57 protein-coding genes and 1 pseudogene (1 of these 58 cut by a window edge) are annotated in these 55,714 nt (G+C 70.7%); 31 read left to right on the top strand and 27 right to left on the bottom strand.

What is annotated here, in order from left to right:
• Positions 1-9: 9 nt before the first annotated feature.
• The 5 genes from QF027_RS11680 to amaP are packed head-to-tail and all read left to right on the top strand — an operon-like array spanning position 10 to position 2,361.
• On the top strand, positions 10-474 hold the full coding sequence (locus tag QF027_RS11680) for an Asp23/Gls24 family envelope stress response protein (protein WP_306983425.1): 465 nt from the start codon (positions 10-12) through the stop codon (positions 472-474).
• Between the two features lie 36 nt (positions 475-510).
• Entirely contained in the window at positions 511-705 is a 195-nt protein-coding gene (locus tag QF027_RS11675; RefSeq protein ID WP_306983427.1) for a hypothetical protein, read from the top strand.
• Positions 702-1,100 (top strand): Asp23/Gls24 family envelope stress response protein, encoded by a 399-nt coding sequence (locus QF027_RS11670; RefSeq protein WP_307074332.1) that lies wholly within the window; start codon positions 702-704, stop codon positions 1,098-1,100. Before QF027_RS11675 ends, QF027_RS11670 begins: the two co-directional genes overlap by 4 nt.
• Entirely contained in the window at positions 1,097-1,777 is a 681-nt protein-coding gene (locus tag QF027_RS11665; RefSeq protein WP_307074330.1) for a DUF6286 domain-containing protein, read from the top strand. The genes QF027_RS11670 and QF027_RS11665 overlap by 4 nt, the downstream gene beginning before the upstream one ends.
• A 5-nt stretch (positions 1,778-1,782) precedes the next feature.
• Positions 1,783-2,361: an alkaline shock response membrane anchor protein AmaP gene (amaP, locus tag QF027_RS11660; protein ID WP_306983433.1), complete on the top strand. Its 579-nt coding sequence runs from the start codon at positions 1,783-1,785 to the stop codon at positions 2,359-2,361.
• Positions 2,362-2,367: 6 nt separating this feature from the next.
• Here the strand turns inward: amaP and QF027_RS11655 are convergent, their stop codons facing one another.
• The 5 genes from QF027_RS11655 to QF027_RS11635 are packed head-to-tail and all read right to left on the bottom strand — an operon-like array spanning position 2,368 to position 7,362.
• Positions 2,368-3,123, bottom strand: a complete 756-nt coding sequence (locus QF027_RS11655; RefSeq protein WP_306983435.1) for an SDR family oxidoreductase — start codon at positions 3,121-3,123, stop codon at positions 2,368-2,370.
• A gap of 5 nt (positions 3,124-3,128) precedes the next feature.
• Positions 3,129-4,940, bottom strand: a complete 1,812-nt coding sequence (locus QF027_RS11650; RefSeq protein ID WP_307074328.1) for a glycoside hydrolase family 15 protein — start codon at positions 4,938-4,940, stop codon at positions 3,129-3,131.
• 33 nt (positions 4,941-4,973) lie between these two features.
• Positions 4,974-5,276 (bottom strand): hypothetical protein, encoded by a 303-nt coding sequence (locus QF027_RS11645; protein ID WP_306983439.1) that lies wholly within the window; start codon positions 5,274-5,276, stop codon positions 4,974-4,976.
• Positions 5,273-5,833: a sigma-70 family RNA polymerase sigma factor gene (locus QF027_RS11640; RefSeq protein WP_306983441.1), complete on the bottom strand. Its 561-nt coding sequence runs from the start codon at positions 5,831-5,833 to the stop codon at positions 5,273-5,275. Before QF027_RS11640 ends, QF027_RS11645 begins: the two co-directional genes overlap by 4 nt.
• The gene (locus QF027_RS11635; protein WP_307074327.1) at positions 5,830-7,362 is read right to left on the bottom strand and encodes a sodium:solute symporter family protein; all 1,533 of its coding nucleotides are present in this window, start codon (positions 7,360-7,362) and stop codon (positions 5,830-5,832) included. Before QF027_RS11635 ends, QF027_RS11640 begins: the two co-directional genes overlap by 4 nt.
• A 179-nt stretch (positions 7,363-7,541) precedes the next feature.
• Here QF027_RS11635 and QF027_RS11630 point away from each other — a divergent pair, with 179 nt between their 5' ends.
• From QF027_RS11630 to QF027_RS11615, 4 genes are all read left to right on the top strand, one after another.
• Positions 7,542-7,757, top strand: a complete 216-nt coding sequence (locus tag QF027_RS11630) for a DUF3311 domain-containing protein (protein ID WP_266524998.1) — start codon at positions 7,542-7,544, stop codon at positions 7,755-7,757.
• A gap of 96 nt (positions 7,758-7,853) precedes the next feature.
• Positions 7,854-9,953, top strand: coding sequence for a carbon starvation CstA family protein (locus tag QF027_RS11625; protein ID WP_307074325.1), 2,100 nt, complete (start codon positions 7,854-7,856; stop codon positions 9,951-9,953).
• On the top strand, positions 9,950-10,150 hold the full coding sequence (locus tag QF027_RS11620) for a YbdD/YjiX family protein (RefSeq protein ID WP_306983448.1): 201 nt from the start codon (positions 9,950-9,952) through the stop codon (positions 10,148-10,150). Before QF027_RS11625 ends, QF027_RS11620 begins: the two co-directional genes overlap by 4 nt.
• A 71-nt stretch (positions 10,151-10,221) precedes the next feature.
• Positions 10,222-11,175: a hypothetical protein gene (locus tag QF027_RS11615; protein WP_307074323.1), complete on the top strand. Its 954-nt coding sequence runs from the start codon at positions 10,222-10,224 to the stop codon at positions 11,173-11,175.
• Between the two features lie 259 nt (positions 11,176-11,434).
• Here QF027_RS11615 and QF027_RS11610 read toward each other — a convergent pair whose 3' ends face one another.
• The 3 genes from QF027_RS11610 to QF027_RS11600 all read right to left on the bottom strand — a co-directional run bounded on the left by QF027_RS11610 (position 11,435) and on the right by QF027_RS11600 (position 13,595).
• Positions 11,435-12,232, bottom strand: coding sequence for an SURF1 family cytochrome oxidase biogenesis protein (locus QF027_RS11610; RefSeq protein WP_307074321.1), 798 nt, complete (start codon positions 12,230-12,232; stop codon positions 11,435-11,437).
• Positions 12,233-12,280: 48 nt separating this feature from the next.
• Positions 12,281-12,514 (bottom strand): hypothetical protein, encoded by a 234-nt coding sequence (locus QF027_RS11605; protein ID WP_266524968.1) that lies wholly within the window; start codon positions 12,512-12,514, stop codon positions 12,281-12,283.
• A gap of 97 nt (positions 12,515-12,611) precedes the next feature.
• On the bottom strand, positions 12,612-13,595 hold the full coding sequence (locus QF027_RS11600; RefSeq protein ID WP_307074319.1) for a DEDDh family exonuclease: 984 nt from the start codon (positions 13,593-13,595) through the stop codon (positions 12,612-12,614).
• Positions 13,596-13,683: 88 nt separating this feature from the next.
• Between QF027_RS11600 and QF027_RS11595 the strand changes: the two genes are divergently transcribed.
• From QF027_RS11595 to QF027_RS11580, 4 genes are all read left to right on the top strand, one after another.
• Positions 13,684-14,397, top strand: coding sequence for a VIT1/CCC1 transporter family protein (locus QF027_RS11595; protein WP_307074317.1), 714 nt, complete (start codon positions 13,684-13,686; stop codon positions 14,395-14,397).
• A gap of 512 nt (positions 14,398-14,909) precedes the next feature.
• A complete protein-coding gene (locus tag QF027_RS11590) occupies positions 14,910-15,776 on the top strand; it encodes a sterol desaturase family protein (protein WP_307074315.1) in 867 nt (288 codons plus the stop codon).
• Positions 15,773-16,474: a lysoplasmalogenase gene (locus QF027_RS11585; RefSeq protein ID WP_373432069.1), complete on the top strand. Its 702-nt coding sequence runs from the start codon at positions 15,773-15,775 to the stop codon at positions 16,472-16,474. The genes QF027_RS11590 and QF027_RS11585 overlap by 4 nt, the downstream gene beginning before the upstream one ends.
• A 36-nt stretch (positions 16,475-16,510) precedes the next feature.
• Complete coding sequence (locus QF027_RS11580) at positions 16,511-17,554, top strand: zinc-dependent alcohol dehydrogenase family protein (protein WP_306983462.1); 1,044 nt, start codon at positions 16,511-16,513, stop codon at positions 17,552-17,554.
• 17 nt (positions 17,555-17,571) lie between these two features.
• On the opposite strand, the gene QF027_RS11575 is transcribed toward QF027_RS11580, so the two are convergent.
• The 4 genes from QF027_RS11575 to QF027_RS11560 all read right to left on the bottom strand — a co-directional run bounded on the left by QF027_RS11575 (position 17,572) and on the right by QF027_RS11560 (position 23,229).
• A complete protein-coding gene (locus QF027_RS11575; RefSeq protein ID WP_307074313.1) occupies positions 17,572-18,579 on the bottom strand; it encodes a CopD family protein in 1,008 nt (335 codons plus the stop codon).
• A 111-nt stretch (positions 18,580-18,690) separates the two neighbouring features.
• Entirely contained in the window at positions 18,691-20,016 is a 1,326-nt protein-coding gene (locus QF027_RS11570; RefSeq protein WP_307074311.1) for a CoA transferase, read from the bottom strand.
• Positions 20,017-20,059: 43 nt separating this feature from the next.
• Positions 20,060-21,625, bottom strand: coding sequence for a S8 family peptidase (locus QF027_RS11565; RefSeq protein WP_307074309.1), 1,566 nt, complete (start codon positions 21,623-21,625; stop codon positions 20,060-20,062).
• A 47-nt stretch (positions 21,626-21,672) separates the two neighbouring features.
• Entirely contained in the window at positions 21,673-23,229 is a 1,557-nt protein-coding gene (locus QF027_RS11560; protein ID WP_306983470.1) for a S8 family serine peptidase, read from the bottom strand.
• Positions 23,230-23,482: 253 nt separating this feature from the next.
• On the opposite strand from QF027_RS11560, the gene QF027_RS11555 reads away from it, so the two are divergent.
• The 3 genes from QF027_RS11555 to moaA all read left to right on the top strand — a co-directional run bounded on the left by QF027_RS11555 (position 23,483) and on the right by moaA (position 26,602).
• A complete protein-coding gene (locus QF027_RS11555) occupies positions 23,483-23,839 on the top strand; it encodes a DUF485 domain-containing protein (protein WP_057618197.1) in 357 nt (118 codons plus the stop codon).
• Positions 23,836-25,455, top strand: coding sequence for a solute symporter family protein (locus QF027_RS11550; RefSeq protein WP_306983473.1), 1,620 nt, complete (start codon positions 23,836-23,838; stop codon positions 25,453-25,455). The genes QF027_RS11555 and QF027_RS11550 overlap by 4 nt, the downstream gene beginning before the upstream one ends.
• 157 nt (positions 25,456-25,612) lie before the next feature.
• Entirely contained in the window at positions 25,613-26,602 is a 990-nt protein-coding gene (gene moaA, locus QF027_RS11545) for a GTP 3',8-cyclase MoaA (RefSeq protein ID WP_307074306.1), read from the top strand.
• Here moaA and QF027_RS11540 read toward each other — a convergent pair.
• Positions 26,599-26,817 carry a hypothetical protein gene (locus QF027_RS11540; RefSeq protein WP_307074304.1) on the bottom strand — a complete coding sequence of 73 codons (219 nt, stop codon included), beginning with the start codon at positions 26,815-26,817 and terminating at the stop codon, positions 26,599-26,601. The two genes, moaA and QF027_RS11540, sit on opposite strands and share 4 nt — an antisense overlap.
• Before the next feature lie 203 nt (positions 26,818-27,020).
• Positions 27,021-27,419, bottom strand: coding sequence for a DUF3099 domain-containing protein (locus QF027_RS11535; RefSeq protein ID WP_266379801.1), 399 nt, complete (start codon positions 27,417-27,419; stop codon positions 27,021-27,023).
• 247 nt (positions 27,420-27,666) lie between these two features.
• Between QF027_RS11535 and QF027_RS11530 the strand changes: the two genes are divergently transcribed.
• Entirely contained in the window at positions 27,667-27,945 is a 279-nt protein-coding gene (locus QF027_RS11530; RefSeq protein ID WP_306983479.1) for a GlsB/YeaQ/YmgE family stress response membrane protein, read from the top strand.
• A gap of 65 nt (positions 27,946-28,010) precedes the next feature.
• Here QF027_RS11530 and tyrS read toward each other — a convergent pair whose 3' ends face one another.
• The 3 genes from tyrS to QF027_RS11515 are packed head-to-tail and all read right to left on the bottom strand — an operon-like array spanning position 28,011 to position 32,251.
• Positions 28,011-29,279 carry a tyrosine--tRNA ligase gene (gene tyrS / locus QF027_RS11525; protein ID WP_306983481.1) on the bottom strand — a complete coding sequence of 423 codons (1,269 nt, stop codon included), beginning with the start codon at positions 29,277-29,279 and terminating at the stop codon, positions 28,011-28,013.
• Between the two features lie 57 nt (positions 29,280-29,336).
• Positions 29,337-30,731: a metallopeptidase TldD-related protein gene (locus QF027_RS11520; RefSeq protein WP_307074302.1), complete on the bottom strand. Its 1,395-nt coding sequence runs from the start codon at positions 30,729-30,731 to the stop codon at positions 29,337-29,339.
• Positions 30,728-32,251 carry a TldD/PmbA family protein gene (locus tag QF027_RS11515; protein ID WP_307074300.1) on the bottom strand — a complete coding sequence of 508 codons (1,524 nt, stop codon included), beginning with the start codon at positions 32,249-32,251 and terminating at the stop codon, positions 30,728-30,730. Before QF027_RS11515 ends, QF027_RS11520 begins: the two co-directional genes overlap by 4 nt.
• A 250-nt stretch (positions 32,252-32,501) precedes the next feature.
• Between QF027_RS11515 and fabG the strand changes: the two genes are divergently transcribed.
• The 3 genes from fabG (at position 32,502) to QF027_RS11500 (ending at position 34,486) form a co-directional block, all read left to right on the top strand.
• Positions 32,502-33,206, top strand: a complete 705-nt coding sequence (gene fabG, locus QF027_RS11510) for a 3-oxoacyl-[acyl-carrier-protein] reductase (RefSeq protein WP_306983485.1) — start codon at positions 32,502-32,504, stop codon at positions 33,204-33,206.
• Between the two features lie 5 nt (positions 33,207-33,211).
• Positions 33,212-33,979, top strand: coding sequence for an enoyl-ACP reductase FabI (gene fabI / locus QF027_RS11505; protein WP_059206314.1), 768 nt, complete (start codon positions 33,212-33,214; stop codon positions 33,977-33,979).
• Between the two features lie 153 nt (positions 33,980-34,132).
• Positions 34,133-34,486 carry a hypothetical protein gene (locus QF027_RS11500; RefSeq protein WP_307074297.1) on the top strand — a complete coding sequence of 118 codons (354 nt, stop codon included), beginning with the start codon at positions 34,133-34,135 and terminating at the stop codon, positions 34,484-34,486.
• Here QF027_RS11500 and QF027_RS11495 read toward each other — a convergent pair.
• On the bottom strand, positions 34,461-35,156 hold the full coding sequence (locus QF027_RS11495; protein WP_307074295.1) for a FadR/GntR family transcriptional regulator: 696 nt from the start codon (positions 35,154-35,156) through the stop codon (positions 34,461-34,463). The two genes, QF027_RS11500 and QF027_RS11495, sit on opposite strands and share 26 nt — an antisense overlap.
• A gap of 70 nt (positions 35,157-35,226) precedes the next feature.
• Here QF027_RS11495 and QF027_RS11490 point away from each other — a divergent pair, with 70 nt between their 5' ends.
• The 4 genes from QF027_RS11490 (at position 35,227) to QF027_RS11475 (ending at position 37,789) form a co-directional block, all read left to right on the top strand.
• Positions 35,227-36,651: a CynX/NimT family MFS transporter gene (locus QF027_RS11490; protein WP_307074293.1), complete on the top strand. Its 1,425-nt coding sequence runs from the start codon at positions 35,227-35,229 to the stop codon at positions 36,649-36,651.
• 48 nt (positions 36,652-36,699) lie between these two features.
• Positions 36,700-36,816, top strand: a complete 117-nt coding sequence (locus QF027_RS11485; RefSeq protein ID WP_086724758.1) for an SGM_5486 family transporter-associated protein — start codon at positions 36,700-36,702, stop codon at positions 36,814-36,816.
• Between the two features lie 182 nt (positions 36,817-36,998).
• Positions 36,999-37,205 carry a hypothetical protein gene (locus QF027_RS11480; protein ID WP_306983496.1) on the top strand — a complete coding sequence of 69 codons (207 nt, stop codon included), beginning with the start codon at positions 36,999-37,001 and terminating at the stop codon, positions 37,203-37,205.
• A 65-nt stretch (positions 37,206-37,270) separates the two neighbouring features.
• Positions 37,271-37,789, top strand: a complete 519-nt coding sequence (locus tag QF027_RS11475; protein WP_307074291.1) for a SixA phosphatase family protein — start codon at positions 37,271-37,273, stop codon at positions 37,787-37,789.
• Positions 37,790-37,866: 77 nt separating this feature from the next.
• Here QF027_RS11475 and serB read toward each other — a convergent pair whose 3' ends face one another.
• A complete protein-coding gene (gene serB, locus QF027_RS11470) occupies positions 37,867-39,081 on the bottom strand; it encodes a phosphoserine phosphatase SerB (protein WP_307074288.1) in 1,215 nt (404 codons plus the stop codon).
• 1,836 nt (positions 39,082-40,917) lie between these two features.
• Positions 40,918-42,391, bottom strand: a pseudogene (locus QF027_RS49585) (streptophobe family protein); the annotation flags it as partial.
• Between the two features lie 239 nt (positions 42,392-42,630).
• On the opposite strand from QF027_RS49585, the gene QF027_RS11460 reads away from it, so the two are divergent.
• Entirely contained in the window at positions 42,631-45,189 is a 2,559-nt protein-coding gene (locus tag QF027_RS11460) for an ABC transporter ATP-binding protein/permease (protein WP_307074284.1), read from the top strand.
• 76 nt (positions 45,190-45,265) lie between these two features.
• On the opposite strand, the gene QF027_RS11455 is transcribed toward QF027_RS11460, so the two are convergent.
• The 3 genes from QF027_RS11455 to QF027_RS11445 form a co-directional block, all read right to left on the bottom strand.
• Positions 45,266-46,045 (bottom strand): transglycosylase SLT domain-containing protein, encoded by a 780-nt coding sequence (locus tag QF027_RS11455; protein WP_307074282.1) that lies wholly within the window; start codon positions 46,043-46,045, stop codon positions 45,266-45,268.
• Between the two features lie 296 nt (positions 46,046-46,341).
• Positions 46,342-47,418 (bottom strand): S-adenosylmethionine:tRNA ribosyltransferase-isomerase, encoded by a 1,077-nt coding sequence (locus QF027_RS11450; protein WP_306983506.1) that lies wholly within the window; start codon positions 47,416-47,418, stop codon positions 46,342-46,344.
• Positions 47,415-48,110, bottom strand: coding sequence for an SDR family NAD(P)-dependent oxidoreductase (locus tag QF027_RS11445; RefSeq protein WP_306983508.1), 696 nt, complete (start codon positions 48,108-48,110; stop codon positions 47,415-47,417). Before QF027_RS11445 ends, QF027_RS11450 begins: the two co-directional genes overlap by 4 nt.
• A gap of 186 nt (positions 48,111-48,296) precedes the next feature.
• Here QF027_RS11445 and QF027_RS11440 point away from each other — a divergent pair, with 186 nt between their 5' ends.
• The 3 genes from QF027_RS11440 to chpE all read left to right on the top strand — a co-directional run bounded on the left by QF027_RS11440 (position 48,297) and on the right by chpE (position 50,512).
• A complete protein-coding gene (locus QF027_RS11440; protein ID WP_306983510.1) occupies positions 48,297-49,475 on the top strand; it encodes a GAF domain-containing sensor histidine kinase in 1,179 nt (392 codons plus the stop codon).
• A complete protein-coding gene (locus tag QF027_RS11435; protein WP_306983511.1) occupies positions 49,468-50,109 on the top strand; it encodes a response regulator in 642 nt (213 codons plus the stop codon). The genes QF027_RS11440 and QF027_RS11435 overlap by 8 nt, the downstream gene beginning before the upstream one ends.
• 157 nt (positions 50,110-50,266) lie before the next feature.
• Positions 50,267-50,512, top strand: a complete 246-nt coding sequence (chpE, locus tag QF027_RS11430; protein WP_306983514.1) for a chaplin ChpE — start codon at positions 50,267-50,269, stop codon at positions 50,510-50,512.
• A 384-nt stretch (positions 50,513-50,896) separates the two neighbouring features.
• On the opposite strand, the gene QF027_RS11420 is transcribed toward chpE, so the two are convergent.
• Positions 50,897-51,685, bottom strand: coding sequence for a hypothetical protein (locus QF027_RS11420; protein ID WP_063803810.1), 789 nt, complete (start codon positions 51,683-51,685; stop codon positions 50,897-50,899).
• Positions 51,686-51,825: 140 nt separating this feature from the next.
• Between QF027_RS11420 and QF027_RS11415 the strand changes: the two genes are divergently transcribed.
• The 3 genes from QF027_RS11415 (at position 51,826) to QF027_RS11405 (ending at position 54,215) form a co-directional block, all read left to right on the top strand.
• On the top strand, positions 51,826-52,623 hold the full coding sequence (locus tag QF027_RS11415; RefSeq protein ID WP_306983518.1) for an ABC transporter ATP-binding protein: 798 nt from the start codon (positions 51,826-51,828) through the stop codon (positions 52,621-52,623).
• 94 nt (positions 52,624-52,717) lie between these two features.
• Positions 52,718-53,149 (top strand): NfeD family protein, encoded by a 432-nt coding sequence (locus QF027_RS11410; protein WP_306983520.1) that lies wholly within the window; start codon positions 52,718-52,720, stop codon positions 53,147-53,149.
• Between the two features lie 130 nt (positions 53,150-53,279).
• The gene (locus QF027_RS11405; RefSeq protein WP_266566657.1) at positions 53,280-54,215 is read left to right on the top strand and encodes an SPFH domain-containing protein; all 936 of its coding nucleotides are present in this window, start codon (positions 53,280-53,282) and stop codon (positions 54,213-54,215) included.
• A 65-nt stretch (positions 54,216-54,280) separates the two neighbouring features.
• On the opposite strand, the gene QF027_RS11400 is transcribed toward QF027_RS11405, so the two are convergent.
• From QF027_RS11400 to QF027_RS11390, 3 genes are all read right to left on the bottom strand, one after another.
• Complete coding sequence (locus QF027_RS11400; RefSeq protein WP_123988264.1) at positions 54,281-54,787, bottom strand: HNH endonuclease; 507 nt, start codon at positions 54,785-54,787, stop codon at positions 54,281-54,283.
• A gap of 149 nt (positions 54,788-54,936) precedes the next feature.
• A complete protein-coding gene (locus tag QF027_RS11395; protein ID WP_306983524.1) occupies positions 54,937-55,476 on the bottom strand; it encodes a YbhB/YbcL family Raf kinase inhibitor-like protein in 540 nt (179 codons plus the stop codon).
• Positions 55,477-55,519: 43 nt separating this feature from the next.
• A protein-coding gene (locus QF027_RS11390) for a sporulation protein (RefSeq protein ID WP_306983526.1) crosses the window boundary here: on the bottom strand, positions 55,520-55,714 show its final stretch. The gene runs 588 nt beyond the window's last position; 195 of the gene's 783 nt are visible here — the last part of the coding sequence; its start codon lies beyond the right edge, outside the window; it ends in the stop codon at positions 55,520-55,522.

The raw sequence follows: 55,714 nt of genomic DNA, 5'->3' as shown, positions 1-55,714 counted from the left end.
GTGACGGTGATGACCGACATGACGCAGAGCACCGAGGTGGAGTCGTCGGTGCAGCCGCGGAAGACCACCAGGCGTGGCGGCGGCGACGCGGCGACACGAGGGCGGACCACCATCGCCGACGGTGTCGTGGAGAAGATCGCCGGACTCGCGGCACGCGACGTCCTCGGCGTCCATGCCATGGGCAGCGGGCTGAGCCGCACCTTCGGGGCGGTTCGGGACCGGGTGCCCGGCGGTTCGAAGTCCGCCACGCGCGGGGTCAAGGTGGAGGTCGGCGAGGTGCAGACCGCGCTCGACCTGGAGATCGTCGTCGACTACGGCGTCTCGATCTCCGACGTGGCCAGGGCCGTGCGGGAGAACGTCGTCGCCGCGGTGGAGCGGATGACCGGACTGGAGGTCGTCGAGGTCAACATCGCGGTGAGCGACGTGAAGCTGCCCGACGAAGAGGACGAGGAGCCGGAGACCCGACTCCAGTAGCCGGACCACACTTCAGGGACCTTTAGGGAGCGCACGATGAGCATGGCCGTGGTCGGCATGATCGCTGGCATGGCGCTGGGCTTCGCAGGGTATTTCGGCGGATTCGGCGCCTTCCTGCTGGTGGCGGCGCTGGGCGCCATCGGCTTCGTCGTCGGCCGGTTCCTGGAGGGGGACCTGGAGATCGGCGACCTCTTCCGCACCCGTGACGACCGGCGTGACCGGCGGCGATGACGTCCGTGAGTACTGAGGCAGGCGCGGCGGACGAGCTCCGCAAACCCCTGACCGCGACCGCCGTTCCGCCCGGTGACCGAGGGGCGACGAGGATCGCCGACCGGGTGGTCGCGAAGGTCGCGGGACAGGCGGCCCGCGAGGCGCTCGGACGGCTCCCCGCCGAGGCCCAGCCCCCGTACGCCACCGTCGTCGTCCACCGCGAGGTCGCCCGGATCCGCATGCACCTCGAACTCGACTACCCCTGTGACATCGGCGCGCGGTGCCGAGAGGTGCGTCAGCACGTGGTCGAGCGGGTAGTCGGGTTGGTGGGCATGGAGGTGTCGGAGGTCGCCGTCCAGGTGGAACGGCTGTATCCGGCACCGTCGCACGGCGTGGCACAGGGGAGGACGCGATGAGCGAGCCCCAGGGCTCCGAGGGCACCACACAACGACTGCCGGTCCTCGAGAAGGCACCGGACCAGCGCGACCAGTCCGCGTCGGCGGCCGCGTACGGACCACCGCCCGCCCCGGAGGACGGGGCGGGCGGCGGCGAACGCCGTTTCTGGTCGGCGCGCAGGGTCCCGGCGGGCATCGTGGCCCTGCTGCTCCTGCTCGTCGCGGGGATCTTCCTGTACGACATCGCAGCCGTCCGGGCCGACCGGCCGGCCATGCACTGGCGCCGCGAGCTCGCCCGGCAGCTCGCCGAACGCCCCCTGGACGACATCTGGGTCCTGGTGGGCGCCGGAGTCGCCGCGGCCCTGGGCCTGTGGCTGATCGTCCTGGCCACCACACCAGGTCTGCGCAGCGTCCTCCCGATGAACCGCGCCCATCCCGACGTCCGGGCGGGCCTGCACCGGGACGCGGCCGCGAGGGTCCTGCGGGACCGGGCCATGGAGGTGGCCGGCGTCCAGTCCGCACGCGTACGGATGCGCCGGAGGAAGGCCGACGTGCGCGCGGTCTCCCACTTCCGCGAACTGGACGACGTACGCGCCGACCTGGACGTGACCCTCACCGAGGCGATCACGGCACTGGGCCTGGCCCGGCCCCCCGCACTGTCGGTGCACGTGGCGCGGACGACCAGGAAGAAGGGCTGAGGCCGATGCTCAGGACCGTCAACCGCGTACTGATCGGCCTGGTGGGGCTGGTACTGCTCGTCGTCGGTGGCTCGGTACTCGCCGTGGGCCTCGGCCTCGACGCGCCCTCCTGGTGGATTCACGACGGCAAGAAGGACGTCCTGCTGAGCGACGCGGAGCGCACCCGCTGGGACGGCGAGGGCTGGTGGTGGCCTGCGGTCATCGCCGCACTGGCACTCGTGGTGCTCCTGACCCTGTGGTGGCTGACCGCGGTCCTCCGCAGGCGCCGGCTCACGGAGGTACGCGTCAACACGGGCGACGGCGAGGGCGCGCTCCTGCGGGGTCGGGCCCTGGAGGGCGTACTCGAAGGCGAGGCAGCCGAGTTGGACGGCGTCCACCGGGCCCACGCCCACCTGACCGGCCGTCCGGACGCGCCCCGGACCCGCGTACGACTCCTGCTGGAACCCCACGTGGACCCGGGAACGGCCCTCCACTTGCTGACGGCAGAGGCCCTGACCCACGCCCGCAATTCGGCAGGGCTCGAGACACTTCCGGCCGAGGTCCGCATGACCGGCGTCAAGCACAAAGCGGAAAGGGTCAGTTGAGAGTCTTCAGAAACCGTGCCTCATGCCCCCGTCGACAGGCAGCATGACCCCGGTCAGATACGAAGCAGCCGGCGACAGCAAAAACGCGGCGGCCCGCCCGAACTCCTCCGGCGTCCCATACCGTCGCAAGGGAATCCGGGACTCGTTCGCGGCCCGAGTGGCCTCCGGATCCGCCGACAACGCGTCCAGCTCGCGCACCCGATCCGTGTCGATACGGGACGGCAGGAGCCCGACGACCCGAACCCCCCGCGGCCCCAGTTCGTCCGAGAGCGACTTCGCGAACCCGGCGAGACCGGGCCGCAGCCCGTTCGAAATCGTCAGCCCCGGAATCGGTTCATGCACGGACGCGGAGAGCACGAACCCGATGACACCCCCGGCTTCCAGCTCGGCCGCAGCCGCCCGGGCCAGCCGAACCGCTCCCAGAAACACCGACTCGAACGCGGACTGCCACTGCTCGTCCGTGTTGTCGGCCACAAAACCCGGCGCAGGCCCGCCCACGCTGATCAGTACGCCGTCGAAGCCGCCGAAGTTCTCCCGCGCGGCGGCGATCAGCCGCTCGGCCGCCGACGGATCGGCATTGTCGACGGCCACCCCGAAGGCGTTCGGGCCCAACTCCGCCGCCGCGGCGAGCGCACCCGCCTCGTCCCGCCCGGTCACGACGACCTTCGCCCCGTCGGCGACCAGCTCACGCGCGGCCGCGTTGCCGAGCCCCCGGGTCGCTCCGGTGACGACGTACACGCGGTCCTTCAGTCCAAGATCCATGGTTCCTATCCTGCCTCCTCGTCCCCGTACAGAGTGAGGGCGGTGTTCACCAGTCCGATGTGGCTGAACGCCTGCGGGAAGTTGCCGAGCTGGGCGCCGGCCACCGGGTCGTACTCCTCCGACAGCAACCCCACGTCGTTGGCCAGCCCCAGCAGCCGTTCGAAGAGCTCGCGCGCCTCCTTCGCGCGGCCGGTCATGTGGAGCGCGTCGGCGAGCCAGAACGAGCACACCAGGAAGGTGCCCTCGCCGCCCGGCAGCCCGTCCACCGTCGTCTCCTCGGCGCTGTACCGCCGTACGAATCCGCCGTGGTCCAGCTCTGTGCGGATCGCGTCGACGGTGCCGACGACACGGGGGTCGTCGGGCGGCAGAAAGCCGACGCGCGGGATCAGCAGCAGGGACGCGTCGAGTGCGCGCGAGCCGTAGTACTGGGTGAAGGTGTTGCGTTCGGCGTCGTAGCCCCTCTCGCAGACCTCGCGGTGCGCCTCGTCGCGCAACGCGCGCCAGCCGTCCAGGTCGCCGCTCAGTTCCGGGAAGGCCTCCAGGGCGCGCACGGCGCGGTCGGCGGCGACCCACACCATGACCTTCGAGTGGACGAAGTCGCGGCGGCCGCCGCGCACCTCCCACAGTCCCTCGTCCGGCTGCCGCCAGGAGGCCCGGAGAAAATCCAGCAGGACGCTCTGCAGGGACCACATGTGCGGTTTGGCGGTCAGCCCCGCCCGCCGGGCCAGCGACAGCGAGTCCATGACCTCGCCGTACACGTCCAGCTGGAGCTGTTTCACGGCCGCGTTGCCGATGCGTACCGGCCTGGAGCCGCCGAAACCGGACAGCCACGGCAGTTCGAACTCCGGCAGCCGCCGTTCTCCCGCGAGGCCGTACATGATCTGGAGGTCTGCCGGGTCGCCGGCCACCGCGCGCAGCAGCCAGTCCCGCCAGGCCTCGGCCTCCTCCAGGTAACCGCACTGCACCAGGGCGCCCAGGGTGAGGGTGGAGTCGCGCAGCCAGCAGTAGCGGTAGTCCCAGTTGCGCACCCCGCCCATCTCCTCCGGCAGGGAGGTCGTGGCCGCCGCCACGATGCCGCCGGTCGGCCGGTAGGTGAGCGCCTTCAGAGTGATCAGGGAACGGACCACGGCGTCCCGGTGCGGACCGTCGTAGCGGCAGCGCGCCGCCCAGGTCTGCCAGTCGGCCACGCTGCTCTCCAGCGCCTCGAAGGGGTCGGTCAGCGGGGGACGCGGCTCGTGCGAGGGGTGCCAGGTCAGGACGAAAGCGACCTTCTCGCCCTTCTCGACGGTAAACTCCGAGTGCGTCCCGAAGTGCTCGCCCCAGGTGCGTACCGGGGGCTCGCTGCGCAGCCACGTCGCGTCGGGTCCCGCGACGGCCACCCGCTGCCCGTCCGACCTGCGCATCCACGGCACGATCGAGCCGTACTCGAAGCGCAGCCGCAGCGTGCTGTGCACGGTGACCCGGCCGCGGAGCCCCTCCACGACGCGTACGACGTCGGGGGCCAGGTCCCGCTGCGGCATCAGGTCGGTGACGCGCACCGCGCCCTCGGCGGTCTCCCACTCGGTGTCCAGGACGAGGGTGCCGGGGCGGTAGGCGCGCCTCGCGCACCGGTAGGCGTTCAGCGGAGCGATCCGCCAGTGGCCGTTCTCCTCGTCGCCGAGCAGCCTCGCGAAGCAGGCCCCCGAGTCGAAGCGGGGCAGGCACAGCCAGTCCACGGAGCCGTCCGTGCCGACCAGGGCGGCGGTCTGTTCGTCGCCGATGAGGGCGTAGTCCTCGATACGGGGGATCCGGGCGGCCGGTGGGGTTCGGGGGTGCACGGAGTGCGGGTTCCCGGCTGGTCGTGCGGGCAATCAGGGGTGGGGCCGGGGGAGTGACGCCGCCGTGCCGGAGAAGATCACCCCCGGGTGGGCCGGAGTCTGGTTCAGCACCCACAGACCGATCAGGGTCGCGAGCGCGAACACGACCGCGATGAGGACGGCGAGGACGAGCCGGCGGCGGCGCTCGCGGCGCAGCCACTCGCCGCGTGCCGTGCGGTAGGCGTCGGGTGCCGCGTGCACCCCGCCCGCGAGCGCGGCCAGGGCCTCCTGCAGCTCGCGCTCGGTGCTGCGGTCCGGACCGGTGCCACGCGACTCGGTGGTGTCTCGATGCGTCATCGCCGGGCCTCCATCGCCTGGGTCAGGGCGGCCAGGCCGCGTGCCGTGTGGGTCTTGACGGAGCCGCAGGAGATGCCCATCGCCGAGGCGATCTCGCTCTCCTTCAGCCCGAGCCAGTGCCTGAGCACCAGCGCCTCGCGCTGCCGGGCCGGCAGCTGCTGGAGCGCGTCGATGAGGACGCGCTGGTCGTCGTGGAGGAGCGCGGTGCTCTCGGCGGAGGCGACCAGTTCGGTGGACGGGGCCTCGACATGTCTGCGGGCGACCTGGAGGTGCCGTATCCGCATCCGCGTCAGATTGCAGACCGTGGAGCGCAGATAGGCCTCCGCGGCCTCGGTGTCCCTCAGGCGCCGCCACTTCCGGTAGATCTGGTAGTAGGCCTCGGCGACCACGTTCTCCGGATCGTCGGCGCCGAGCAGCACGGCGAGGCGGAGCATCGAGGCGTAGTGCAGCTCGAAAAGGCGGGCCACACCGGCCTCGCGCTCCAGCTCGGCCGGGTCGGCCGCCGCGGGGGCGAGCGGGAGGGGCCCGGGGGTGCCGTGTCTCAGATGCTGTCTCACGGGTTGTTCGCTCCCGTCTCCGGTCGCCGCCTGACGGTCAGGCGCGACGGTAGGTCGGTCAGGTCGGCGCCGCGCGGGACGCCGAACCGTTCGAGGGCCGCGGTTCCGGCCAGGGCGACGGTCAGGTTGAGCAGGAGGGCGACGAGACCGGCGTAGATCTGGAAGGGCCCGCTGCCGAGCGACGAGAAGCCCTCGCGGACCACGAGGAAGGTGCCGGCCAGCATGCCCGCGCCCCACCCGGCGAGCAGCGCCCGCGGATGCAGCCGCCCGGTGAACAGGCCCACGGCGACGGCCGGGAAGATCTGCAGGATCCAGACCCCGCCGAGGAGCTGGAGGTTGACCGCGTCCTGGTCGCGCAGCCCGAACACGAACGCCACCGCGCCCACCTTCGCCGTCAGCGACACCGCCTTGGCGATCCGCACCTGCCGCTTGGGCGTGGCCGTCGGGTGCACGTACTCGACGTAGACGTTGCGCACGAAACTGGTGGCCGCCGCGATCGACATGACCGCGGCCGGAACCAGCGCCCCCACGGTGATCGCGCCGAACACCAGCCCGGCCAGCGGCCCCGGCATCAACCGGTCCACCAGCATCGGTACGGCCGTCTCGGCGCCGCCCGCCGGCGCCCGCACCCCGGCCGCGAGCGCCGCGACGCCCAGGAACCCGAAGAGCGCGAGCAGCCCGGTCCAGGCGGGCAGGGCCACGACGACCTTGCGCAGGGTGCGCGGGCCGTCGGCGGCGAAACCCGCGGTCAGGACGTGCGGGTACATCAGCAGGGCGAGGGCGGAGCCGAGGGCGAGGGTGGCGTAGGCGGGCTGCTGCTCGGGGGACAGGAGCAGCGCCGGGGCGCCCAGGCGCTCGCCGGCTCCGTCGAACACCGCGCCCGGTCCGCCGAGCCGTTCCAGGACCAGCCAGGTGACGGCGGTGAGCGAGACGAAGACGGCGACCGCCTTGAGCGCGGAGATCACGGTGGGCGCCCGCAGCCCGTGCCGGTAGGTGGCCACCGCGAGGCCCGCGAACAGCGCCACCATCACCAGGTCACCGGTCGCGCCCCGCGGATACACGCCCCCCGCGGTCAGCACCGCCCTTATCCCGAGCAGTTGCAGCGCCAGGTACGGCATCGTCGCGAGGATCCCGGTCAGCGCGACCACCAGGGCCAGCGGCGGCGAACCGTAGCGGCCGCGCACGAAGTCGGCGGCGGTGATGTAGCCGTGCCGGCGGGCCACCTCGCCCAGGCGGCTGAGCAGCACGAAGGCGATCGGGCACACGATCACCGTGTACGGCACCGCGAAGAAGGCGGCCGCGCCGTTGCCGTACGCCAGTCCCGGTACGGCGGTGAAGGTGTACGCGGTGAAGATCGTGCCGCCGAGCAGCAGCCAGGTCCACACCGGCCCGAGACTGCGGTCGGCCAGCGCCCAGCCCTCCAGGGACGGCAGCCGGTCGCTGGGACGCAGGCGGCGCGCGGTCACGGCGAGCAGCGACGCTCCGCCGATCACGGCGAGGAACGTCGCGGTCATGGCGCTGTCGGCCATGGTCACCGTCCTTGGTGTGCCCGCAGGTATGGCTGGACCCTCGCGCAAGAGTTGCGCGGGCGGCCGGTTCGGAGGACACGGAACCGGCCGGAAAACTTCTGGACATTCGCTGTCAACCGTCTGCGACGGGTGGGCAACTCTTGCACAGACCCACAGCGATGGGGAGAGGAGCGCAGGTCATGGCACGGACCGGTCATCACCGGCTACGGCGCGTCGCGATCGCCGTACTGCTTCTCGCACCCACCGCGGGACTTCTGTGGGTTCCGATGTACGCCGGTGCGGAGCCGCGCCTGGCGGGCACGCCGTTCTTCTACTGGTACCAGCTCGCCTGGGTGCCGGGGTGCGGTCTGTGCCTGCTCGCCGCGTATGCGCTGACGGACCGACATCGCCGCTGAGTCTCTCCGCCTTTTCCGTTCCACCGTTTCCGGTGAGGAGCCGCCATGCCCGAAACCGTCCTTCAGCCTGCCCTCGAGGCGCCTGAAAAGTCACGTATGTCACCTCGGTCGATCCTGCTGTGGGCCGTCGTCGCGCTGCTCGGCGCGGTCGCCTGGGGCGTGCTCGCGCTGGCTCGGGGCGAGAAGATCTCCGCGGTCTGGCTGGTCGTCGCCGCGCTCGGCTCGTACGCGATCGCCTACCGCTTCTACTCCCGGTTCATCGCCCGCCGCGTCCTGACACCGGACGACCGCCGCGCCACTCCGGCCGAACGCCTGGAGGACGGCGTCGACTTCCACCCCACCGACAAGCGGGTGCTCCTCGGCCACCACTTCGCGGCCATCGCGGGCGCCGGACCGCTGGTCGGCCCGGTACTGGCGGCCCAGATGGGATATCTGCCGGGCACGCTGTGGATCGTCGCCGGAGTGATCTTCGCGGGGGCCGTGCAGGACATGGTCGTGCTGTTCCTGTCCATGCGGCGGGACGGCAAGTCGCTCGGGCAGATGGCCCGGGACGAGATCGGCCGGGCGGGCGGCGCGGCCGCGCTGGTCGCGGTCTTCGCCATCATGATCATCCTGCTGGGCGTGCTGGCCCTGGTCGTGGTCAACGCCCTCGCGCACTCCCCGTGGGGCACCTTCTCCGTCGCGATGACCATCCCGATCGCCCTGTTCATGGGCTTCTGGATGCACCGCATCCGCCCCGGCCGGGTCGTGGAGACCAGCTTCATCGGCGTCGCGCTGCTGCTGCTCGCGATCGTCGGCGGCAGTTGGGTCCAGAACTCCTCGCTGGCCTCCACCTTCACTCTGAGCCCGACAACCCTGGTCTTCTGCCTGGTCGGCTACGGCTTCGTGGCCTCGGTCCTCCCGGTCTGGATGCTCCTGGCCCCCCGCGACTACCTCTCCACCTTCATGAAGATCGGCACGATCGCGCTGCTGGCCGTGGGCGTCGTGGTCGCCGCCCCGGTGCTGCGCGCGGACGCGGTGAGCGACTTCGCCACCTCGGGGGCGGGGCCGGTGTTCGCGGGGTCCCTGTTCCCCTTCCTGTTCATCACCATCGCCTGTGGCGCGTTGTCCGGCTTCCACGCGCTGGTCTCCTCCGGTACGACGCCGAAGCTGATCGAGAAGGAGTCGCAGGTCCGTCTCATCGGTTACGGCGCCATGCTGATGGAGTCGTTCGTCGCGATCATGGCGCTGATCGCGGCGGCGACCCTGGAGCCCGGCCTGTACTACGCGATGAACGCCCCGGCCGGACTGCTGGGCACGACAGCCCAGTCGGCCTCGCACGCGGTGGCGGGCCTCGGCTTCACCATCACGCCCGACCAGCTGACCCAGGCCGCCAAGGCGGTCGAGGAACAGTCGCTGATCGCCCGGTCCGGAGGCGCCCCGACCCTCGCGGTCGGCATGTCGGAGATCTTCTCCGGGGTGTTCGGCGGTACCGCCATGAAGGCCTTCTGGTACCACTTCGCGATCATGTTCGAGGCGCTGTTCATCCTGACCACGGTGGACGCGGGCACGCGTGTCGGCCGCTTCATGCTCCAGGACATGCTCGGCAACGTGTGGAAGCCGGTCGGCCGGGTCAACTGGAAGCCGGGCATCTGGCTGTGCAGCGCCCTGGTGGTGGCGGCCTGGGGCTACTTCCTCTACACCGGCGCCACCGATCCCCTGGGCGGAATCAACCAGCTCTTCCCGCTCTTCGGCATCGCGAACCAGTTGCTGGCCGCGATCGCGCTGGCCGTGTGCACCACCGTCCTCGTCAAGTCCGGGAAGCTGCGGTGGGCATGGGTCACCGGGGTCCCGCTGGCCTGGGTGGTCGCGATCACGTTCACCGCGGGCTGGCAGAAGATCTTCTCCGACGACCCGCGGGTCGGGTTCTTCGCCCAGCGGACCAAGTACGCGGACGGCATCGACGCGGGCCAGGTGCTCGCGCCCGCCAAGACGCTCGACGACATGCACACGGTGGTCACCGACTCCACGGTCGACGGGGTGCTGATCGCCGCGTTCCTGCTGCTGGTCGCGGTCGTGATCGTCAACGCGGCGGTGGTGTGTGTGCGGGCTGTCCGGGCTCCGGGCGCGTCGCCGACCACCGAGGCGCCGTATGTCGAGTCGCGGATCGATCTGCCCGAGCAGGCCGGTGAGAAGCTCGTGGGAGTGCGCTCGTGACAGTGACCGCGACAGCGCGGCGGTGGGCGCGGGCCGTCCGGTGGTACCTGCGGGAGCTGACCGGGGAGGCCGAGTACGACCGCTACCGCGAGCGGCGTCTGCGCCACCATCCGCTGGCGCCGGTACCGACCCGACGGGAGTACGAGGTGCTGCGCACCCGGCACCGGGAGGCTCATCCGCAGGGGCGGTGCTGCTGACGTCGCCGTCGGGGACCACGGGGCGGGCATACCGCCCGCCCCGTACACCCCACTCACCTTTCGGGACCGAGATGTTCAGACGCCGCACCGCCCTCCTGGTCCATCCCGCCCTCGACGACGACGCACTGCACGCGACGCTGACCGAACTCCGGCCCACCCCTCAGCTGCACGGCCTCGGCGCGGGTTCCAGCCGTCCGCTCTGGCAGCCGGTCGCCGACCTGCTGCGGGACACGGGGCGGGACTGGGATCGCCGGTGGCACCGGATGTCCGTACTGGCGGACCGGTTGCCGCCCGCGGTGTGCGAGCGGTGGATCACCGAACGGCCCGGTGACGGGGACGCGCTGGTGTTGTGGGCCTGTGTCCGGTGTGTACGGCGGGCCCCGGCCGACGGGTGGACCGTTGCCCGGGACGCCGAGCGGGCGTGTCTGCGTGCCGCCGAGGTCTGCCCCGAGGATCCGACGCCCTGGCTGGCCCTCCTCGGCCTGATGCACTCCCTCGCCGTGCCGCCCCGGGACGCCGTGCCCGTCTGGACCGAGGCCGTCACCCGTGCCCCGTGGCACCGGGGTGCCTATCACCGGTTGCTGAGCTGTCTGTCCCCGCGCGGACACGGCTCGGTCGCCGACATGATGGACTTCGCCGGGCAAGGTGCCACCCGCGCTCCGCACGGATCGTCCCTCGCCCTGCTCCCCGTGGCGGCCCGCGTCGAACTCGTCGCCCACCGGCAGCGGCAGACGCCCCTCGGGGCCGACAGCCACTGGAACGAACCCCTGGCCGGCGCCGAGATCGACTCGGCCCTGACCCACTGGTTCCACACCGCCACCGCACCGCACGCCGAGGCCGTCACCGACCTCAACATCCTGGCCTTCGCCCTGGTCCGGGCACACCGCCCGGCCGACACGGCACCCGTGTTCCGGCGGATCGGCCGCCGGATGACCCCGCATCCGTGGGAGCTCCTGCCCGAGCCGGAGCGCACGTTTCTCTATTGGCGGGACCGGGACCGGGACCGGGGTCGTCCGGGCCGGTGAGGCGGAGGCTGCGGTTGGTGCGTCGGCGTTGGGGTCGGGGCGGTGGGGCGTGGGGCCGGGGGCCGGCCGACTGGTCACGCTGTGGGCGGCGGTCCGGGGTACGGGGCTGGTGGCACCCTGGCGGCGTTGTGTTGTGGGGTCGACCGGGTGCACACACCGCGGCCGGCGCTGTGGGTCGGGCCGGTGCGTCACCCTTGCGGCCGAGGTGGTGCCGGGCCGGTTGAGGACACTGCGGGCGGCGTGGGGCCGAGCCGGCGTGTCACACCGTGGCCGGCTCTGTCTTCGTCGTGCTGTCCTGCTCCGCTTTCTCCCGGCGGTCGCGGAGTTCGCGCCGTACCAGGACCACCCAGCCGATCGGAACGCCGAGGGAGAACAGCCACCACTGGATGGCGTAGGCGTAGTTCAGCGCGGCGTCCTCCTTGCCGGGGTTGCCGCCGATCAGTTCCGGGCTGTCGCCCTTCGGTTCGGGTGCCGTCTGGGCGATGTAGCCGCCGAGCACCGTGGCGCCCAGCCGCTCGGCCTCCTGCTCGCTGTTGATCAGCATGACCTGCCGGTCGGGCAGTCCCTTGAGGTTCTTGATGCCGCTCGCCGCGGTCGTCTCGTCGGGCATCAGCCGCCCCGTGACGGTGATCTCGCCCTTCGGGGGTGCGGGGACCTTCGGGAACGCGGTCTGGCTCGGCCCGTCCGACGGGATCCACCCCCGGTTGACCAGCAGCACCTTGCCGTCGTCCAGGACGAAGGGGGTCAGGACGTGGTACCCGACCTCGTCGTCGGAGTTGGTGCGGCGCCGGACCACGACCTCGTCGTCGGTGTCGAAGTGACCCTTCGCGGTCACGCTGCGATACCGGTCGTGAGTGGTGACGGTGTGTCCGGGCGAGGTCATCCGCTCCACGGGCACCGGCTTCGCGGACATCGCGTCGGAGACCAGCTGGTTGCGGGCGGTGCGCTCCTCGTAACGGTGCATCTGCCAAATGCCCAGCCTGATCATCGTGGGGATGAGGAGCAGGGCGACCAGCGTGAGGATCACCCACTGCCGGGACAACAGGAAGCGGTACACCCCACGACCGTACAACTCGGACCGCGGGGTGTTCGCACAGGGGTGTGGTCAGACCCGGTCGACGATGCCCACCCTTCCCTCCGCGCGAGCGCAGTGCGCACCGCAGAACCAGTGGCCCTCCACCTCCACACCCTGCCCGATGATCTGCACACGACAGTGCTCGCAGATCGGTGCCATCCGGTGGATCGCACAGGAGAAGCAGTCGAAGACATGCACCGCACCCTGTGCGTGCACCTCGAAGGTCATGCCGTAGTTGTTGCCGCAAACTTCGCAAGTCGCCATGCGCCACAGGGTGGGCCGTCGGCGCCGTGCGGGCGCGTCGGCGCGGGGCGAGTCGTACGGCAAATCACCCATCCGTACGGTCCTGACTTCCGTACGGTCATCCCTCCGACGCCGGCTCCACATCCCTGAGAAGCTGCCCGAAGGCCGCCTCGTCGACGACCGGTGTGCCGAACTGCCTGGCCTTGACCACCTTGGACGTGCCCGAGTCCGGGTCGTTCGTGACGAGCAGGCTGGTCAGCCGGGAAATGCTGGTGGCGACATGCAGCCCGGCCTCGACCGCCCGGTCCTCCAGGAGGTCGCGCTCGATCGAGGTGTCCCCGGAGAACGCGATCCGCATGCCCTGCTTGAGCGGCTTGCCGTCTTCGTAGCGCCCCGGGTTGGGGTAGGGGCACGCGGGCCGCTTGCGCGCGGGCCGCCAACTCGTCGCCCGGTAACTGCCGTAGCCTGCCGACTGCCTGGGCACCGCCCGGTCCGTCCACTCGGTCAGCGGCCGGCACTCGTGCAGGGGCAGCCGCACGCTTCGTGCGGCCGCCGCCCGCAGACTCGGCCGGAACGCCTCCGCGAGGACGCGCGCGTCGTCGAGGGCATGGTGCGCCCGCTGCTGTACGACGCCGAAGTGCGCCGCCAGCGACTCCAGCTTGTGGTTGGGCAGAGGCAGCCCCAGCTCCTTGGACAGGACGATGGTGCACAGCCGCTGACTCACCGGAGGCACCCGGCCCGCGCGCGCGTACTCGCGGGCGATCATCTGCCAGTCGAAGACGGCGTTGTGCGCGACGAGCACGCGACCGTCGAGACGGGCCGAGAACTCGTCGGCGATGTCCTGGAAGAGAGGCGCGCCTTCGAGTGCCTCGCTCGTCAGCCCGTGGATCCACACCGGGCCGGGATCGCGCTCCGGATTGACCAGCGTGTACCAGTGGTCCTCGACCTCGCCGTGCGCGTCCAGCCGGTAGACGGCGGCGGAGATTATCCGGTCGTCCCGGGCCAGGCCGGTGGTCTCCACGTCGACGACCGCGTATCCCTGCGGATACACGGCCGGCCACGTTGGGGGGGAGGACGCTGCGGTCGTCTGGTCTTCGAGCATGGTCCATGAGGATACGGGCCGCGACTGACAGTCCCTCACGGTGGCGTCGGTGCCCGGCTCGCGAAGACCGGGGTGCCATCCTCCGGAGATGACCGAACCGACGCACGACGAAGCCCACGGCGGCGCGCTCGGCGCCCGCCTCAACTGGCTGCGCGCGGCCGTCCTTGGCGCCAACGACGGCATCGTCTCCACTGCGGGGCTGGTCGTCGGCGTGGCCGGTGCGACGAGCGACCGCGCGGCGTTGCTGACGGCGGGGCTGGCGGGCCTGCTGGCCGGCTCGATGTCCATGGCGGCCGGGGAGTATGTGTCCGTGTCGACCCAGCGCGACTCCGAGATGGCCGCGCTGGCTGTGGAGAAAAGGGAGTTGAGGGAACAGCCGGAGGCGGAGCTGGAGGAGTTGACGGACCTTCTGGAGGAACGGGGGCTGTCACGCGCCGTGGCCCGTGAGGCGGCGGAACAACTGACGGAACGTGACGCACTGCGGGCTCACGCGCGCGTGGAGCTCGGCATCGACCCGGACGAGCTGACGAACCCCTGGCATGCGGCCTGGGCGAGCTTCCTGGCGTTCACGGCGGGGGCGTTGCTGCCACTGCTCGCCATCGTGCTGCCACCGTCGGGGTGGCGGGTACCGGTGACGGTGGTGTCGGTGGTGGCGGCGCTGGTGCTGACCGGCTGGAGCAGCGCACGGCTGGGGGCGGCGGCTCCTGGGCGGGCGGTGCTGCGGAACGTGGGGGGTGGGGTGTTGGCGATGGGGGTTACTTACGTAGTGGGGGTGTTGTTGGGGGTGGCGGGGGTCAGTTGACGTAGCCGGCACCAACGCCCGTCCGTTGGTGAGGAGTCCCTCGACGCAGCCGTCGGGGGCGCAGCGGCACTTCCCGCCCGTCCGGCGTGGGGAAGGAACGCAAGCGCCGACCGGCGCCTCCGCGCCCCGCCCCCTGGGCAGCTCGCCCGTCCACCCGGTCTGCTCCACCGTCGCCCGCGCCGCGAACGGCGGATGCGCCATGAGCTGCTCGCAGCACAGCTCCAGCAGCTCCCGGTACGGGTTCTGGGCGGACGGGACCAACTCGTCGGCCGACCACCGCAGTTGATCGAACGGCCGCCCGGGGGCTCACAGCCGCCGCGACCAACCGCTCGGCGTCCAGAACGACCTCGAGCCCCTGCATCCCCCGACCTCCCTCTCCACTTCCTCCACAGCGTAAGACCGCCCACTGACATCCGTTGGTGGAGATCGCCAAGAAGCAAGCGCGTACCACCGGTAATACTTGTGGGTAACAACGTCTAGCCGCGCCTGACCGGCGGTTCTACGGTGCAGGCATGCCGAACCTCCCCGACGTCGTGGTCTGGTCCATACCCGCCTTCGTGCTGCTCACCGTCATCGAGATGATCAGCGTCCGCATCCATCCCGACGAGGACGCCGCCGGCTACGAGACGAAGGACACCGCCACCAGCATCGGTATGGGACTCGGCAGCCTCTTCTTCGACTTCCTGTGGAAGATCCCGATCGTGGCCCTCTACACGGCCCTGTACGAGCTCACCCCGCTCCGCGTCCCCGTCCTGTGGTGGACGGTCCCCCTGATGCTGCTCGGGCAGGACTTCTTCTACTACTGGTCCCACCGCGGCCACCACGTCATCCGCATCCTGTGGGCCTGCCACGTCGTCCACCACTCCAGCCGGAAGTTCAACCTCACCACCGCGCTGCGCCAGCCCTGGACCACCCTGACCGTCTGGCCGTTCTACGTCCCCCTCGTCGCCGCCGGCGTCCACCCGGCCGCGCTCGCCTTCTGCTCCTCCGCGAACCTCGTCTACCAGTTCTGGATCCACACCGAACGCATCGACAAGATGCCCCGCTGGTTCGAGTTCGTCTTCAACACCCCGTCCCACCACCGCGTCCACCACGCCTCCCAGGGCGGCTACCTGGACCGCAACTTCGGCGGGATCCTCATCGTCTGGGACCGGCTCTTCGGCTCGTTCGTCGCCGAGACCGAACGGCCCGTCTACGGGTTGACCAAGAACATCAACACGTTCAACCCGATCAAGGTGGCCACCCACGAGTACGTAGCGATCATCAAGGACGTCAAGAAGGCGCGGAGTTGGCGCGAGCGGGCGGGACGCGTCTTCAGGGGGCCGGGCTGGGCACCGGCACCGGTACCGGAGACGGCCGAGGAGACCGTGCCGGCGTGAGAATCCCGAGGGCCCACGGAACCCACCGCACCCGCCGCGCACTCCTCGCGGTCTTCGCCCTCGCCGCCGCCGTCGACCTCACCTCCCTGGCCACCGGCTTCGCTCCCGGGCACGCCGTCGCCAAGCCCCTTCTGATGCCCCTCCTGGCCGCGTACTCCGTCGCGTCCGCGGCGCCCCGGCTCCTGGTCGCCGCCCTCCTGTGCGGTTGGGGTGGCGACGTCATGCTGCTGTCCGACGCCGACCCCGCCTTCCTCGCCGGCATGGCCTTCTTCGCGGCGGGCCACGTCTGCTACCTGGTGCTCTTCCAGGGCTACGGCAGCTCACGCGCGCGTGTCGGCCTGCTCGCACCCGCCTACGGCACCGCGCTCGCCGTCACCGTGGTGTTCCTGTGGCCGGACCTGCCCGCCGGACTGCGCGTGCCCGTCGCCGGCTACAGCGTCCTGCTCGCGACCATGGCGTGCGCGTCGGCCGCGCGGTTCGGGGCGCTCACCGGATGCGGCGGAGCGCTCTTCCTCCTCTCGGACACCCTCATCGCGACCGGCGTCGCCGACTGGCCCCAGCTCCCGCGGCCCGAGTTCTGGATCATGCTCACGTACATTGCCGCGCAGTTCCTGCTGGCCAGTGGCACACTACGAGCCCTCGAAGCGCGCCCCGGACCGCTGGCGACGTACGGTGAGGTGCGCTCGACCACCCCCTGAGCGCCGCCACGACCTCGCACGAGAAGGATCCTCGCCATGCGCGCGACCACCATCCACGCCCCGTACGACATGCGCGTGGAGGACGTGCCCGAGCCCGTGGTGCGGCTGCCCACCGACGCCGTGCTCCGGGTGCTGCGCGCCTGCATCTGCGGCAGCGACCTGTGGGCCTACCGCGGCGAGGCGGTCCGGCAGCCGGGTCAGCGGATCGGGCACGAGTTCCTCGGCATCGTGGAGGAGACCGGCTCCGAGGTCGGCACCATCGGCCGCGGTGACCTCGTCGTCGCGCCCTTCATGTGGTCCGACGGCGTCTGCGACTACTGCCGCGAGGGCCTGACCACCTCCTGCGAGCACGGCGGATTCTGGGGTTCCGTCGGCTACGACGGCGGCCAGGGTGAGGCCGTGCGCGTCCCCTTCGCCGACGGCACCCTCGTACGGCTGCCCAAGGAGGCGGCTTCCGACGACCGCCTGCTGTCCTCCCTGCTGACTCTCTCCGACGTCCTGGGCACCGGTCACCACGCGGCCCTCGGCGCCGGAGCCCGACCGGGCGCCACGGTCGCCGTCGTCGGCGACGGGGCCGTCGGCCTGTGCGCGGTGCTCGCGGCCAAGCGGCTCGGCGCCGAACGGATCATCGCCCTGGGCCGTCACCAGGTCCGCACCGACATCGCGCGCCGCTTCGGTGCCACCGATGTCGTCGCCGAGCGCGGGGACGCGGCCGTCGAGGCCGTCCGCGAACTCACCCGCGGCCAGGGCGCGCACGCCGTCGTCGAGGCCGTCGGCACCGAACAGTCCATGCGTACGGCTGTCGGCATCACCCGCGACGGCGGTGCCATCGGCTTCGTCGGTGTGCCGCACGGCAGCGACACGGGCGTCGACCTCGGCGTCATGTTCGACCGGAACATCGCCCTGCGCGGCGGGGTCGCGCCGGTCCGTGCCTACATCCCCGAGCTGCTCCCCGACGTCCTGGACGGCACCGTCGACGCATCACCCGTCTTCGACATGACCGTCGACCTGGAGGGTGTCCCCGCCGGCTACAAGGCGATGGACGAGCGCACCGCCCTCAAGGTCCTCGTCACCAACTAGCGCTCACCAAGCGGCTTTCACCAGCGGATCGGCAACGGCAGCGCCGTCAGCAGCCCCGACACCACGACCACGAGTCCCAGGGCGACGACCTCCGCACGTGCGGGAGCGCAGGCGGTCAGCGAGGCGGGGGCGCGGTGCAGCCGGATCCGGGCCCACAGGGCGAAAGCGGCGACGACCGCCACGAGGAGCACCTTGGCGAGCAGCGTGCGCCCGTAGGCCGTGTCCGTCAGCTGCTCAAGGATCGTGCCGGGCGGCATCCGGCGCAGCGAACTCCACACACCGGTCGCGGTGATGGCGGCGAGCAGAACGGCCGCCACACGCGCGTAGAGCCCGAGCAGCGCCGCGCCCGGCTCCGCGGGGCCCCAGCGGCGCAGCGTCCGCAGTACCCGCAGCAGTCCGCCCGCCCACAGCGCCGCGCACGTCAGATGGACCAGCGTCAGTCCGGAGCCGGTCAGCGGACTGTGCTGGGTCGGGGGATGCGCGCGCAGGGCCTCCGCCACCACCACGGCCGCCAGGGGCCACACCTGGCCGGCCGGGCGGGCCGAACGGGCGCACAGGCCGGCCACCAGGAACGCGTTGACCTCCAGGAGCGCCAACTTGCCGTCCCGCGACGCGTACAGACCGCCGACATTGATCTCGGAAAGGCTGTGCGGCACCAGATTGCCGGTCGCCACCACCGACGCCAGACCCAGCGCGGCGAGGAAACCGGCGGCGGCCGCACAAGGGGCCCAGGAGCGTGGCACATCCGGTGGAGCATCGGGCACGGAGCGGGCCAGCAGACCCACGAACAGCTCGCCCACCGGCACACACAGCGCCGCGAACAGCACCGCCCGCAACAGGGCCACCCCGCCGGCCCCGGGCGCGGCGGCCTCCCCGGTGCCGCGCAGCGCGGCGGACGGCCCGAACAGCGGTATCGCCACGGCCAGTACCGACAGGACAAGGACGGCGACCGCCAGGCCGGTGCCGGGACGCCGGGTGGGGTCGCCCGCGTCGGTCGCCTCGGAGCTGGGTCTTGTCAAGGTCACCCCCCGAACTTGACCACAGCGGACAGATCCGGGCAACTGCAGTGAAACAAGTGGCGGTAAGGCATTCCACCCATAGGTATGTTTCTGGTGCCGCGGTTGGTTCCGGCCCGCTCAGCTCAGGCGCGCGGCATCCGTGCCCCACGGCACCGGCGGCCGCGCCCAGTCCGCCGGACCGCTCTCGAAGGAGACCGGCGAGAGGGCGTATCGCAGCCGCCCGAGCGCGCTGTCCGTCTCCGCCAACCAGGGCTCAGGGCCGTCGTACGGCTCGCTCACGGCGTCACCCGCCGCGATCTTGTCGTCCATGCCGTCGGTCAGCCACTGGGCCGTCCGTGCCAGCGCCAGCCGCACGAACCGGCTCCCGCCCTCGTACGACTGCTCGGTCAGCGCCCGCAGCACGGCTGCCGCCAGCAGATAACCCGTCCCGTGGTCGAGGGCCTGCGCCGGCAGCGCGCCCGGCCGATCCGGTGAACCCTCCAGCAGCGCGATCCCGGTGGCCGCCTGTACGAGGCTGTCGAAGCCTCGCCGTTCGCGCCAGGGCCCGTATCCGCCCCACGCCGACAACTGCGCCACGACCACCCCGGGCCGCCGCTCCGCCAGCGCTTCGGGTGACAGCCCGAACCGGTCCAGCGCGCCCGGCCGGTATCCGGTGACGACCACGTCCGCCGCCGCGAGCAGTTCCTCGAATGTCCGCCGGTCGGCGGCCAGGTCGAGCGTCGCCGACCGTTTCCCGAAGCCCGTGTCGGCGTGCTGGTCCGGCAGTTCGGGCAGCGCGGGCGCGTCCAGGCGCAGGACGTCCGCGCCGAGCAGGGCGAGGGTGCGGGTGGCGACCGGTCCCGCGAGAACCCGCGTCAGGTCCAGGACGCGCAGGCCGGCGGCCGGCAGCAGGGGAGAGGTGCCGACCGGCGCGAACGCACGCGCACGTGCCGTGTCCAGCCGCCCCTGCTCGACCAGCGGTCGTTTCGCCACCTCGGCCGCCTGCGGGTGCACGGCCCACTCCTCGGGAGAGCGCAGGGCGACGGCGAGACCCCCGGCCGCGTACACGGCGTCCTCGACGTCCAGGGCGGACCGCTCGGCCAGCGCTGCCTCCACGGCCGCAGGGTCCTCCGGCACCCCCAGGGCCTGGAGCAGCCGCGCGCGGTGGTGCGGATAGTTCGCGTGGGTGCGGACCCACCCGTCCGCCGTCCGCCAGAACCGGGACAGCGGCGCGAAGTTGACCGGCTGGCGACCATTGATCAACAGGTGACGTTCGCTCAGGAAAGCGGTGGCGACCGCACCGTCGTCCACCCGCACCGTCGGCACCTCGGCGAGCCCGGCCCGCAGCGCTCCCAGTTCGGCGGCGGCCAGCGCGCACTCGCCGACGCAAGTCCGCGCCAGCTGCTGTGCGGGAAGACGCCCCTGAAGAGCGCCCTCCCGCACCACAAAGTTGATTCCCATCATGACTGCACTATGCAGTGTTGACGGAATCAATATGTGGAGGGGCCTACTTTGTCACCGCGTCCAGTGCGTCCACCGTGCCCCAGCCGTAGAAGCCGTTGCGGTTCTTTGACCCCTCACACACCGCGTCGACCTTGCCGTCGCCGTTGATGTCGTAGGGATCCGTGCACGGGGTGGCGTCGGCCTCGGCGTACAGCAGCGCCTTCACCAGGGCCGGCGCGGCGTACGGATGCGTCGACTTGATCAGGGCGGCCACGGCCGCGGCGTGCGGCGAGGCCATCGACGTACCGGCCATGTAGCCCCACTTGCCGCCCGGCAGCGTGCCCAGGATGAGCCCGCTGGTCGCGGGCGGCTGGGGCGTCTGGTAGGCCGTCGAGTCACCACCGGGCGCGGCGACGTCGATGACGCCCAGGCCGTGGTTGGAGAACGACGACTTGATGCCCTTGGCGCCGGTCGACGCGACCGTCACGACACCCGGCAACTGGGTCGGTATGTCGAAGCACTTCGACGGGTCGATCACCCGGTCCGAGGGCGTGCCGTCGTTCGGTGAGACCGGGTCGGTGATCTCGTCGGCCGCGAGGTCGTAGTTCTCGTTGCCGGCCGCGGCGACGTTGACCACGCCCTTCTTCTCCGCGTACCGCGTGGCCCGGGTGATGGCGTCCACGAGGGCCTTCTGGTCCGGGTCGTCGGTGCAGTTGAAGTACCAAGGGTCGGTGTAATAGCTGTTGTTGGTGACGTCGACCCCATGTGTGGCCGCCCACACGAAGCCGCAGACCACGGCCTCCGTGTAGAAGTAGCCGGCGGTGGTGGACACCTTGATGCCCGCCACCTTCACGCCGGGCGCGACCCCCGTCATACCGACGCCGTTCTTGGCGGCCGCGATCTCACCTGCCACGTGCGTGCCGTGCGGGCTCTCCGCCGCGCTCGGCCGCCACGCCCCGTCGGTGGTGTCCGGCTTGCCCGTCACGCAGTTGACCGACGCGGCCCGGTCGAAGTTCGGCGCGAGGTCCGGGTGGGTGTCGTCCACGCCGGTGTCGATGACGGCGACGGTCACCTTGCTGCTGCCGAGCGACTTCTCGTGCGCCTTGTCCGCCTTGATGGCGGGCAGGTCCCACTGCAAGGACTCCAGCGGGTCCTGGCCGGCGTCGGCGGCGGCCTGCGCGGCGGCCAGTTGCGCCGAGTCGAGCGCCTTCGGCGTGCCCTCGTCGGTCGTCGACTGGGCGGGCAGCGGCGCGTTGCGCGTGTTGCCGGCCGACTCGACCCCGTGGACCTTGCGGATCGTCTTGGCGAAGTCGGGGTTCGACGAGTGGACGACGATCACGCCGATCTGGTCGTACGACGTCACGATCGTGCCGCCGGCCGCGGCAATGGCCTTCTTCACCTGGGCGGAAGGGCCGTGCCCGGGGCGGACGTTGACGACGTAGCTGAGCGCCGTGCCGTCCGCGTCGGCGGAGGCGAGGACGTCGCTGACGGCACCGGTGACACCGGCCGTGGTGCCCGGCAGGCCGGACGCGGACGCCGTGGCGCCGGGGAGGAACGCCATGGCAGTAGCCATGGCCATACCGAGCGGGATCGCGAGCGCACGCCGATGGCGCGAGTGGGGCCCTGTCATGATGAGAGTCTCTCCAGTTCTTATGCGGGACAAGCGGTGCGGGCGGGTCACTTGACCGCGCGCAGCGCGTTGACGATGCCGAAGCCGTAGAACCCGTTGGCCCGGGTGCCGCCCTCGCACACCGCGTCCTGTGCGCCGTCGCCGTCCTGGTCGTAGGAGGCCGGGCAGCTCGTGGCGTCCGCCTGCGCCTTGAGCAGCGCCTGCAGTTGGGCCGGGCTCGCCTTGGGATGCGTCGACTTCAGCAACGCGGCGACGCCCGCGGCGTGCGGCGAGGCCATCGAAGTGCCCTGCAGGAAGCCGTACTCGCCGTTCGGCAGGGTGGACAGGATGCGGCCGTTCTGCGACGGCGTGTCCGGGATCTGGTAGAGCCGGTCGCCACCGGGGGCCGCGACGTCGATGACGCCCTTGCCGTACGAGGAGTAGTACGACTTGAGGTTCTTGACGCCCGTCGCACTGACCGTGACGACACCGGGCAACTGCGTCGGCACGTCGAAGCACTCGTGCGGATCGACGGTGCGCTCCACCGCAGTGGAGTCGTCGGGGCTGGACGCGTCGACGATCGCGTCGGAGTCCAGGTCGTCGTTGGAGTTGCCCGCCGACGCCAGGCTGAGCGTGCCCTTGTGCTGCGCGTACAGCTGCGCCCTGTTGACCGAATCAACAATGGCCCGCTGATCGGGGTCGTCCATGCAGTTGTACAGCCAGGGATCAACGTAGTAGCTGTTGTTCGTGATCTCGACGCCGTGGTCGGCGGCGAACACGAACGCGCACACGACGCTCTCCGGGTAGAAGAGGCCGTTGCTCCGGTCGGTCACGTTGATGGCCGAGACCTTCACGCCGGGCGCGACCCCGGCCACGCCGACACCGTTGCGGGCCGCGGCGATCTCACCGGCCACGTGTGTGCCGTGGTAGTCGTCCGCGGTGTACGGCCGCCAGGCGCCCGCGGTGGTGTCCGGGACACCACCGTCGCAGTTGGCCGACTGCGCGGCGGAGAAGTTCGGTGCGATGTCGGGGTGGGTGTCGTCGACGCCGGTGTCGATCACGGCGACGGTCACCTTGCGGCTGCCCGGGTTGATCTTGGCGGCCTTGTCGGCGCCTATCGCGCGCAGGTCCCACTGATCGGCCTCGAGGGGCTCGCTGTCCGGCGTGGCGGCCGAGGTCTTCGCGACCTTCGCGGCCTGCGCGTCCGACAGCACCTGGACCGCGCCCTCGTCCGTCGTGCCCGCCGGGGTCAGCGGCGAGGTGCGGGTGGCGCCGGCCGACTGAACCCCGCGCACCTTGCGGATCTTCTGGGCGAAGTCAGGCGCGGAGGAGTGGACGACGATCACGCCGATCTTCTCGTACGCGATCACGACGGTGCCGCCGGCCGCCGGTATCGCCTTCTTCACCGACGCGATCGTGCGGTGGTCCACCTTGGTGTTGACGACGTACGACAGGTTCGTCGCGTCCGCTGCCTGTGCCACGGACTCCGTGGCAGGGGCGGCCGAGGCCGCCGAGGGCAGAAAGCCGAGCGAGGCCGTGAGGGACAGCACGACGGGCACGGCGAGCGCGAGACGGTCTCTTGAACGTATCGAACGCCTCGAACGTCTGGAACGCGGCTGGGACATGGGGTCTCCACATCATCCGGAAACGAAACCGGCCCGAGACACAGGTGTCGCTCGGGCAGGTACATGACGGGTGGTGCAGGCCGAAGCTATCTCCCGAAGTCGCTGGCCAGCAATGACTTCCCCAAGGTGAGTTCGGAAAGAAGCAAAGCGAGTTGAACCGGTCCGAGCGTGCCGCCGTGACCTTGGGCAGGGAAGGCGAGGACACTCGCGCCCGATCCCCGTCACAACCGCATCCGCAACGCGAGGAGACTCCGTGGCCACCGACGCACCGCCACCCTCGAAAGAGACCCATAAACTCCCCACCACCGAGGAGTTCACCGAGGTGCAGGAGAGCGCGGAGTTCGGTGAACTGCGCCGCTCCTACCGCTCCTTCGCCTTTCCGCTGACCGTCGGCTTCATCGCCTGGTACCTGCTGTACGTCCTGCTGTCCAACTACGCGGGCGACTTCATGGGCACCAAGGTCGTCGGCAACATCAACATCGCCCTGGTCCTGGGCCTCGCCCAGTTCCTCACCACGTTCCTCATCGCCTGGTGGTACGCGCGCACCGCTGCCGCCCGCTTCGACCCCAAGGCCGAGGCGATCAAGTCCCGGATGGAGGGCGGCGCATGAGCCCCGCGATCACCCTGGCGGCCGGCGAGGCCAGCGAGCACCGAGGGCTGATCATCAGCCTGTTCGCGGTCTTCGTCCTCGCGACCCTCGTCATCACGGTCTGGGCCGGACGCCAGACCAAGGACGCCTCCGACTTCTACGCGGGCGGCCGCCAGTTCACCGGTTTCCAGAACGGCCTCGCCGTCTCCGGCGACTACATGTCCGCCGCGTCCTTCCTCGGCATCGCGGGCGCCATCGCCCTCTTCGGCTACGACGGCTTCCTGTACTCCATCGGCTTCCTGGTCGCCTGGCTCGTCGCCCTGCTCCTGGTCGCCGAACCGCTGCGCAACTCCGGCCGCTACACGATGGGCGACGTCCTCGCGTACCGGATGCGCCAGCGCCCGGTCCGCACGGCGGCCGGCACCTCCACCATCGTGGTCTCGATCTTCTACCTGCTGGCCCAGATGGCGGGCGCGGGTGTCCTGGTCTCCCTGCTGCTCGGCATCACCAGCGACGGCGGCAAGATCGGCATCGTCGCCCTGGTCGGCGTCCTGATGATCGTGTACGTCACCATCGGCGGCATGAAGGGCACCACCTGGGTCCAGATGGTCAAGGCCGTCCTGTTGATCGTCGGCGCCCTGCTGCTGACCTTCCTGGTCCTGCTGAAGTTCGACTTCAACGTCTCCGACCTGCTCGGCTCCGCCGCCGACAACAGCGGCAAGGGCGCGGCCTTCCTGGAGCCGGGCCTGAAGTACGGCGCCACGGGCACCACCAAGCTGGACTTCATCTCGCTCGGCATCGCCCTGGTCCTCGGCACCGCCGGTCTGCCGCACATCCTGATCCGCTTCTACACGGTGCCCACCGCCAAGGCCGCCCGTAAGTCGGTCATCTGGGCCATCGGCCTCATCGGCGCCTTCTACCTGATGACCCTCGCCCTCGGCTTCGGCGCCGCGGCCCTGATCAAGCCGGACGAGATCATCGCCTCCAACAAGGCGGGCAACACGGCGGCGCCACTGCTGGCCCTGCATCTGGGCGGCGTCGACTCCAACTGGGGCGCGATCCTGCTGGCCACCATCTCGGCGGTCGCCTTCGCCACGATCCTCGCGGTCGTCGCCGGCCTCACCCTGGCCTCGTCGTCGTCCTTCGCGCACGACATCTACGCGAACGTCATCAAGCGCGGTCAGGCCACCGAGAAGCAGGAGATGAGTGCGGCCCGCTGGGCGACCGTCGGTATCGGCGCGGTCTCCATCCTGCTGGGCGCCCTCGCCCGCGACCTCAACGTCGCAGGCCTCGTCGCGCTCGCCTTCGCGGTCGCCGCCTCGGCAAACCTGCCGACGATCATCTACAGCCTCTTCTGGAAGCGGTTCACCACCTCTGGCGCCCTGTGGTCGATCTACGGCGGACTCGTCACGGCGGTCGGCCTGGTGCTGTTCTCGCCGGTCGTCTCCGGCAAGCCCACCTCGATGTTCCCGGACGTCGACTTCCACTGGTTCCCGCTGGAGAACCCGGGTCTCATCTCGATCCCGGTCGGCTTCCTGCTCGGCATCATCGGCACCTACCTCTCCAAGGAGGAGCCGGACAAGGGCAAGTACGCGGAGCTGGAGGTCCGGTCGCTGACCGGTACCGGCGCCCACTGACACGCCCCCCGAAGCGGCCGTGTCGTAGATCTCTACGACACGGCCGCTTCGGACGTCGTGGGATCGGGCACTGTCGTTGTCAGCGACGTCACGTAGGCTCGCAGGTGACGGAAACCGATGGAGTCGGCACTGATCCGCGACGAGGGAGGGGGCCCACGTGCTCATCGACACCTACGGCCGGGTGGCCACCGACCTGAGAGTCTCGCTGACCGACCGCTGCAACCTGCGGTGCACGTACTGCATGCCGGAAGAGGGCCTGCAGTGGCTGGCCAAGCCCGATCTGCTCACCGACGACGAGATCGTCCGCCTGATCGACATCGCCGTGACCTCCCTCGGTATCGAGGAGGTCCGCTTCACCGGCGGTGAGCCCCTGCTGCGCCCCGGCCTGGTCGGCATCGTCGAGCGCGTCGCGGCTCTGGAGCCGCGCCCCCAGATGTCCCTCACCACCAACGGCATCGGCCTCAAGCGCACGGCCACCGCCCTCAAGGCCGCCGGCCTGGACCGGGTCAACGTCTCCCTCGACACCCTGCGTCCGGACGTCTTCAAGACCCTCACCCGCCGCAACCGCCACCAGGACGTCCTGGAGGGCCTGGACGCGGCCCGCGAGGCGGGCCTGACCCCGGTCAAGGTGAACTCCGTCCTGATGCCCGGACTGAACGACGACGAGGCCCCCGACCTCCTCGCCTGGGCGGTGGAGCACGACTACGAACTGCGCTTCATCGAGCAGATGCCCCTGGACGCCCAGCACGGCTGGAAGCGCGACGGCATGATCACCGCCGGGGACATCCTGACCTCCCTGCGCACCCGCTTCGACCTCACCGAGGAGGGCTCGGAGAAGCGCGGCTCAGCCCCCGCGGAACGCTGGATCGTGGACGGCGGTCCACACGTCGTGGGCGTCATCGCCTCGGTCACCCGCCCGTTCTGCGCGGCCTGCGACCGCACCCGCCTCACGGCCGACGGTCAGGTACGCAACTGCCTCTTCGCCCGCGAGGAGACAGACCTCCGAGCGGCGCTGCGCTCCGACGCCCCCGACGAGGAGATCGCCCGCATCTGGCGCGAGGCGATGTGGGGCAAGAAGGCGGGAGCGGGCCTGGACGACCCGACGTTCGTCCAGCCGGACCGGCCGATGTCGGCGATCGGCGGCTAGGCTTCTTCGGGCGCCTGCCAGTCCTCGAACTTCACGACATCCTTGAGGAAGCCCCGCACCCCGAGGAACTGCGACAGATGCTCCCGGTGCTCCTCACAGGCCAGCCACGTCTTGCGCCGCTCCGGCGTGTGGATCTTCGGGTTGTTCCACGCGAGCACCCACACGGCGTCGGCGCGGCAGCCCTTCGCGGAGCAGATCGGGGTCTCGTCACTCACGGATTTCGTCTCACAGGCGGGGAAAACGAGCGGGAAAGGAAGTGGGGGAAAAGGCGACGCCGAGCAGCCACGGGGGGAGCTGCCCGGCGTCGGTCTGTCGCTCCGACGGGGGATGCGGAGCGCGTACGAAGTATGTCACGGGTAACCCGTCGTACGGCACTGGAACAACATGATTGATCTGAGCTTTCCTTGAGCTTGGTGCTTCAGGTCCGCTCGCGGGGTTCGCCCCGCGCGCCCGACGCCGCTCCGCCCGCCCCGCCTTCCGGCACGGGTTCCGCGAAATCGTCATCGGCTCGCGGCGGCATGATCATCGGCGGGGTGGGAGCGGTCACGAAGGTCGACGGCAGTGAGGGCGCGTTCTCCCGCCCCGCGTTGGCGATGACAACGGCGATATAGGGCAGAACGGCCCCGAGTACCAGCGCGACGATCGCGACGTGCCGTTCGACGTTCCAGAGCGTGGCCGCGAGCACCACGGAAATCGTACGGACCGTCATCGAGATGACGTACCGGCGCTGACGTCCGCGCACGTCCTCCTGAAGGCTCGTCCTGGCTCCGGTGATCCGGAACACCTGGGCGCTGCCGCCGCCATGCTGCTTCCGCATCACATTCCACCATCCGCCCGCATCGGACTCTCCCCGTTCCCCGCATCCGCTTCTTACCCGGCGGAGGTACCGGGCCCGGACAGCTCCCACGTTACGCCGCGTCTGCGCCGCCTACGAGACCGGGGCACCTCCCGCCTGGGCGGACGGGCTCGCTCCCGGCACGTACGGCCGCACCCGGCATGCGGCGTAGCCCGAACGGACCGACACTGACCGTAATGCTCACGTCGAGCCGTACGAGGAGGCAGCCATGGGCTGGTTGTGGGCGATCATCGTGGGATTCGTGCTGGGCCTGATCGCCAAGGCGATCATCCCCGGGAAACAGCACAGTCCCCTCTGGCTGACCACTATCTTCGGCATGCTCGGCGCCATCGCCGGCAACGCCATGGCACGCGGGTTCGGTGTGGACGAGACCCCCGGCATCGACTGGAGCCGCCACGTCTTCCAGCTCATCGCCGCGATCATCATCGTGGGCTTCGGCGACATGCTCTACATGAAGACGCTGGGCAAGAGGAAACACCGGACCTGACAGCCGTACGGCAGAAGGGGGCGCCCTCCCTCGGGAGAGGCGCCCCCTTCTGCCGTGCTCAGGACCTAGGCCGACGTGACCTCGACCGCGGCCAGGTTCTTCTTGCCCCGGCGCAGCACGAGCCAGCGGCCGTGGAGGAGGTCCTCCTTGGCGGCAACCGCGTCCTCGGCCGAGACCTTGACGTTGTTCACGTAGGCCCCGCCCTCCTTCACCGTCCGCCGCGCGGCCGACTTGCTGGCCACGAGTCCCACCTCGGCGAACAGATCCACGACGGCACCGAGCTCGGCGACCCGGATGTGCGGCACCTCCGAGAGCGCCGCGGCCAGCGTCTTCTCGTCCAGCTCCGCCAGCTCCCCCTGCCCGAAGAGGGCACGGCTCGCGGCGATCACGGCGGCCGTCTGGTCGGCGCCGTGCACCAGCGTCGTCAGCTCCTCCGCCAGCGCCCGCTGCGCGGCCCGGGCCTGCGGACGCTCCTCGGTCTGCTTCTCCAGTTCCTCGAGCTCCTCGCGGGACCTGAAGGACAGGATGCGCATGTACGTCGAGATGTCCCGGTCGTCCACGTTCAGCCAGAACTGGTAGAAGGCGTACGGCGTCGTCATCTCCGGGTCGAGCCAGACGGCGCCACCCTCGGTCTTGCCGAACTTGGTGCCGTCCGCCTTGACCATCAGTGGCGTCGCGAGACAGTGCGCCTCGGCCTCGGGCTCCAGCTTGTGGATCAGGTCGAGCCCCGCCGTGAGGTTGCCCCACTGGTCGCTGCCGCCCTGCTGCAGCGTGCAGCCGTACCGCCGGTACAGCTCCAGGAAGTCCATGCCCTGGAGCAACTGGTAGCTGAACTCCGTGTAGCTGATGCCCTCCTGGGACTCCAGCCGGCGCGCGACCGAGTCCTTGGTGAGCATCTTGTTGACACGGAAGTGCTTGCCGATGTCCCGCAGGAACTCGATGGCCGACAGCCCGGCCGTCCAGTCCAGGTTGTTCACCATGACCGCGGCGTTCTCGCCCTCGAAGGACAGGAACGGCTCGATCTGCGCGCGCAGCCGGGACACCCAGTTCGCGACCGTCTCCGGGTCGTTCAGCGTGCGCTCGGCCGTGGGGCGGGGGTCGCCGATCTGACCGGTCGCCCCGCCCACCAGCGCCAGCGGGCGCAGACCCGCCTGCTGGAGCCGGCGCATGGTGAGGACCTGCACCAGGTGACCGACGTGCAGGCTGGCCGCCGTGGGGTCGAAACCGCAATAGAACGTGACGGGACCGTCCGCGAGCGCCTTGCGCAAAGCGTCCTCGTCAGTGGACAGGGCCCACAGCCCCCGCCACTTCAGCTCGTCGACGATGTCCGTCACGGTTCTCGTATCTCCTCGAAAGGTCCTCGGGCAGTCGAGTGACTACCGGCTACGAGGTTATACGCCCTGACTGACAGAACTCATATTGAAATCCGGCACCCGCAGCGGCGGCATCGCGGCCCTCGTGAAGTAGTCGCTCCATTCCCTCGGCAGCGTCTTCTCCGTCCGCCCCGCCTCCGTCGCCCGCCCCAGCAGGCCGACCGGCGACTCGTTGAACCGGAAGTTGTTGACCTCGCCGGTCACCTCGCCGTTCTCGACGAGGTACACGCCGTCCCGGGTCAACCCGGTGAGCAGCAGGGTGGCCGGGTCGACCTCGCGGATGTACCAGAGGCAGGTCAGCAGCAGCCCGCGCGTGGTGTTCGCGACCATCTCCTCCAGCGACAGGTCCGAGCCTCCGTCGAGGACGAGGCTGCCGGCCGCCGGGGCGACGGGCAGCCCGGTCAGGCCGGCGCTGTGCCGGGTCGTCATCAGATGCGCCAGCTCGCCCTGCCGGATCCAGTCGGTGGCGGCGACCGGCAGACCGTTGTCGAACACCGACTGGTCGCCCCCGGAGGAGTGCGCGACCACGAAGGGCGCGGATTCCAGGCCCGGCTCGTTCGGGTCGCTGCGCAGGGTCAGCGGGAGCTCGGTCAGCCTCTCGCCGACCCGGGTGCCGCCGCCCGGCTTGGAGAACACCGTCCGCCCCTCGGCCGCGTCCCGGCCCGACGCCGACCACAGCTGGTAGATGAGCAGATCGGCGACCGCGGTCGGCGGCAGCAGCGTCTCGTACCGCCCGGCGGGCAGCTGGTGGCGCCGCTCGGCCCATCCCAGGCGTACGGCGAGCTCGGCGTCCAGCACCGCCGGGTCGACGTCCTTGAAGTCCCGGGTGGAGCGTCCGGCCCAGGCCGAGCGGGTCCGGTCCGGCGACTTGGCGTTGAGCTCCAGCGTGCCGTTGGGCTGGTCGTGGCGCAGCCGCAGCCCCGTGGACGTGCCCACATACGTCGACACTAGTTCGTGGTTGGCGAAGCCGTACAGCTCGCGGCCGCCCGCACGCGCGCGTGCGAAGGACTCGCCGAGCGCCGGCGCGAAGTCGGCGAAGACGGCCGAGGAGGTCTCGGCGGGCGCGTCCGTGAAGTCCGGAGACTCCGGTACGCCCGTGACCAGCGGCTGGGCGTCCTCGGCGGGCGCGGCACCGCGCGCGGCGGCCTCCGCGGCCCGCACCAGCGGCTCCAGCTCGTCCGCGGTCACCGCGGACCGGGAAACCACGCCGGAGGCGGTGCCCTCCTTGCCGTCGACGGTCGCGACGACCGTGAGCGTGCGCCCGCGCGTGACACCGTTCGTGGTGAGCGCGTTGCCCGCCCAGCGCAGGTTGGCGGTCGACTGCTCGTCGGCGATCACGACACAGCCGTCGGCCTGGGACAGCGCGAGGGCCCGCTCGACGATTTCGTGCGGCTTGTTGGTGCGGGCGCTCATCGACCGGCCTCCTGCGTGGTGTTCAGAATGTTGACGCCCTTGAAGAGGGCCGACGGGCAGCCGTGCGAGACGGCCGCGACCTGGCCGGGCTGGGCCTTGCCGCAGTTGAAGGCGCCACCGAGGACATAGGTCTGCGGGCCGCCCACCGCGGCCATCGAGCCCCAGAAGTCGGTGGTGGTCGCCTGGTAGGCGACGTCCCGCAGCTGCCCGGTGATCCGCCCGTTCTCGATCCTGAAGAACCGCTGGCCGGTGAACTGGAAGTTGTAGCGCTGCATGTCGATCGACCAGGACCGGTCCCCGACGACATAGATGCCGCGGTCCACGCCCCCGATGAGGTCCTCGGTCGACATCCCGGCCGGGTCGGGCTGCAGCGACACGTTGGCCATGCGCTGCACCGGGACGTGCCCGGGGGAGTCGGCGTAGGCGCACCCGTTGGAGCGCTCGAACCCGGTCAGCTTCGCGATCCGCCGGTCCAGCTGGTAGCCGACGAGGGTGCCGTCCTTCACCAGGTCCCAGGACTGGCCCTCGACGCCCTCGTCGTCGTAGCCGATGGTCGCGAGGCCGTGCTCGGCGGTGCGGTCACCGGTGACGTTCATCAGCTCGGAGCCGTACCTGAGCTTGCCGAGCTGGTCGAAGGTGGCGAAGGAGGTGCCGGCGTAGGCCGCCTCGTAGCCGAGCGCGCGGTCCAGCTCGGTGGCGTGGCCGATGGACTCGTGGATGGTCAGCCACAGGTTGGACGGGTCGACGACGAGGTCGTACAGGCCCGCCTCGACACTGGGCGCCCGCATCTTCTCGGCGAGCAGCTGCGGGATCTGCTCCAGCTCGCTGTCCCAGTCCCAGCCGGTGCCCGTGAGGTACTCCCAGCCGCGGCCGACCGGCGGCGCGATGGTCCGCATCGAGTCGAACTCGCCGCTGGACTCGTCGACCGACACCGCGGTCAGCTGCGGGTGCAGCCGGACCCGCTGCTGCGTGGTCACGGTGCCGGCGGTGTCGGCGTAGAACTTGTTCTCGTGCACGGTGAGCAGCGAGGCGTCGACGTGGTTGACCCCGTCCGCCGCCAGCAGCCGCGCGCTCCAGTCCGCGAGCAGCGCCGCCTTCTCCTCGTCGGGCACGGAGAACGGATCGATCTCGTACGACGAGATCCAGGTACGGTCGGCGTGCACGGGCTCGTCGGCCAGCTCCACCCGCTCGTCGGACCCGGCCGCGCGGATCACCTGGGCGGAGAGCTTCGCCATGGCCACGGCCTGCGAGGCGACCTTGGCGGCGGCGTCCAGCGTCAGGTCCACGCCGGACGCGAAACCCCAGGTGCCGCCGTGGACGACCCGCACCGCGTACCCGAGGTCGGTGGTGTCCGACGAGCCCGAGGGTTTGGCGTCCCTGAGGCGCCAGGAGGCGCTGCGCACCCGCTCGAAGCGGAAGTCCGCGTGCTGCGCGCCGAGCGCACGCGCGCGTGCCAGCGCGGCGTCGGCGAGGGCACGTAGGGGAAGCGCTGTGAAGGCTTCGTCGATGGTATGAGGCACCTGGGTCTCTTCCTGTCGGCATGAGGTGGGCGAGGGGCTGCCCCGATCATGTCGCGGCGACCGGTGCGCGGACCACACGTTTGTGACCGCTGCCGGCATCTTTCTGTAGGGACCCGACAGCGAGTCCCGTAAGCCACTGTCGGTGCCCGAATGTCCGTGACAGCGACCGGCCCGATAGGTTTTCGGGGAAGCCGCCTGCCATCCAGGTGTTCGGGCGGGTGTGTCAGACCCCTAGGGAAAGGGTGATCCGTTGAGCCGCTCGGTTCTCGTCACCGGAGGCAACCGGGGCATCGGCCTCGCCATCGCCCGCGCATTCGCCGACGCCGGCGACAAGGTCGCGATCACGTACCGGTCGGGTGAGCCGCCGGCCGGCTTCCTGGCCGTCAAGTGCGACATCACCGACACCGAGCAGGTGGAGCAGGCCTACAAGGAGATCGAGGCCGAGCACGGCCCGGTCGAGGTGCTGATCGCCAACGCCGGCATCACCAAGGACCAGCTGCTGATGCGGATGTCCGAGGAGGACTTCACCTCGGTCGTCGACACCAACCTCACCGGCACCTTCCGCGTGGTCAAGCGTGCCAACCGCGGCATGCTGCGCGCCAAGAAGGGCCGGGTCGTCCTGATCTCCTCGGTCGTCGGTCTCTACGGCGGCCCCGGCCAGGCCAACTACGCCGCCTCCAAGGCCGCCCTCGTCGGCTTCGCGCGCTCCCTCGCCCGTGAGCTGGGCTCGCGCAACATCACCTTCAACGTCGTGGCGCCCGGCTTCGTCGACACCGACATGACCAAGGCGCTCACCGACGAGCAGCGCGAGGGCATCGTGAAGCAGGTGCCGCTCGGTCGTTACGCGCAGCCCGAGGAGGTCGCCGCGACGGTGCGGTTCCTGGCCTCGGACGACGCCTCGTACATCACTGGAGCCGTCATCCCCGTTGACGGCGGACTGGGAATGGGTCACTGAACACCATGAGCGGAATTCTCGAGGGCAAGCGCGTCCTGATCACCGGTGTGCTGATGGAGTCCTCCATCGCCTTCCACGCCGCCAAGCTGGCCCAGGAGCAGGGCGCCGAGATCATCCTGACCGCGTTCCCGCGGCCCACGCTGACCGAGCGCATCGCCAAGAAGCTCCCCAAGCCCACCAAGGTCATCGAGCTCGACGTCACCAACGACGAGCACCTCGGCCGGCTGGCCGACATCGTCGGCGAGGAGCTCGGCGGCCTCGACGGCGTCGTGCACTCCATCGGCTTCGCTCCGCAGGACGCGCTCGGCGGCAACTTCCTGAACACGCCGTTCGAGTCCGTGGCCACGGCCATGCACGTCTCGGCGTACTCCCTGAAGTCGCTCACCATGGCCTGCCTGCCGCTGATGCAGAACGGCGGCTCGGTCGTCGGCCTCACCTTCGACGCGCAGTACGCCTGGCCGCAGTACGACTGGATGGGCCCGGCCAAGGCCGCCCTGGAGGCCACCAGCCGCTACGTCGCGCGCGACCTGGGCAAGCAGAACATCCGCTGCAACCTCATTTCCGCGGGCCCGCTCGCCTCGATGGCCGCCAAGTCCATCCCGGGCTTCAGCGACCTGGCCGCCGTGTGGGACAACCGCTCCCCGCTGGAGTGGGACCTCAAGGACCCGGAGCCGGCCGGCAAGGGCATCGTCGCCCTGCTGAGCGACTGGTTCCCGAAGACCACCGGCGAGATCATCCACGTGGACGGCGGCCTGCACGCCATCGGAGCCTGATCTCCTGGACATCGTCGACGCCCCGTTCCCCCAGGGAGCGGGGCGTCCCCCGTTCGGCCTACCTGGCCGGGCGTGCACGGCCGGCAACTGGGCACCCTGGATTACGCCTTGATCTCGCGATTCCCTCCCCAGCACGGCCGAGGAGGTCCCCTTGTGCGCCTGTCCCGCAGTCCGGCCTCAGTGACCGCAGCCGTCTGTCTCGTGATCTCCTTGTCGTCCGAAGCGATGCCGCACGCACGCGCGGAAGCGCCCGGAGCCGCGGCTTCGGAGCTGTTCGGAGCCTCCTGCCGCAGCAGGGTCACCGGCTCCCGTGTGACCACCTACTGCCACAACCCCTATCCGCGCCCCGACGGAGTGCGCCTGCACATCGAGTGCGACCGCTGGTGGGACCTCGACAGCGACGGCGCCGAGGTCGAGGCCGGCCCCGCGCAGACCGTGCGGCTGACCGGCCGGTGCTGGAAAGAGGTCCGCTCGGTGTGGGTCAGCCACCGGAAGCTGGCGCGCTGAACCGTCCCGGACGGCACAGGAAGGGGTAACCTGCCGCCTCCTCGGCGGCCGCTGCCGCGTCGCCCGCGCGGATCGCGTCGACGAGCCGGGCGTGGTCCATGTACGTCTCCGGCGTCAGCTCCTCGCCGACGTCCTCACGCAGCCAGTCCCGCAGCACCTCGCCGAGGTCCGCGTACATCTCGGTCATCACGTCGTTGTGGGAGGCGGCCACCACGGCCAGGTGGAACGTGGAGTCGGCGGTCACGAAGGCCTCCGTGTCGCCCGACTCCCAGACCTGATCGCGCCGTACGAGAAGCGCGTCGAGCTGCTTGAGATCCTTCTCGGTGCGCCGCTCGGCGGCCAGGCGCGCCGCGGACGACTCCAGGGTGGACCGCAGCTCGGCGATGTGCCGGGGGTCCGCGTCGGCGAACCGGCGGTGCATCACACCGGCCAGCTCACTGGTCGCCACGACGTACGTCCCCGAGCCCTGGCGGATGTCCAGCAGGCCGTTGTGGGCGAGCGCGCGGACCGCCTCGCGGACCGTGTTGCGGGCGACCCCCAGCTGCCCGACCAGTTCGGGCTCCGTCGGGATCCGGGAGCCGACCGGCCACTCGCCCGAGGTGATCTGGTTGCGCAGCTCGGCGATGACCTGCTCGGACAGCGCCGAGCGGCGGGGATGGCTCAGGGGCATGGCACACCTTCGCACGGGCGGGACGAACGAGGACGCCCCGAGGATGGACAACCAATCATCCCATGATTCTATGATGGGTGGCATGGCAAGCGAGGAAACCCGGACACTGAAGTCCACGACCGCACCCGGTTCTGCGATCGCACGCGGTTCCGCGATCACGTGCGATTCCGTTGTCGCCCCGGAGGTTGTTGCCCCGGAGGTTGTCGCGCCGGAGAAGGGAGCCGCGGTGCCCCCCACGCGCGCGTGGGCGGTGCGCCTGGTCGTCGTCGGCATTGTGCTGTCCGCACTCAACCTCCGCCCCGCCATCACCAGTCTCGGCGCCCTTCTCGAAGAGGTGCGCGACGGACTCGGTATGAGCGGCAGCGTGGCCGGCCTGCTCACCTCGGTGCCCCCGCTGTGCTTCGCCGTCTTCGGCGTCATGGCCCCGCGTCTGGCCCGCCGTTTCGGCACGGGCGCGGTGGTGTGCGCGGGCATGGTCGCCATCACGGCAGGTCTGCTCATTCGGCCGTACACGGGCTCCACGGCGGGCTTTCTGGCCGCCAGTGCCCTCGCCCTCATGGGCATCGCCGTCAGCAACGTCCTGATGCCGGTCATCGTCAAGCGCTGGTTCCCCGACCGGGTCGGCTCCATGACCGGGCTGTACTCGATGGCCCTCGCCCTCGGCACCGCGGCCGCGGCCGCCGTGACCGTGCCGGTGACCGAGGCACTGGGCGGGAGCTGGCAGTCCGGGCTCACGGTGTGGGCGGGCCTGGCCGCGGCGGCCGTACTGCCGTGGATCCCGCTCGTACGGGACCGGGGAGCCGCTCCGGCGGAGCGGGAGGCCGGGCAAGGGGTCTCCGGGCATGTCCACGCGCGCGTGGACGGGGCGGGGCCGGTCCGGCAGGTGCACGCGCGCGTGGCGCCGCCCACGCTGCGGATCACTCGGAGCCGGACCGCCTGGGCACTCGCCGTGTTCTTCGGGCTCCAGGCCACCGCCGCCTACATCACCATGGGCTGGATGGCGCAGATCTTCCGGGACGCGGGCGTGTCCGCCGGCACGGCAGGGCTGCTGCTGGCGGTCACCATGGTGATGGGCGTCCCGCTGGCCTTCGTCATCCCGCGCGTGGCCACGCGGCTGCCGCACCAGGGCCCGATCGTGATCGCACTCGGCGCCTGCGGTCTCGCCGGATACGCGGGCCTGTACCTCGCCCCGGCCGCCGGTGCCTGGGCCTGGGCCGTCCTGCTCGGCGTCTCCAACTGTGCCTTCCCGCTGGCCCTCACCATGGTCGGGATGCGGGCCAGGACCGGCGCGGGCGTGGCCCAGCTGTCCGCCTTCGCGCAGAGCACCGGCTATCTGATCTCCATCCCCGGACCGCTCCTGGTGGGCGTGCTGTACCAGCACAGCGGCGGCTGGGGCCTGCCGATCGCGCTCATGGTCGGCCTGATGGTCCCGCAGATGCTGGTCGGCGTGCTCGCGGGCCGCGACCGCACGGTGGAGGACGAGGCGGCCCGCTGAGGTCACCCCGGCAGCCCTGGTAAGAGACCGGGGTGCGAGACTGGCCGTATGCCAGTGCTCGATCCGAATCCCCAGAACGGCCAGAAGAAGATGCTGCTGGTCTTCGGCTCGTTCTTCGCCATCTTCGTCGTCATCGCGATCATCGCGACGATCGCCTCGCCCTGATCCGGGCACCCGTTCCCCGGTCCGACGGTGGGGTTAACCCCCCTGTCCCCTAGGGGGCGAGTGTCAGGGTCAACTGGGTGGATCTCCGGATGGGTTGAGGGCCCCCGGTTCCGTAACTTCGAGATGTGACCGCGCCGCACCGGTCACCGCCCACCGGCCACTCGAAGACAGCGGAGGCACTCATGTCGGCCCCTACGCACACCCCGCCCCACCCGGCGTCCCGGGGCGGCGTCGACATCCGGCTGCCCTGGTGGGCCCTCGCCCTGCCGACGCTCGCCTTCGTGGTGCTCCTGGCCCTCATCCTCAACCCCGCCGACGCGCACGCGGCCTCCGGTGACCCGGCCGTCACCCAGTTCCTGGAGCGTGTACAGCAGCTGACAGCGCGCTGAGCACCCATAAAGCCGCCCGTCAACTACCTGCGCCCCATGGCCTGTTTCATGCGAAGCTGGATCCCATGAGCGTCGCAGAACCCCGCAGGATTGTCCTTTTCCGGCATGCGAAAGCCGACTGGCCGCAGGTGACCGATCATGAGCGGCCGCTCGCCGACCGTGGCCGCAAAGAATCAGCGGAGGCCGGACGACGACTGGTCGACTCCGGCATCTCCTTCGACCTGGCCCTCTGCTCCACCGCGACCCGGACCCGTGAGACCTGGAAGCTCGCCGTGCAGGAGTTCCCGCACCGGCCGAAAACGGTCTACGAGGAGCGGATCTACGAGGCCTCTCCCGGCGAGCTGATCGCCGTGTTGAACGAAACCCCGGACGACGTCCAGAACCTCGTCCTGATCGGCCACAACCCGGGCGTGCAGGGTCTCGCCGACGTCCTCGCCGGCGCCGCTGAGGGTGACGCCCGCCAGCGGATGAGCGCGCGCGGCTTCCCCGCCGCCGCCTTCGCCGTCCTGTCGCTCAGCGGTCCCTGGAAGACCCTGGAGCCGGGCGTGGCCACCCTCGCCGACTACTGGGCACCGTCCGACTGACCACGACCCCCACCGGCGCGTGACATCGGCAGGGGCCCGGCACCGTCACGGTGCCGGGCCCCTGCCGATGTGCCGGGTCAGTCCTCCTCGTGCGCGTCCGCCGCCTCGACCTCTTCGCGGGTGATGCCCAGCAGGTACAGCACCGTGTCCAGGAAGGGCACGTTCACCGCGGTGTGCGCGGCCTCTCGCACCACCGGCTTGGCGTTGAAGGCGACCCCGAGTCCGGCCGCGTTGAGCATGTCCAGGTCATTGGCGCCGTCGCCGATCGCCACCGTCTGGGACAGCGGCACTCCCGCCTCGGCGGCGAACCGGCGCAGCAGCCGCGCCTTGCCCGCCCGGTCCACGATCTCCCCGGTGACCTTGCCCGTCAGCTTCCCGTCGACGATCTCCAGTTTGTTGGCCTGGGCGAAGTCCAGCCCCAGCCGGTCCTTCAGGTCATCGGTGACCTGGGTGAATCCGCCCGAGACGACACCGACTTGGAAGCCGAGCCGCTTCAGCGTGCGGATGAGGGTGCGGGCGCCCGGCGTCAGCCGTACCTCGGAGCGCACCTTGTCGACGACAGAGGCGTCCAGCCCCTCCAACAGCGCCACGCGCGCGTGCAGCGACTGCTCGAAGTCCAGCTCGCCGCGCATCGCGGCCGCGGTCACCTCGGCGACCTCGTCCTCGCAGCCGGCATGCGCGGCGAAGAGCTCGATCACCTCGTCCTGGATGAGCGTGGAGTCCACGTCCATGACGACGAGCCGCTGGGCCCGGCGGTGCAGACCGGCCGCTACGACGGCCACGTCGACGCCGAGCCTGGCGGCGTCCGTGACGAGCGCGGTGCGCAGCGCTTCGGTCGCCACGCCGGACACCGCGAACTCGACGGCCGTGACCGGGTACTTGGCCAGCCGGAAGATACGGTCGATGTTGCCGCCAGCCTTGGCGATCTTGGCGGCGATCGCGGCGGTGGCCTCCGCGGTGAGCGGGTGACCGAGCACGGTGACCAGGGAACGTCCCAGTCCGCGCGGCCGGTTGTCGCCGAGACCGGAGATGATCTCCGCCTGCATCTTGATCGACTCGGCCCAGCTGTGGACGGTCGCCCGCAGGTCGCCCTCCAGCGCGCGGGGCGGCGCGGTCACGAGCGCGCACAGCACCATGCGGCCACGCGTGACGACCTGCTCGATGTCGACCACGTCGAGGGAGTACGCGGCGAGGGTGTCGAAGAGGCCGGCCGTGATGCCCGGCCTGTCCTTCCCGAAGATCTTGACGAGAAGGGTGGGGACGTCGGAGGACGAGGTCTGCGAAGCGCTCATGGTGCCTCCACCGTATCCGGCACCCAGTGCCTTCTGCTCCCGCGGTCCGTCTGACGGACACGGAACACTCGGTGTCGGGCGGGTGACGAGATCCTTGCCTGCGGGACACGGCTTCGCTTCGGCGGGGTTGAGGGACAGGGGTGGCTGCCGTGGGGGAGACGGGCGCGGTCGCCGGGGGAGGAGGGCCGGGGCGGTGGGTCGGGGCGGTGGGTCGGCAGCGTTCCGACTGGAGCTGCCACGCCTTGCCGCTCTCCTCCTCATGCGCCCAGCCTTCCGGCCAAGGGCGCCGACGGCGGCCGTGCCCCAAGGCTCCGCGAGGGCAGAAGCGATCTTGCCCGCGCCGGCTTCGAACGAGCTCACCGCACGGCGGGAACGCCCGGCTCTCACCGGGACTGCCCGGTCCGCGGCCACGCCGTCTCACAGCACAGCCCTGCGCTCTGACCAGGGTCCTGCGACTGGCGCCGGGTCAGCGCCGCCCCTTCGGCTTCCCCGGCGGCGGCGGCGGTGGGGGTGGGGGAGGAGGCGGCGGTGGTGGCGACTGACGGCCCTGGTCTCCGGAGGACGATCGTCGGCCACCCGGCCGCTGCCGGGGAGGCCGTTGCGGTGAATGAGGGGGCTCGTCGATAGGGCGAGCCATCGTGGGCGCGCCGTAGACGTTGTCGGGCGGTGGCGAACCGTGGGGCCGACGCGGTTCGTCCGACGGCCGAGAGTTCTCCTCGGAAGGCTGCACCTCATCCTGCGGCCGAGGGCTGCTGCTGGGGCCGTCCTGCGGCGGTCCGCCGCCCGGCCTGTCCTGCGGCCGAGGGCTGCTGCTGGGCCTGTCCGGCCGTCCGCCGCCGGGCCTGTCCTGCGGCTGAGGGCTGCTGCTGGGCCCGTCCTGCGGCCGTCCACCGCCCGGTCCGTCCGCCCCCTCGTCCCGCCAGTACCCACCGGACCCTTGCGGACCCGGGGCGGCCGTCACCCCACCACCAGGCCACCCCCTGCCTGACCCCTCCTGCCTCGGTTCCACCCAACGGCCCTCACGCCACGGCGCGCGCCCACCGCCTTGTTGGCCTGGAGCCCGTCCACTGTCCTCACGGCCCGGAGCCCGCCCACTGTCCTCACGGCCCGGCTCGCGTCCACTGTCCTCACGGCTCGGTGTCCGCCCACCGTCCTCCGGGCCGGGCGCCTGCCCGCCGCCCTCACCACCCGGTTCTCGCCGACCGTTCTCAGGCCCCGGCCCTCGCCGACCCCCGCCACCAGGCCGCGCATCCTCAGGCCCCTGCAACTCATCCGGCACCCGCAGATACGGGTTCGTCGCCGGGTTCGGAGGCCGATGAGGCGTACCCGGCACGTACGGCCCCGGCTCACCGCCGTAGGGTCCTGGTCCACCGCCGTAAGGTCCCGCCTCTCGGCCATGGGGCCCCGGTTCCCGGCCAAGCGGCCCCGGCTCACTGCCGTACCGTTCCGCCCCGCCGTCATACGACCCAGGCCCGCCCTCATACGCCTCGGACCCACCGTCGTCGTACGACGACCCCATCCCGCCCTCGGACGACCTGGACGCACTGTCGTATGCCCCGGACCGGCCAACCTCGTACTCGCTAGCCCCACCCCCACCTCGCCGCGGTCCGGCGTCACTGCCATTGGCGGCGCCCCCGCTCTCATACGACCCGGCGTCACTCCCGTAGGCGGCGCCCCCGCTCTCATACGACCCGGCGTCACTCCCGTAGGCCGCGCCCCCGCTCTCATACGGCCCGCCATACGGCCCGTCCGCCCGCTGATACGTCCCACCCGCACCGCCGTACCGCGACCGCCCGGCAGCCCCGGCCGCCTGCACCCCCACAGACCCTGCCCCCGCACCGCCCCCCGCCAAGTCACCCCGTGCCGGCCCCGCCGCCCGGGACCCCGCCGCCCCCGTCGCCCGGGCCAGCAACGCCCCCGCGGCACCCGCCCCCGCGCCCCACAGCGCCCCGACCAGCAGCGCCATGCCAAGCTGCCCCCGCAGCCGGACCCCGGCGCCGAACGCGTCGAACCCCAGCACCGACAGCGACGCGTCCACCGACACCTCCGTCAGCCAGGCGAGCAACGGCAGCGCCAACGCGGTGGCGATCCCCAGCCGCACCGCACACCGCCCCGCGAAACCAAGGGCCCCCGGATCCCGTACGACCTCAGAACCTGCCCCCGCAGAACCAGAGCCCCACCCCCGCCCGGCCCCCCGAACCCCCACCGGCGTCCGCACAGCGGTAAGCACACCCGCCAGCAGCATCATCAGCGCCGCCCCCACCCCCAGCAGCCACACCCGCCCGTCCAGCTCCGCCAAGCGCCCCAGGGACACCGACTGGTCGGAGTCCGAGTTGAGGAGGCGGTCCAGCGGGTCCGGGAGAAAGTTCGTCAGCACCCCGGTCGCCCGGCCGTCGAAGGGGACGAACAGGCCGATGGGGATGCCCAACCACACCCCGTTCGGGGCCCCGAGCAGCGCCGCTCCCGCGATCCGCCTGGGGTGGTCGTCGCCGATCGCCGCGTACGCCGCCGCCGAGAGCCCCGCGGCCACCGCGACCAGCAGCACCGTCACGAGGGCGGACACGGCCGGCCGTACCACGCGGTGCACGGCCTCCCAGCCGCGCGGCAGCGGCGTACGGCGGGACGCCAGCAGGGCGACCAGCAGGATGCCGGCCGACCAGCCGAGCCCGCCGAGCAGCGTCGGCGCGGCGTCCACCGTGAAGCCGACCGCGGCCTTCGCGTCGACGAGGTCGCCGATCTGGTCGGGCAGCAGCCCGCCGATGTCCCCGACGTCCCCCAGCCCGGGGATGTCGAGGCCACCGCTCCCGCCCGCGCCGGGCAGCTTGTCCAGCCCCAGCGCGCCCCCGTCGATCGTGATGACGTCGTGCCCCGCCCAGGCCAGCCCGCCCATCATCGCCGTGAACAGCGCGACCACCGAGCCCGCGCGCGCGAGGAGTTCCGACGGCGCGATCACCGCTCCGGCGCGCCGCAGGGACCGTAGGAAGAACCATGACAAAAGCACCGCACCGACCAGGCTGACGCCCAATGGCGTGATCTCGATGGCGGTAGCCGCCTCCGCCCCCGTCAACCCGAACGCGGACACGTCACCGGAGGGTGTCACCGAACCACCCCCCGCAAGGGCCACAACCGCCGCGGTCATCGGGCCCAGCGACGCCGCGGAATCGGCCTCCAGCAGATGCAGACCGAGCGCGGCCGCACCCGCCATCCCGATCAACGCCCAGCTCACGGCGGCTATGGCGGACAGCAGGATGTCGCCCCACGGCAGTCTCGCGCCGTGCTTCGTCGTCTCGACGCTCATGGACGCACTCATGGCAGACCCCCCGATCCACGGCGCGGCCGAGACCGCGCTTGTCCCCCTCGCGGGGATTACCCACTCTCCGGGTCGGTTTCAACCCCGTCAACGGAACCGGCCGAAGCGCGCGAACGTGGTGTTCTCGGGGCCCAACTTTCGGTCAGGAGGTGGATCCTGAAATAGTTCCCGACGATGTTCGACATCCCTACACTCCCTGTGACGGGGGCAATTCGGGGGACTACTCAGTGGGGCTTGGAGTGCCGGAACTCGTACTGGAAGCGAACGGACGTACCTGGACGCTCGATCCGTCCAGGTCGTACAGCCTTGGACGCGATCCGCAGGGGGACATCGTGTTCGACGACGCCAGGGTGTCCTGGCGTCACGCCACGATCAACTGGAGCGGGCGCGGTTGGGTCATCGAGGACCACAGCAGCACCAACGGCACGTTCGTGCAGGGCCAGCGGATCCACCAGACGGAGATCGGCCCCGGCGCGGCGGTCCACCTCGGCAACGCGAGCGACGGCCCGCTGCTGAGCCTGTCCGGCACCGCGGCCCCGGTCGCCGAGCCCCAGCCCCGGGAGCAGCCGTACGTCGCGCAGAGCGCGAACCCCGGCTGGGCCCAGCAGACACCACAGCAGGCACCGCACCAGCACCCGCAGCAGGCCTCGCAGTCCGGCTGGCCACAGCCCCAGCAACAGCCGCAGCCGTACTCGCACCGGCCGCCGCAGAAGATCCCGCAGCAGCAGGGCCCCGACGCCGGCGCGGGCGCGGGCGCGCCGCCGGTCTACGGCGACCGCAGCCCGACCACGTTCCACCAGTTCACCATCGGCCGCATCATGCGCATCGGCCGTGCCCTGGAGAACGACCTGGTCGTCTCCGACCTGCAGGTCTCCCGCAACCACGCGGAGTTCCACTCGACGCCCGACGGCCGCATGGAGATCCGCGACCTCGGCTCCCACAACGGCACGTACGTCAACGGCCAGCCGATCCCCAAGGGCGGCTCGACGATGCTCGGCCCGAGCGACATCGTCGGTGTCGGCCACTCCACGTTCCGGATCGTCGGCGACCGCCTCGAGGAGTTCGTCGACACCGGTGAGGTGACGTTCTCCGCCCGCCACCTGACCGTCACGGTCGACGGCGGCAAGCAGATCCTCAAGGACGTCTCCTTCGGCGTCCCGGAGAAGTCCCTGATCGCGGTCATCGGACCGTCCGGTTCCGGCAAGTCGACGCTGCTCAAGGCACTCACCGGCTACCGGCCCGCCAACCAGGGCGACGTCCTCTACGACAACCGCAACCTCTACAAGCAGTTCGCCGAGCTGCGCCAGCGCATCGGTCTGGTCCCGCAGGACGACATCCTGCACAAGGAGCTGACCGTCAAGAAGGCCCTCAAGTACGCGGCCAAACTCCGCTTCCCGGCCGACACGACCGGCGCCGAGCGCGAGTCCCGCATAGACGAGGTGCTGCGCGAGCTGAAGCTCGACGTCCACAAGGAGAAGAAGGTCACCTCCCTCTCCGGCGGCCAGCGCAAGCGCGTCTCCGTGGCCCTGGAACTGCTCACCAAGCCGTCCCTGATCTTCCTGGACGAGCCGACCTCCGGCCTCGACCCGGGTATGGACCGCGATGTCATGCAGTTGCTGCGCGGCCTCGCCGACGACGGCCGTACGGTCCTCGTCGTCACCCACTCCGTCGCCGAACTCGCGCTGTGCGACAAACTCCTCGTGATGGCCCCGGGCGGCGCGGTCGCCTATTTCGGCCCGCCTGAGGAGGCACTGAACTTCTTCGGCTACGACACCTGGGCCGACGTCTTCTCCGCCTTCGAGAACTACCGCGACTACGACTGGGCCGGACGCTGGAAGGGCTCACAGCACTACCAGATGTACGCCGCGGACATCGACGCCGTCGCCGCACAGTCCGTACAGCTGCCTCCGATGCAGGCGATGAAACCGCCGAAGCCGCAGGGCTGGACGGGTCAGTTCGGGACGCTGGTGCGCCGCTATGTCTCGGTCATAGCGTCCGACAAGGGCTTCCTGGCCCTGACGGTGATCCTGCCGCTCGTCCTCGGCGCGGTGAGCCTGCTCATCGACTTCGGCGACCCGCTGTTGCCCAAGCCGATCGACCCCAGGACCAAACTCCCCGAGCCCAACAGCACGGCCACCACCGTCCTGCTGATCCTGGCGGTCGGCGCCTGCTTCGCCGGCGCCGCCAACTCCGTCCGCGAACTGATCAAGGAACGGGTGATCTACGAACGGGAGCGCGCCACCGGCCTGTCCCGCTCGGCGTATCTGATGTCCAAGGTGTTCGTGCTGGGCGTGATCACCATCCTGCAAGGACTGATGGTCGGCGTCATCGGATTCGCCGGCCGTGGCCTCCCGAAGCAGGGCCTGGTCCTCGGCAGCGCCACCCTCGCGGAGCTGTGTCTGCCGATCATGGGCCTCGGGTTCACCTCGATGATGTTCGGCCTGATCATCTCCGCCCTCGTGAAGACGTCCGAGAAGACCATGCCGCTGCTGGTCATGTTCGCGATCATCCAGGTCGTCTTCACCGGCTGTCTGTTCACCCTGCACGGCACGATCGGCGTCAACGAGCTCTCGTACCTCATGCCGTCCCGCTGGGCGGTCGCCGCCGCGGGCGCCACGCTGGACTTCAACCGGGTCAACCCGCCCGTCAAACCGGGCGACTCGACCGACCCGCTGTGGAACCACACCGTCGGCGTCTGGGGCCTCGACATGATCGCCCTCATCGCCATCGGCGTGATCTGCGGCTTCTTCGTGGCCCGCTTCCTGCGCCGCCACGAGCCCGAGGTCATGCGCAAGTGATCACTGTCGTACGACGGCGAAGGGCGGCACCTCCGAGAGGGTGCCGCCCTTGTGCGTACGAGAGGTCCGCGCGACCTCAGTACGCGCTGTTGACGTTGTCCATCGAGCCGTACCTGTCGGCCGCGTAGTTCGCGGCGGCGGTGATGTTGGCGACCGGGTCGTAGATGTTCCAGGACGTGCCCGGGACGTGGTAGGCCTGGAACGTCGGCGGGATGACCTGGAGCAGCCCCTTCGACGGGATGCCGTTGATGGCGTTGATGTCCCAGTTGTTGATCGCGTTCGGGTTGCCCGAGGACTCCCGGATGATGTTGCGGTGCAGGCCGTTGTAGCTGCCCGGGATGCCCTTGGACTTCATGATGTCCAGGGACTCCTTGATCCAGCCGTCCAGGTTGTTGGCGTAGCTCTTGTGCACCGCAGCCTTGCTCTTGTGCACCGCAGCCTTGAGCTTGGCGCGATGCGCGGCCCGGCTCGCGGCCTCCTTGGCCTTGCGCGCCTGCGCGGCCTTCTTGGCGGCGGCGGCGTGCGCGGCCTTCTTCTTCGCGGCGGCCGCGGCCTTGGCCTTGGCCTTCGCCTCGGCGTGCGCCTTCGCTGCCTTCGCCTCAGTGGCGGCCTTGCTCTGCAGGGCCTTGGCGGCGAGCTGCTCGCTGACGTCCGACTGGAGGCCCTTGAGCTGCTCGGAGGAGTACTTCACCGGGGCCGAGGAGACGGCGGCCTCGGACGTGGTGGTCTCCGCGTTGCCCGGAACCGCGCTGAACACGACGGCGGCGGCACCGAGCGTGGCGACGCCGGCGACGACGATCTTGTGGCGCTTGGTCAGCGCGCGACGATGACCACGAGTGAAAGGGTTCTTGGGCATGCGGGATGGACCTCTTCGAATAGCGCGGGAGGTCGCTCGCTGTCCTGGAGGACACGGGTGCTTCCGGCACAAACGCCGCGGTCGGAACCGCGGCGCTGAGCGACGTTGGCCATTCTTAGCTGGCGCAAAACATCCGGGCAAAGGTGTGACGTACGACCCCGGATAGTGGACCGGGGAGGACAAAAACGGACAGACTGGAACGTCTGCCCCGTTCACGGGCGAAGCCTTTGTCTCCTATGTCGCTTCGTACGTGATCTGCGCCCTATGTGCGGGCTCACATAGCCCGCACAGCGGTCTCACCGACAGTTGCTTGAGCAATGCTCTGCGTGAGAATCCTCCTGCGGCAGGAGGAGATGCACGTCCCCGAACTCGTGCCACAGGTAGAGCCGGCGCAGCGCCTCCTCGTAGCCGCGGTCGATCGCCGCCCGCCCCGCGACCGCCTCCAGCATCAGCAGATGCGAGGCCTCCGGCTCGTGCAGCCCGGTCAGCAGCCCGTCCACCACCCGCACCCCGCGCTCCGGGGTCACGACGAGATCCGTCCATCCCTCACGCGCGCGTACGATCCCGTCGGCTCCGGCGGCCGACTCCACGGCCCGCACAGCGGTCGTCCCGACGGCGACGACCCTGCCGTCCCCGGCCCGCACCGCGTTGATCAGCCGCGCGGAGGCCTCCGGCACCGAGAACCGCTCCGGATACGGCGGCTCGTGCGCCTCCGCCGAGGCCACCCCCGTGTGCAGGGTGACCGGCGCGAACTGCACACCCCGGCTCACCAGCTCCGCCACCAGCCGCGCCGTGAAGGGCCGTGCCGCACTGGGCATCTCCGCACTGCCCGACCCGTCGGGCGACGGCAGCGCGAACACCGTCTGGTGGACGGACAACGGCTGGTCCCGCTCCGTATAGGAGTACCGAATGGGCCGCCCGTGCTCCCGCAGCAGCCCGAGAACCTCGCCGCCGCACACGCGCGCCCACCACAGACGCTCGCTCACCGCCTCCTCCAGGACCAGCCGCCCGCCCCCGGGCAGCCGCACCTCTGTCCCCGCGGGCCCTCCCGCACGCGCACGCGTGGTGCCCCTCCCGTCGGGATCCCGCAGCTCGACGGCCCACCTGCCGTCGTCCCCGCGCGTGGAGAAGTGCACCACCACGCGCGCGTGCCCGATCCGCCCGTCCACGGCCGCGGCCAGCGTGGGGGAGGTGTTCACGACGAGCAGGTCCCCGGCCCGCAGCAGCCTCGGAAGCTCCCCGAACGAGTGGTGCGACACCGCTGTACCCCGCGACACCAGCAGCCGGACGGCGTCCCGGTCGAGCCCCGGCCCGCGCTGTTCGGCAGGCAACCGCGCCGACAGCTCCTCCGGTACGCGCACCGCGAGTGTCATCGCCCCTCCAGCAGCGAGGGTGCCCCGTACCGACCGCTTGCCGGCCGCTCCTCCAGCAACCGTAGAAAGGCCGGCACCACGCTCGCCGGCTCCGGCCGCGGATCCCCGTCGTCCGGTACGGCCGCTGCGTACAGGTCCGTCGCCATGTCCCCGGGATCGACGGCCCACACCCGCAGCCGCGGCTCCTCCTCGCCGAGCACCGCCGCGAGGTGGTCCAGGGCGGCCTTGGACGCCCCGTAACCGCCCCACGTCTCGTACGCCTCGGCGGCGGCGTCCGAACTCACCGTGATCACCGTGCCTGCCTCCGACGCCCGCAACAGCGGCAGCGCCTCCTGGACCAGCCCCAGCGCGGCCACCACGTTCACCTCCAGCGCGCGGCGCAGCCTGTCCAGGGGCAGCCCGTCGAGCCGGACCAGCGGCTCGGCACCCAGCGCACTCGCGTTGTTCACCAGCAGATCCACGCCACCGAGCCGCCAGGCCGCGGCCACCAGCTCCGAGCGGTGCGCCGGGTCCGTGACGTCCCCGGGCAACGCCGTCACCCGGGTGCCGTGCCCCGCGAGCGCGGCCGCCGTCTCCTTCAGGACCGCCGCCGTCCTCGCGTCGAGCACCAGGTCCCAGCCCCGTGGGGCCAGGGCCTCGGCGAGCGCCCGTCCCAGCCCCTTCGAGGCCCCCGTGATGATCGCTACCGGCATGACACACGTCCCCTCGTCCTCCACGCCTCCTGATCGGCGTGCTCCCAACGTAGGAACGGGGCCGTCCCGGCCGCCTCGGACGCGGGCCGCAAGGCCGCAAGGCCCTTCGCCCTAGGTCGCTCGCCCTAGTCGGGGGCCGTCACAGGTCCGATCCGCGCTGTCACACCCCGCCCGTACTCTGAGGGCATGAGTCAAGGCCCCCGGTCCGGCCTCGCCGCGGTGAGCTCCGCGCTGCTGGCCATGAGCAGACACCTCGAGGTGCGTGACGTCCTCAAGACGATCGTCGCCTCGGCCCGCGAGCTGCTCGACGCGCAGTACGCCGCCCTCGGCGTCCCCGACGACCACGGCGGCTTCGCCCAGTTCGTGGTCGACGGTGTCAGCGACGCCCAGTGGAAGGCCATCGGCCCCCTCCCGCGCCAGCACGGCATCCTCGCCGCGATGCTGCACGAGGCCACCCCCGAGCGCCTCGCCGACGTCCGCAAGGACCCCCGCTTCGAGGGCTGGCCGTCCGCCCACCCCGACCTGATCGACTTCCTGGGCCTGCCGATCCGCGACGGCGACGAGGTCATCGGTGCACTGTTCCTCGCCAACAAGCTGCGTCCTGTGGGGGAACACCCCCCACACCCCCCGTGCCCGAAGCCCGAGGGCAGCTGCGGCTTCACCGAGGAGGACGAGGAACTGCTCTCGATCCTCGCCCAGCACGCCGCGATCGCTCTGACCAACGCCCGCCTGTACGAACGCAGCCGGGAGCTCACGATCGCCGAGGAGCGCTCCCGGCTGGCCCACGAACTGCACGACGCGGTCAGCCAGAAGCTCTTCTCCCTGCGCCTGACCGCCCAGGCCGCCGCCGCCCTCGTCGACCGCGACCCCTCCCGCGCCAAGGACGAGATGCAGCAGGTGGCCATGCTCGCCGCCGAGGCCACCGACGAACTGCGCGCCGCCGTGGTCGAGTTGCGCCCCGCGGCCCTGGACGAGGACGGCCTGACCGCCACCCTCCGCACCCACGTCCAGGTCCTGGACCGCGCCCACACCGCGCGCGTGACCTTCGCCGCCCGCAGCTTCCGCGCGCTGCCCGCGGCCCAGGAGGAGGCCATGCTCCGCGTGGCCCAGGAGGCCCTGCACAACGCGCTGCGGCACTCGGGCGCGGCCCACGTCGACGTGACCGTGGACCGGCGCGGCGGCGGAGCCGTCCTGCGCGTGACGGACGACGGCAGCGGCTTCGACCCGCAGTCCGTACGCCGCGCGGGACGCCACCTGGGCCTGGTCTCCATGCGAGACCGCACCAGCGGGGTCGGCGGCACGCTGACCGTGGAATCGGCGCCCGGCAAGGGCACCACGATCGAGATGGAGGTACCCGGTGGCTGACGCGATCAAGGTCCTGCTCGTCGACGACCACCAGGTCGTCCGCCGGGGCCTGCGCACCTTCCTCGAAGTGCAGGACGACATAGAGGTCGTGGGCGAGGCGGCCGACGGCGCCGAGGGCGTCGAGCGCGCGGAGGAACTGAAGCCCGACATCGTCCTCATGGACGTCAAGATGCCGGGCATGGACGGCATCGACGCCCTGCGCAAGCTCCGCGAAATGAACAACCCCGCGCGCGTGCTGATCGTCACCAGCTTCACCGAACAGCGCACCGTGGTCCCGGCCCTGCGCGCGGGCGCCGCCGGATACGTCTACAAGGACGTCGACCCCGACGCCCTCGCCGGAGCCATCCGTTCCGTCCACGCCGGCCACATCCTGCTCCAACCCGAGGTAGCGGGCGCCCTGTTGTCCCAGGAGGAGAACAACTCCGGCCAGGGCAGAGGAGGTTCACTCACCGAGCGGGAGCGCGAGGTGCTCGGGCTGATCGCGGACGGCCGCTCCAACCGGGAGATCGCCCGGGCGCTGGTCCTCTCCGAGAAGACCGTCAAGACACACGTCTCGAACATCCTGATGAAACTCGACCTGGCGGACCGGACCCAGGCGGCCCTGTGGGCGGTTCGTCACGGAGTGGCCGGTTGATCCACGAGATGTACGGCAACACGGAGGGTTCCGCTCCGGACTGAGATTCATACTGTCGTGGGAATGTCCCCCGGATGGCGCATCCTTCGTGGATCTCCCCCGTTCTCCAGTGCGTGCTGCGGCGACTGCCGCGGCAATCGCTAGGGAGGGCTTAGAAGTGAAGAACCTGAAGAAGGTAGCGGCCGTGACGATGGTGGCCGGCGGACTGGTCGCGGCCGGTGCCGGTATGGCCTCCGCCACCGACGGGGCGCACGCCGACTGCAAGGCCGTGGGCTCGCCCGGCGTCGTCTCGGGCAACCTCGTCCAGGCCCCGGTGCACGTCCCGGTGAACGCGGTCGGCAACAGCGTGAACGTCATCGGCGTGCTGAACCCCGCCTTCGGCAACCTCGGCGTCAACCGCTGATTCCCCCCGAGCGGACAGTGACTTCGGCCTCCCGGGTGCGCCACGCACCCGGGAGGCCGGTCCGTTTGTCGTGCGAACGATCCGAACGGGCACTCCTGCTCGTATCTCTGCCGTGGCCCTGACCGTCGCCGGTATCGCCACGGGTGCCGCTGCCGGTGCCGCTGTCGCCGACGCGGGTGCCGACGGCGCGGCCGTGAAGTCGCCGGGCGCCATCTCGGGCAACCCTGCTGAACCCGGCCTTCGGCAACGCGGGTGCGGACGACTGACGTCGGGTCTGAACCGAGGGCCTCACGAGTCAAGGCGACTTGTGGGGCCCTTGGTGTTATCCGAGCAGAAACGTCGGTCGTTCGACTGCGCGACCAGTCACGACGCACCCGCACCCGTTCACCGCACCCCTCGCTCCAGCTCCTCCACATACGCGTTGTACGCAGCCACCTGCGCCCGCCGCCCCGTCCGTTCCACCGGCCGCAACGCCTCCCCCCGAGCTCGCATCTCGGCGGAGCTGACCGCACCGCCGTGCCCGTTCTCATAGGCCAGCGACACCAACAAACCCACCCGCTGAGCGAGCTCCAACACCCGTACCGCCCGAGGCGGATACCCCGGCGCCAGAACCTCCCGCCCCCGCTCGGCCCGGGCCCGGTACGCATCGATCGCCGCCTCCGCCACCGGCCCCGAGCCGGCCAGGTCCAGGCCCGACAACACCTCGGTCGCCTCACGGAGCGCCTCCGCGAGCTCCCGCTCGGCCTCGCCCAGCGAGGGAACATCCGCCGGCGGAGCCTCCCGCACCGGCAGCACATGCCACACCACCTCGACATGCACATCACCCGACGGCCCGGCCTCGTACACCTCCGGCACCAGCCCCAGCGCGGCGCCGTGACAGACCACCGCCTCCTCGGCCTCCAACGCCCGCGCGTTGAACTCCGGCGGCCCGCTCAGCCCCAGCGGATGTCCGGGCGCGGGCAGCGCGACCCGCAGTCCCGTCACGCCGAGCGACCGCAGCCGCCCCAGCGCCAGCGTCAGACCGACGGCCGCCGTCTCACCCGGCAGCCCTTCGACCCGGTGCACGGCATCGTCACCGACGATCGCCAGCACGGCGTCGTCCGGCGAGACAAGTCCGGCCAAAAGGCCGTTTCCCCAAGCGGCAAGGCGTCCAGAGCGCGGTTCCGAGAGCATGCCCCCAGCCTAAGGACCGGACCGATGGATGGGAGCGGCCGACCGGTGGCGTAGATTTCTTCGAGGGCTGCGCCCAAAAACGCGCACGCGACAGCCGAGACGCCGACACCGGTCACACTGCAAGGGGAGACAACGCGCTCATGAGCGATGTTCTGGAGCTTCAGGACGTATCCGTGGTCCGTGAGGACCGGGCTCTGGTGGACCAGGTCTCCTGGTCGGTCAAGGAGGGCGAGCGCTGGGTCATCCTCGGCCCCAACGGCGCCGGCAAGACCACGCTCCTGAACCTCGCCTCAAGCTACCTCTACCCCAGCAAGGGCACCGCCACCATCCTCGGCGAGACCCTCGGCAAGCCCGGCACCGACGTCTTCGAACTGCGCCCCCGCATCGGCATGGCCGGCATCGCCATGGCCGACAAGCTCCCCAGGCGCCAGACCGTCCTGGAGACCGTGCTGACGGCGGCGTACGGCATGACAGCGGGCTGGCAGGAGGAGTACGAGGACATCGACGAGCAGCGCGCCCGCGCCTTCCTCGACCGCCTCGGCATGACCGACTACCTGGACCGGAAGTTCGGCACCCTCTCCGAGGGCGAGCGCAAGCGCACCCTCATCGCCCGCGCCCTGATGACCGACCCCGAGCTCCTCCTCCTCGACGAGCCCGCCGCCGGCCTCGACCTCGGCGGCCGCGAGGACCTGGTCCGCCGGCTCGGCCGACTCGCCCGCGACCCGATCGCCCCCTCGATGCTCATGGTCACCCACCACGTCGAGGAGATCGCCCCCGGTTTCACCCATGTCCTCATGATCCGCCAAGGCAAGGTGCTCGCCGCGGGCCCCTTGGAGCTCGAGCTCACCTCCCGCAACCTTTCCCTCTGCTTCGGCCTCCCTCTCGTCGTCGAGCAGGTCGGCGAACGCTGGACCGCGCAGGGCCTGCCTCTGTCGTGATCACGTGAAGTCCCCGCAAAAACACGGGTAAGAAGCCCTTTCCCGCTCCATCGCGCCCTGTCCGCGGCGGTCCCCCGCACCTACCATGACCCATGTGAACGACATCGACGCATGGGTGTGGTGGCTCGTCGGCGCGGCTGCGCTCGGAATCCCGCTCGTGGTGACCGCGATGCCGGAGTTGGGCATGCTCGCGGTGGGCGCCCTCGCCGCCGCGATCGCGGCCGGGCTCGGCGGTGACATCGTCGTCCAGGTGCTTGTCTTCGCCGTCGTCTCGGTGGCCCTCATCGCCGTCGTACGGCCCATCGCGACCCGGCATCGCTCTCAGCGTCCCCAACTCGTCACAGGCGTCGACGCGTTGAAGGGGAAACAGGCCGTCGTCCTGGAACGCGTCGACAACGCGGGCGGCCGGATCAAGCTTGCCGGCGAGGTCTGGTCGGCCCGCTCTCTCGACACCGGCCGGGCCTACGAAGTGGGCCAGGAAGTGGATGTCGTGGACATCGAGGGAGCCACGGCGATCGTCATGTGACCTCGCAGGATGCAACTGAACCGAACGCACCACGAGTTACGCGACGGTCTGTCAGACTCGACCAGCAAGATCTTCAACAACCATAAGATCTTCCGAGAACGCCGAGGCAGAGAAGGGCACGGGGAGCACGATGGAACCGGTCATCATCGTCTTGATCATCCTGGTGGTGTTGGTCTTCATCGCCCTCATCAAGACGATCCAGGTCATCCCGCAGGCGAGTGCCGCGATCGTGGAGCGGTTCGGCCGCTACACGCGGACACTCAACGCGGGCCTCAACATCGTCGTCCCGTTCATAGACACCATCCGCAACCGCATCGACCTGCGTGAACAGGTCGTGCCGTTCCCGCCGCAGCCGGTGATCACCCAGGACAACCTCGTCGTCAACATCGACACGGTCATCTACTACCAGGTGACCGACGCCCGGGCCGCGACCTACGAGGTCGCCAGCTACATCCAGGCCATCGAGCAGCTCACCGTCACCACGCTCCGCAACATCATCGGTGGCATGGACCTGGAGCGGACCCTGACCTCCCGCGAGGAGATCAACGCGGCCCTGCGCGGCGTCCTCGACGAGGCCACCGGCAAGTGGGGCATCCGCGTCAACCGCGTCGAACTCAAGGCAATCGAGCCGCCGACCTCCATCCAGGACTCGATGGAGAAGCAGATGCGCGCCGACCGTGACAAGCGCGCCGCGATCCTCACCGCCGAAGGTACGCGCCAGGCCGCGATCCTCACCGCCGAAGGTGAGAAGCAGTCCCAGATCCTGCGCGCCGAGGGTGAGGCCAAGGCCGCGGCCCTGCGCGCCGAGGGCGAGGCCCAGGCCGTCCGCACGGTCTTCGAAGCGATTCACGCCGGAGACCCCGACCAGAAGCTCCTGTCGTACCAGTACCTCCAGATGCTCCCCAAGATCGCCGAGGGCGACGCCAACAAGCTCTGGATCGTCCCCAGCGAAATCGGCGACGCCCTTAAGGGCCTCTCCGGAGCCATGGGCAACTTCGGCATGGGCGGCGGCTCGAACGGCGGCAACTCCGGCTCGGACCGCCGGGAGACCCCGAAGATCGACTGACACACAGATGTCCGTACGGCAGTGGGGGCCCCTTCGTCACGAAGGGGCCCCCACTGCCGTACGGACTATGCGGCGTCCCGCGCCAACCAGTCGGGCAGAGCCGAGAAGTCCTCGTGGCCCAAGGACAACAGCATCGCGTCAGCCGGAGTCGGCTCGAACGGCTCCCGGAGCAACGGCATCCCCGCCTCGGCCGGAGTCCGGTTCGCCTTGCGGTGGTTGTCCTCCGCACAGGAGGCCACCGTGTTCAGCCAGGTGTCCTGACCACCCTGCGACCGCGGCACCACGTGGTCCACGGTCGTCGCCCGCCGACCGCAGTACGCGCACCTGTGCCGGTCACGCACCAGAACACCCCGCCGAGACCATGGGGCTTGTCTTCGGAAGGGCACCCGTACATACCTGCACAGCCTGATCACCCGGGGCGCCGGTATGTCGACCGCGGCTCCGCGCATGCGCAGTTCGGGGTGGGACTGCTCGACAACGGCCTTGTCCTGAAGCACCAGAACGACGGCTCGGTTCAACGTCACCGTCGACAGCGGCTCGAAGCTCGCGTTGAGTACCAGCGTGTCCCGCATACCAGCCCACCTCCCGTGCGCACCGGCCCACCCCTTGGCGGGCTGGGCTTGGATCAACTCTGGCCGGGCACGCCGGGATGGACAACGCAATAAAAGTGCCCGCCTCTGATCAATTCCAAGACCAGAGGCGGGCAAACGCTCAATGAACGTCAGTCTTCGGCGGGCACCTCGTACTCAGCGATCAGCTGAGCACGCGCAATCGCGTGGAATCGCAGGTTGAAGCCCACGAAGGCGGGAGAGGCATCGGAATCAGGCCCGAGCTTCTCCTGGTCCACGGCGTACACGGTGAAGACGTACCGGTGCGGCCCGTCCCCGGCCGGCGGCGCGGCCCCACCGAAGTCGTTCGACCCGTAGTCGTTCCGCGCCTGTACGGCACCCTCCGGCAGCCCCTCGAACTTGCCGCTGCCCGCACCCACCGGCAACTCGGTCACCGAGGCCGGGATGTCGAACACGACCCAGTGCCAGAACCCGCTGCCCGTGGGCGCGTCGGGGTCGTAGCAGGTCACGGCGAAACTCTTGGTCTCCGGCGGGAAGCCCTCCCAGCGCAGATGCGGAGAGGTGTTGCCGGCCGCGTAGACCTGAGCGTCCTTGAGCGTCGCCCCCTCGGCGACGTCCTCGCTCGTGACCGTGAACGACGGCACGGGCGGGTGGAAGTCGTGGGGGAGCGGCCGCCGCTTGAGCTCGGTCACCTCGGTACCTCCTGATCGAGTACTGGAGTCAGTGGTTCCGAGCCTAGAACCAGTTGCGCTTGCTGCCGACCTCGGACAGCCACTGGTTGAGGTAGGCGACCCAGTCGGTGCTCTGGTAGTCGTGCAGGCCCACCTGGAAGGACCGGAAGGTGTCACTGCCCTCGCTGAACAGCCCCGGCTTCTTGTCCATCTCCAGCACGACGTCCATCGCGTTGCCGTCCGCGACGAAGCTCAACTC

The sequence above is a fragment of the Streptomyces canus genome, assembly GCF_030816965.1.
GTDB classification, from domain to species: domain Bacteria; phylum Actinomycetota; class Actinomycetes; order Streptomycetales; family Streptomycetaceae; genus Streptomyces; species Streptomyces canus_E.
This window is presented reverse-complemented; position numbering and strand designations above follow the sequence as displayed.

Coding starts and splice junctions, on each gene's coding strand:
- QF027_RS11400 (WP_123988264.1), bottom strand. CDS start 54,787: ATGCGGGACACGCTGGTACTCAACGCGAGCTTCGAGCCGCTGTCGACG.
- QF027_RS11480 (WP_306983496.1), top strand. CDS start 36,999: ATGTCGGCCCCTACGCACACCCCGCCCCACCCGGCGTCCCGGGGCGGC.
- amaP (WP_306983433.1), top strand. CDS start 1,783: ATGCTCAGGACCGTCAACCGCGTACTGATCGGCCTGGTGGGGCTGGTA.
- QF027_RS11580 (WP_306983462.1), top strand. CDS start 16,511: ATGCGCGCGACCACCATCCACGCCCCGTACGACATGCGCGTGGAGGAC.
- QF027_RS11680 (WP_306983425.1), top strand. CDS start 10: ATGACCGACATGACGCAGAGCACCGAGGTGGAGTCGTCGGTGCAGCCG.
- QF027_RS11600 (WP_307074319.1), bottom strand. CDS start 13,595: ATGCTCGAAGACCAGACGACCGCAGCGTCCTCCCCCCCAACGTGGCCG.
- QF027_RS11595 (WP_307074317.1), top strand. CDS start 13,684: ATGACCGAACCGACGCACGACGAAGCCCACGGCGGCGCGCTCGGCGCC.
- QF027_RS11645 (WP_306983439.1), bottom strand. CDS start 5,276: ATGACGCATCGAGACACCACCGAGTCGCGTGGCACCGGTCCGGACCGC.
- QF027_RS11455 (WP_307074282.1), bottom strand. CDS start 46,045: ATGCCCAAGAACCCTTTCACTCGTGGTCATCGTCGCGCGCTGACCAAG.
- QF027_RS11420 (WP_063803810.1), bottom strand. CDS start 51,685: ATGCTCTCGGAACCGCGCTCTGGACGCCTTGCCGCTTGGGGAAACGGC.
- QF027_RS11625 (WP_307074325.1), top strand. CDS start 7,854: ATGTCACCTCGGTCGATCCTGCTGTGGGCCGTCGTCGCGCTGCTCGGC.
- QF027_RS11635 (WP_307074327.1), bottom strand. CDS start 7,362: ATGGCCGACAGCGCCATGACCGCGACGTTCCTCGCCGTGATCGGCGGA.
- QF027_RS11605 (WP_266524968.1), bottom strand. CDS start 12,514: ATGGCGACTTGCGAAGTTTGCGGCAACAACTACGGCATGACCTTCGAG.
- QF027_RS11615 (WP_307074323.1), top strand. CDS start 10,222: ATGTTCAGACGCCGCACCGCCCTCCTGGTCCATCCCGCCCTCGACGAC.
- serB (WP_307074288.1), bottom strand. CDS start 39,081: ATGAGCGCTTCGCAGACCTCGTCCTCCGACGTCCCCACCCTTCTCGTC.
- QF027_RS11520 (WP_307074302.1), bottom strand. CDS start 30,731: ATGAGCGCCCGCACCAACAAGCCGCACGAAATCGTCGAGCGGGCCCTC.
- QF027_RS11590 (WP_307074315.1), top strand. CDS start 14,910: ATGCCGAACCTCCCCGACGTCGTGGTCTGGTCCATACCCGCCTTCGTG.
- QF027_RS11670 (WP_307074332.1), top strand. CDS start 702: ATGACGTCCGTGAGTACTGAGGCAGGCGCGGCGGACGAGCTCCGCAAA.
- QF027_RS11565 (WP_307074309.1), bottom strand. CDS start 21,625: ATGACAGGGCCCCACTCGCGCCATCGGCGTGCGCTCGCGATCCCGCTC.
- fabI (WP_059206314.1), top strand. CDS start 33,212: ATGAGCGGAATTCTCGAGGGCAAGCGCGTCCTGATCACCGGTGTGCTG.
- QF027_RS11405 (WP_266566657.1), top strand. CDS start 53,280: ATGGAACCGGTCATCATCGTCTTGATCATCCTGGTGGTGTTGGTCTTC.
- QF027_RS11535 (WP_266379801.1), bottom strand. CDS start 27,419: ATGCGGAAGCAGCATGGCGGCGGCAGCGCCCAGGTGTTCCGGATCACC.
- QF027_RS11475 (WP_307074291.1), top strand. CDS start 37,271: ATGAGCGTCGCAGAACCCCGCAGGATTGTCCTTTTCCGGCATGCGAAA.
- QF027_RS11440 (WP_306983510.1), top strand. CDS start 48,297: ATGAGTCAAGGCCCCCGGTCCGGCCTCGCCGCGGTGAGCTCCGCGCTG.
- QF027_RS11415 (WP_306983518.1), top strand. CDS start 51,826: ATGAGCGATGTTCTGGAGCTTCAGGACGTATCCGTGGTCCGTGAGGAC.
- QF027_RS11655 (WP_306983435.1), bottom strand. CDS start 3,123: ATGGATCTTGGACTGAAGGACCGCGTGTACGTCGTCACCGGAGCGACC.
- QF027_RS11630 (WP_266524998.1), top strand. CDS start 7,542: ATGGCACGGACCGGTCATCACCGGCTACGGCGCGTCGCGATCGCCGTA.
- QF027_RS11445 (WP_306983508.1), bottom strand. CDS start 48,110: ATGCCGGTAGCGATCATCACGGGGGCCTCGAAGGGGCTGGGACGGGCG.
- QF027_RS11560 (WP_306983470.1), bottom strand. CDS start 23,229: ATGTCCCAGCCGCGTTCCAGACGTTCGAGGCGTTCGATACGTTCAAGA.
- QF027_RS11530 (WP_306983479.1), top strand. CDS start 27,667: ATGGGCTGGTTGTGGGCGATCATCGTGGGATTCGTGCTGGGCCTGATC.
- QF027_RS11570 (WP_307074311.1), bottom strand. CDS start 20,016: ATGATGGGAATCAACTTTGTGGTGCGGGAGGGCGCTCTTCAGGGGCGT.
- QF027_RS11450 (WP_306983506.1), bottom strand. CDS start 47,418: ATGACACTCGCGGTGCGCGTACCGGAGGAGCTGTCGGCGCGGTTGCCT.
- QF027_RS11485 (WP_086724758.1), top strand. CDS start 36,700: ATGCCAGTGCTCGATCCGAATCCCCAGAACGGCCAGAAGAAGATGCTG.
- QF027_RS11675 (WP_306983427.1), top strand. CDS start 511: ATGAGCATGGCCGTGGTCGGCATGATCGCTGGCATGGCGCTGGGCTTC.
- QF027_RS11490 (WP_307074293.1), top strand. CDS start 35,227: ATGATGGGTGGCATGGCAAGCGAGGAAACCCGGACACTGAAGTCCACG.
- QF027_RS11550 (WP_306983473.1), top strand. CDS start 23,836: ATGAGCCCCGCGATCACCCTGGCGGCCGGCGAGGCCAGCGAGCACCGA.
- QF027_RS11495 (WP_307074295.1), bottom strand. CDS start 35,156: ATGCCCCTGAGCCATCCCCGCCGCTCGGCGCTGTCCGAGCAGGTCATC.
- QF027_RS11665 (WP_307074330.1), top strand. CDS start 1,097: ATGAGCGAGCCCCAGGGCTCCGAGGGCACCACACAACGACTGCCGGTC.